Raw genomic sequence first — 56430 nt, 5'->3', positions numbered from 1 at the left:
GCCTGGGCCAGCAAGGCGCGGGCGCCTTCCAGGTCATAGGCGGGCGCTGGCAGGCTGGACGCATAGCCGCCCAGACCCTCAGGCACCATCTGACCGGCGGGCACGCCGGCCCCGCTGAGTAGGCGGGTGGTGATGGGCTCGCGCATGAACATTTTCGAAATCGCCTGGCGAACGCGCACGTCTTTGAGCGGGTTGGCACGCATCGGCTTGCCGTCGGCGTCAGTCACGAAGGGACTGATGTCGCGCGACGAATCCAGTGCCAGGTAGATCAGCCGTGCCGATGGCGACTGATACAGCGTATAGCCAGGCTTGTCCTTCAGGTTTTTGGCGTCGGTAGGCGGCACGCTGTCTATCAGGTCAACCGACCCGGACAGCAACGCCGAGATACGCGCCGCGTCGTTGGCGATATAGCGGATCAACACGCGGTCAAAATCGGGCCTGCGGCCCCAATAGTGCTCGTTGCGCTCCAGTTCCAGGCTATCGCCAGGCTGCCAACGCAGGAATTTGTACGGGCCGGTGCCCACCGCCGCCTTGCCAGAGTTGAAATCTTCGGACCGTTTTCCCTCAGCGGCACGGCGCGACAGCATATAAACCAGACCGATCTGCTCCATGAAGTCGGGCGTGGGCGCCTTGGTGCGGATGCGCAAGGTCAAGGGATCTACCACGTCGATGTGCGCTATGGAGCGTACGGCGCCGGTGAAGGGGGCAGGGCTGTTGGGCACCTTGGGCGCGCGCCCCAGCGAGAACACCACGTCCTCCGCTGTGAATGGCGTGTCATCGTGGAAGGTCACGCCCGGCCGCAACTTGATTTCCCAGAGTGTCGGTTCCAGGGTTCTCCAGGCAAGGGCCAGCCCCGGACGCGTCTGCATGTTTGGGTCGGTGGAAACCAAGCGTTCAAAGATGTTCTCGGCCGCGGCCTGGTTATTGCCCGTGCGTGAAAAAAGCGGATCGATGGAAGACGGTTCGCTCGAATGGCCGATGGTCAGCAGCGGGCGCGCCAGGGAGCTGGCCGAGGAGGCGGCCAGGGCCAGGGCAAGCAGGCCGCGCAACAACAGGGATTGGGGTGTCATGGCAAGAGGAATCCTTTGATTCGCGGGACGTTTCATGCCTGCCCGTCAAGTAGATGGCATGCGGCCTGGTGGCCGGAGGCAACGGCTTGCAGTGCGGGAGCCTGTGTCTTGCACTGGGCGATCGCGCGCGGGCAGCGAGGATGAAAATGACAGCCGGCCGGCGGATTTAATGGGGAAGGAATCTCGCCCGTGATGGCATGAAAGCGCCGCTTGCGATTCGACAAACGCGGTACTTCCTCCAGCAGCGCCTGCGTATAAGGATGGCGAGGCGTTGTGAAGACCTCGGCTGTGGGGCCGGATTCCACGATGCGGCCGAGATACATGATGACGGTGCGGTCGCTGATGCGCTGAACCACGCCCAGGTCATGGCTGATGAACAGGTAGGTCAGACCAAGATCCTGGCGCAGGTCCATGAACAAATTCAAAATCTGCGCTTGGATGGAGACATCGAGCGCTGCGATGGATTCATCGCAAATCAGGAATTCGGGTTTCACAGCCAAGGCGCGGCCGATGCCGATACGTTGGCGCTGCCCGCCCGAGAACTGATGCGGAAAGCGGTTGCGGTAGTCGGGGTCCAGGCCCACGCGACGCATGACGTCGATCACGTAGTTGTCATAGTCGCCCCGAGCGATGATGCGGTTGGCCAATGGGGCTTCACCGATGATGTCGCGTACCCGTTTGCGCGGATTCAGCGACGACATCGGGTCTTGAAAGATCATCTGCGTGGCCATGCGCTGGGTGTGAGCGGCCCGCCCGGTCAGGCTGCGCAACTCGCCCGCGGGTGTCTGGATGGACCCCGAGGTGGCGGGCAAGATGCCTGCCAACACACGGCCCAGGGTGGACTTTCCGCAGCCCGATTCGCCCACCAATCCCACGACTTCGCCTTGATGGATGGTGAGGTCGACGCGATCCACCGCGTGGACGGTGTGGGAATTCACGGTGGCGCCTAGCCAGCCCGCCAGGCGCTCGGCGTAATCAGGTCGTTTGACGAACAAGCGCGATACTTGGCGGGCTTGCATCAGGATCGGCGCGTTCACAAGAGGGCTCCTGTCTGGGGGTGAAAGCACCGGTGTGTGCGGTTGCCGTCGGCAGCGATGGGCGGCTGTTCGCTGCGGCAGCGGTCGGTCGCGTGCGCGCAGCGGGGATTGAAGGCGCAGCCAGCGGGCAGAGCCAACGGCGACGGCGCCATGCCGGGAATCTGATATAGACGGTCACCCATGTGTTCATTGCTGGGCACCGAACCGATCAGGCCGATGGTGTAAGGATGCTGCGGATAGTCCAGGATGCTGTCGGTGTCTCCTGACTCCACCACGCGCCCTGCGTACATGACGCAGACGCGGTCCGCCAGCCCGGCCACAACTGCCAGGTCATGACTGACCCAGACCATGGCTGTTCCGGTTTCGGCGCAGAGCTTTTGCATTTCAGCCAGGATCTGCGCTTGGATGGTCACGTCCAGCGCGGTTGTGGGTTCGTCGGCGATGATCAGGTCCGGCTTGTGCAGCATAGCGATCGCAATGGCCACGCGTTGGCGCATGCCGCCCGACAACTGATGCGGATAGGCTTTCAATCGTTCGGCTGGCGACGGTATGCCGACCGCCGCCAAGGTGTCGCGCGCCCGCGCCCATGCCGCTTTGTGGCTGCAACGTTCATGCGTGCGAACGGTTTCGATCATTTGGGTTTCGATGCGGAAAACCGGGTTCAACGTCATCATGGGGTCCTGAAACACCATGGCGATACGATTGCCGCGCAGCTGCCGCAACTCTTGCCTGGTCAGGGTCGCCAGGTCAGTGCCTTTGAACAGGATTTGCCCGCAGTCGATGCGGCCCGGCGGGTCGATCAAACCGAGTATTGAGAAGCCGGTGATGGATTTTCCAGAGCCTGATTCGCCCACCAGACCCAGGATTTCTCCTGGATGGACATCAAAGCTCACGTCATCGACTGCGCGCACCACGCCCGCCCTGGTGTGAAACCAGGTACGCAGGTTGCGCACAGAAAGCGTAGGAGTTGGTGAAGTCATAAGGCTTCCTATTTCTGCAGGCGCGGGTTCAGCGCCTCGCGGACACGGTCGCCCACGATGTTCATGGTGAAGACCACGGTCAGCAGCAACACGCCAGGGAACACGCTGATCCAGTACAGGCCGGCCAACATCTGCTGGTAGCCGTTTGCAATCAGCAAGCCCAGCGACGGTTCGGTGACGGGCAGACCAATGCCCAGAAAGCTCAGCGTGGCCTCGGCGGCGATCGCGTTGGCCGTTTGAATCATTGCAATGACGATGACTGGCGGGATGCAGTTGGGCAGCAGTTGCGAGAACAGCGCCCGGCGGTGGCTCAGGCCCAGGCACAGCGCGGCTTCCATGTATTCCTTGCGGCGTTCGACGACAGCGGTGGCGCGCACGGCGCGTGCAAAGTAGGCCCATTGCACAACCACCAGCGCCAGGATCACCTTGTCTACGCCTTGGCCCAGAATAGCCAGCATCATCAGCGCGACGAGAATGGTGGGAAAGCCCAGCATCAGGTCCACCAGACGCATGATCAACGCATCGATACGGCCGCCGAAATAGGCGGCGGTCAGTCCCAGGACGGTGCCTACGGCCATGGCAAACAGTCCGCTCAACACGCCCACGCTCAAGCTTGTGCGCAAGCCATACATCATGGCCGACAGCATGTCGCGTCCTTGGGCGTCGGTGCCCGCCCAATACATATCGCCATAGACGCCCTGGCTGCCAGGCGCCATTCGGCCGTCCAGAATGGTGATGGCTGCCAGGTCGTAGGGGTTCTGGGGCGCGATCCACGGAGCCAGAATGGCGGCCAGTACCAGCAGCAGGAAGATTGCGGCGGCGATGGTGGCGGGGCGGCTGTCCAGCACGCCATGCACGGCCTGACCGAATGTGGTGTCGCGACTGGGCAGGCCAATCTTCAACGAGCGGTTCTTCATTCGGAAGCTCCCACGCGGACGCGGGGGTCCAGGACGGAATAAATGATGTCCACCAGCAGGTTCAGCACGATGAACATGGTGACAACGATCAGCAGATAGGCGACCACAACGGGGCGGTCCAGCTTCATGATGCTGTCGATGATCAGTTTGCCGACGCCTGGCCAAGCGAATATGGTTTCGGTCACCGTGGCGAATGCAATCAGCGACCCGAACTCCATGCCCACGACCGTCACAATCGGGATCATGATGTTCTTGAGCACATGTATGAAGATCACGCGCGACTCTCGCAGACCCTTGGCGCGTGCGAATTTCACGTAGTCCAATGGCATCGTTTCGCGTACGCCGCTGCGGGTCAGGCGCACGATCAGCGCGATCTTGAACAGCGCCAGATTCAGTGCGGGCAGGATCAGGTGGCGGATGCCATCCCAAGAGGCCAGGCTTGAGCGCATGCCTAACAGTTCGCCCGTGGGGCCGCGACCGGTCGATGGCAACCAGCCCAGCGTCACCGAGAAGATCAGCACCAGCATGATGCCCTGCCAGAAATTCGGCAGGCTGAATCCCAGAATAGATCCCGCCATGATGCTGCGGTCCAGCGCCGAGTCCGGCTTCAATCCGGCGACGAGCCCCAGCGGCAAACCAATGATCAGCGCCAACAGCAACGCAACGAATGCCAGCTCAAGGGTGGCGGGCAGGCGTTGCAGAATGAGCTGGATGGCGGGCTGATTGAAGACAAAGGAATTTCCCAGATCACCGTGCAGCGCGTTCCCAACGAATTTCAAATACTGCTGATACAGGGGTAAATCAAGCCCCAGCGAACTGACGGCCTGCGCGATTTCAGCTTGCGACGCGTCGGCGGGCACCAGGATCTCGATGGGGTCACCGATGGCGTAGACGCCGGCAAACACAATCAGCGAGGTCAGCGCCAGTATCACAATGCTCTGGCAGAGCCGACGGATAATGAAGGCGGTCATGGCGAGTGGCGGCGACAGGAATCACGAAAGGGTGGGGTGCGCATCTGGAGCTCCTTGCCGAAGCAGATCGGCGGTATCGCGTATTGATTACGGGTTCGTGAATAGCGAGAATCCGGGTTGACCGAATGTTCTATTCATCGCGCAAGGCTGGCAACCGTATGTGAAGCGCGCATGCGGCTATGTGATTTGAGAGAGATTTGGTGTTAACCCTAGTGCGGGTGGCCATGGCCTGCCGCACTGCGCGACACCGTAACCCCAAGAGACAAATGAACTTCAAACAGCTAGAGGCTTTTCTTGCCTTCATGACCGCAGGTTCCACCATCGAGGCGGCGCAGCGGCTTGGCACGTCCCAACCCGCTATCAGCCGTTTGTTGAGCCAGTTTGAGCAAGACTTGGGCGTGCAACTGTTCGTGCGCAGAAAGGGGCGCTTGCATCCAACCAACGAGGCCGAGGCGTTGCTGCCGGATGTGCAGAACATGATTGCGGATGCGGAGTCTCTGCATCGCCATGTGAACCAGTTGCGGCTGGGTGGTTTGCGTCGCACGCTGATTCGTGTGCAGTTGCCCAGCACGGTCGCGCAGACGGTCATGCCACAGGTGGCCGAGGTATTTCTGTCTGATTTTCCCGATGTGGCTTTGGAGGTTCTGGTGGGCACCTACGAAACCAGCGAGGCCGCGGTGCTGGGCCGCGAGGCCGACGTCGCGCTGGTGCGGTCGCCACCCATGAATTCCGGTCTGAGCATGGTGTTGCGGCTGGCCACCGAGGCCGTGTGCATTCTGCCCCCGGATCACCCCCTGCTGGTGCAAGAGACCATCTCGTCTGCCGACCTGATCGGCGAAGACCTGGTGCTGCTGGGACGCCAGCGCTCATTGCGTCACCAGATTGACCAGGTGTTTCGGCAGGTGCGCATGATGCCGCAGATACGCGCTGAGGTGCATTCCGTGGAAATGGCTTGCAGACTGGTCGCGCGCGGACTGGGTGTATCGATTGTGAACGGCTTGTTTGCACATCTGTGCCGCGACATGGGCATTCAGTGCCGTCCGTTCCGCCCGCAGATCGACTATTACCTGGGTATGGCCACGCTTGGCGGGCAGGCGCCGCATCCGCTGGTGCCGGAATTGACACGGCGAATTCTGCAAGCGATGTTGGAACGAGCAGGCGCTGGGGTGTTTCAGGTTTTGCCGTTGGAGCCGGACGAAGGGACTGGCAGCGCAGACTCCAATGCGGCTGTCAGCGTATTTTCGGCAGCTGCCGGGCCACGTCACGAATCCGGCTGATCAAGGCCGGAAACCGCTCGCCTGCGGTGTTCCCATACCCAATCACCAAACCATTGTCTTCCGCCAGCGGCGTCGTTGCGAACGTCGACAAGGGGCTTGGATTCATGCCTAGCTGGCGAGCCCGTTCCACGATTGCGGTGTCGCTGAACTCGGGCGGCAGGCGCACCGTCAGATGCAGGCCGCTGTGGCCGCCCAACACCTCGTGGTCTATTTCCAGATAGGTGGCCAACGCGTCGCGCAAAGCGCTTTGACGCTCGCGGTAGAGGCGCCGCATGCGGCCCAGGTGGCGCGAAAACTGGCCGTTTTCGATGAATGCGGCCATGGTCAGCTGTTCCAGCCGGTGGCCGCCGCGCAGCAATTCAATCACCGACGGCATGGCTTGCGACGATATCGCTTCGGGCAGCACCAGAAAACCCAGCCGCAGGGCAGGGAACATCGTTTTGCTGAACGTGCCGACATACAGCACGGGCGCATCGGGCAGCAGCCCCTGCATCGCGGCGATGGGTTCGCCCTGGTGGCGGAATTCGCTGTCGTAGTCGTCTTCAATGATCCAGGCGCCGGCCCGGCGCGCGCGTTCGATCAAATCCAGGCGGCGAGTCACCGATAGCACGGCGCCGGTGGGGTATTGGTGCGACGGAGTCGTCTGGATCAGACGGGGCGGGTATTTTTGCCAGGCCTCTTCGGGGATGACGATGCCGTCGGCGTCCACCCGCATGGCCACGACGTTCAGGTCGCCGGCATGGAACGCCGCCTTGGCGCCACGGTAGCCGGGGTCTTCCAGCCAGGCCGTGTCGCCGGGATTGGTCAGCAGTTGCACGCACAGGGCCAGCGCGCCCTGAGCGCCTTCGGTGATGACGATGCGCGACGCATCGCAGCGCACCCCGCGGGACACGCGCAGGTACTGCGCGATGGCCTCGCGCAACGCGGGTTCACCCACCGGATGCCCATAACCCAGCGTGGTGGCGGGGGCAGCTTGCAGCGCCCGGTCTTGCGCCCGGCGCCAGGCGTTGATGGGGAACTGGGTCAACGCCGGCGTGCCCGGGGTCATCGGCAGCGAGCCATCGTGCGGGTAGCGCGTGGACAGAATGCGCGACAGCCGCTTGGCTGTGAACGAGGGGGGCGCGGGCGCAGACTCGGCGCGTTTTGCCGCGTGGCTGGCGCTGGCTGATAGTGGGGCCACGCGAGTGCCTTGGCGGTCGGCAATGACATATCCCTCGGCCGTCAATTGTTCGTAGGCGATGAGCACCGTGTTGCGCGAGATGTCCAGGTCTTCGGACAAGGCGCGGGATGACGGCAGCTTGCCTCCGGCCGGCAACTGCCCCGCTAGAATGGCTTGCTTTAAACGTTGGATCAGTTGGCGCTGGCGGGGCAGCGCACCCGGACCGCGCGCGAGCGGGCTGGTCAGCAGGGCGGCATTGTCCGTAGGAAGGCCGGGCGCGGCCGGGGTGGCATCAATCATGGCCCTATTAATTCTAAGGATCGTGGTGCTTTTTATGATGCCACGATTCCGATATTGTGAGGGTATGCAATTTGCGCCTGCTTTGTTCGTGGCGCACGCCAACCAGGATGAGGTTTCGTCGCATGCAACCCCGCACCAACGCTTTTGAACAACCCATTGGCCCTGAACTGTCCGGCTGGACCGCTCGTCCGCGTCCGCCGTTGACGCCTGCCGTCGGCCGTTATTGCCGGTTGGAACCGCTGTCGGCTGAACGGCACGCGGCTGATCTGTACCAGGCGTTCAGCCAGGCGCCGGACGACAGCGATTGGACGTATATGGGTGTTGGGCCGTTCGCGAACGAGGCGGCGTACCGGCAGTTTGCCGAAAACGCCCAGGCGGGTAATGACCCGTTGCATCACGCCATCATCGACTTGCAGACGGGGCGCGCCATCGGCACGCTGGCGCTGATGCGCATCGATCCCGCCAATGGCGTGATCGAAGTCGGCTTCGTGTCGTTTTCGCGTCAGCTCAAGCGCACTCGTATCGCCACCGAAGCGCAGTTCCTGCTGATGCGCCGTGCGTTCGATGAACTGGGTTACCGCCGTTATGAATGGAAGTGCGACAGCCTGAACGCGCCGTCACGCGCCGCCGCAGCCCGGCTGGGGTTTCAGTACGAAGGCATTTTTCGTCAGGCCACGGTCTATAAGGGCCGCAGCCGCGATACGGCTTGGTTTTCCATCATCGACAGCGAATGGCCTGCGTTGCGCGCGGCGTATGAGCGCTGGTTGAGCCCGGACAATTTCGACGCCGACGGCAATCAACGTGCGGGACTGGCGCAACTGGCGGCCCAGGAAAAGGCCGCGTGCGCCTGATCCCGGTTGCGCTGGCGCTGTTCTGGGGGCTGAACTGGCCGGCGGTGAAGATCATCTTGTCGATCTTCCCGCCGTTCACGCTACGTGTGCTGGGGCTGGGTAGCGGCGCGCTGTTGTTGCTGCTGCTGGCGCGCGTCAAGCGCGTGCCGCTGTTGCCGCCGCGCAGCGCCTGGCCAGGCATTGTGGTGGGCGGCATTCTTGCCGTCGCCGTGTTCAATCTGGCGGTGGCCTGGGCGCAACTCAGCACCAGCACCTCGCGCGCGGCAGTACTGACCTTCACGATGCCGATGATGTCAGCGGTGCTGGCGCGGCTGCTCCTGGGCGAACGGCTGGATGGGCGGCGCAGTCTTGCCCTGCTGTTGGGGGGATGCGGCGTGGCGGTGCTGGCGTGGCCGGTATTGCATGCGGTCTTTGCCGACCATGATCTGGCGGCAACGAAAGGGCTGATCTTTCCTCTGGTCGCGGCCTTCGGTTGGGCCGCTGGCACGGTCTATCTGAAGCGTTGGCCGGTCGAGGGCAATCGCATTGTGGTGACGGCTTGGCAACTCGTTGTTGGCGCATCCTGCGCGCTGGCCGGCGTACTGATTTCCGGCGAGTCGTTTCCGACCCAGGGCTGGAATGCCCGGGTGGTCGGTGCACTGACGTTTCACATTGTGCTTGGCACGGCAGTGGCGTACTGGCTGTGGTTCGTGCTGAGCGAACGCGTCAGCGCAACCGTGGCGGCGTTGACGACGTTGATGGTGCCTGTGGTGGGTGTGCTGGGGGCGATGGCTTTGGTAGGCGACCGCCCTGGCGTGGCGGATTGGTGGGGGTTTTCGCTGGTGCTGGCAGGCGCGGGATTGATCGTGCTGAATCTAGGGGCAGGGCGCGGCCGGTGAAGCAGAGGGCTGCGATAGCGGCCTGCCCGTTTGGCACTACCCGCGCCGTTTACGCAGCCATTCCCTGACCATTTCCGCGCCGCTGACCAGGGTAATTCCGGCCAGCACCAGCACCGCGCCAATGACGAAACCGCTGTCCAGCGGTTCGTCCAAAATCAGCACGCCAAACGTGACGCCGAACAAGGGCGTCATGAACGACAGAATCGACAGTCGCGACGCCAGGTAGCGGCGCAGCAGCCAGAACCACGCCAGATAACTGGACAGCGCAACCACCACGGACTGGAACGCCACGCTGGCAATCGCGGCCGGGGTGTAGCGGATGCCGTGATGGCCCGTGGCAACGGCAAACACCAGTAAGCCAATCGACGCCACGGCCATTTGATAGAGCAAGGTCTTGGCTGGCGCGGCTTCGGACAGTGAGGTCTTGCGGATGGCGACGGTTGTTGCGCCCCACAGCAGGCCGGCTGCCAGCCCCATCGCGTCGCCCAGCAGCATGTTCGGCGCGCCCGCATGATCACCGGCTTGATCCGGTTTACCCAGAAACGCAATGACGATGCCGCAAAACGCGACGGCCACGCCAAGCCACTGTAGCGGCTTCATGCGTTCTTCGGGCAGTAGCCAATGCAAGCCCAGCGCGGCAAAGATGGGCGCGGTGTAGAGAAACACCGACATATGCGAGGCCGTGGTGTACACCAGCCCTTGGGCCACAAACAAGAATTCACCTGCGAACAGCAATCCGACGATCAGGCCGGGCACGGCAGTGCCGTCGCTGAATGCTCGCAGCCCTTCGCTTCGGGCCACCACCACCGCCAGCACCACCGCCGCGAACGCCGAGCGCAAGCCGATCTGCATGATGGGCGCGATGTCGCTGGCGACCAGCTTGATCGCAATCTGCTGAAAACCCCAGCACACGCACAGGGCCAGCATGACGCTGGTAGCCAGGGCGTCCAATGGCAGGCGCCGTGGCGGCGCGATCATGCTCACGGCAATTCGGCGGGGTAGCTGTCCAGCGCCAGGCCGATCTGCTGGCGGAGGTCCCATTCGGCCAGCGTGGATTGCACCGCGCCGAAGAAGGCGCCATCGCGCGTGACGAACATGGCGGGCAGGTGAAAGACTTCATAGCGCTCGACCAGCCCGCGGTTCTCGCCGGCGTCTACCCAGCACACGCGTTCCACGGGCAGTTCCAGATCAGGCAGCTGCTCGCGAGCAATGCGGCAGGTAGCGCAGGTACGGCTATGAAAAACTACCAGCGACAGGCCGGGCGCGTCCAAAAGGAAGCGGTCGGCAGTGCTGTCATTGAGTTCTATCTGTTCCATTGGGGGCGCATTACGTGAAGTGGGCGCAAAACGATCCGGGCGCAAGGCGTCCATTATGGCAGTGCGCCGCCCGCGGATTGGCGATACCCGCGGGCGGGGAATGGGTGTGGCGTATTCAGGCGCCGCGCAGCACGCGGTCCAGCTCCAGCACCGATTGATACAGCACGCGGGTGCCGTCCAGCAATTGCGCGGGATCGATCCATTCTTCCGGGCAGTGACTGCGGCCGTTCAGGCACGGAATGAAGATCATCCCGATAGGGCCGGTGGGAGCCATATAGACGGCATCGTGGCCCGCCCCGCTGGGCAAACGCATCGACGCATATCCCAACTGGTCGGCGGCAGCCTTGACGGCGTCCATGACCAGCGGCGAACAGTCGGTGGGCTGGGCGCGGCTGAGTTGCGTGAAATGGGCGGTCAGCCTTAGCGCTTTAAGGTCGCCTTCAACCCCAGCCATCAAGGTTTCTGGAAAGGCGTCCAGCACGGCGTTGCTGTCGCTGCGCATTTCCAGCGTCAGCTCGACGCGGCCGGGCACGGCATTGGCGGCGTTGGGCGTCATGGACAAGCGGCCCACGGTGGCAACAACATAGTGCGGGTTGCCGCTGGCGGCGCTGGCCTGGCGGCTGGCGGCGTCGATGATACGGGCTGCGCCGACTAGTGCATCGCGACGTATATCCATCGGCGTGGTGCCCGCGTGGTCGGGCTGGCCTTGCACCGTGATCAGAACGCGGCGAATGCCGACAATATTGGTGACAACGCCGATGGGCAGGCCGCGGCTTTCCAGCACGGGGCCTTGTTCAATATGCAGTTCGACAAACGCGGCGGTTTCGCCGGCCTGGCGCAGCGGAGCGCCCAAGGCTGACGGGTCTCCGCCAATACGGGCGATGCCTTGCGCCAGGGTTTCGCCGTCTGGATTGCGGGCGGCCAGCATGTCGCCGGTCAGTTGGCCGCACAGCGCGCGGCTGCCCACGCACGAGATGCCGTAATCGCTGGGCTCTTCGGACAGGAAGTCGATGACTTCAAAGGGATGGTCCAGTTCGATGCCGTGCTCGCGCAGGGTGTGCGCGACTTCAATGCCGGCCAGAACCCCGATGATGCCGTCAAAGCGGCCGCCAGCCATAACCGTGTCGCAGTGCGAACCGGTAGCGATCGGCTTGCGCGCCGGGTCGCGGCCAGCCAGCGTGCCGACCAGGTTGCCGCCTGCGTCCAGGCGGGTGGCCAGGCCAGCCGCTTCAAATTCACTGCGCAGCCAGGCGCGCGCTTCGTCGAACAAAGGCGAGAACGCGCGGCGCGTCCAGGGGACGTCTGGCAGCGTGAATTTGGAGAGGGTTTCGACGCGGGCCCAAAGGCGCTCGGCGTTCAGAGGGGGAAAGGTGGCGGGGGGCGTTGCGTGCGGCATAAGACTTCCTGAAGATGCGCCTTGGATTATGGCATGCGTGCCGCAAGCCTCGCGGCGCGTTATTCAGGAAGGCCGCGTGGCGTTCGTCTTTGCCCGCACGGCACTCAGGTCATGACGCTTGCCGCCAAGCGGGCTCGCGCTTTTCCAGAAAAGCGGCTACGCCTTCGCAGGCCTCGTCAGTGCTTCGGCAGGCCGCGATGCGTTCTACCGTGTCGGCGATCAGTGCCGCGTCGATCTCCCGCCCCGCGAAGTCCCGCACCAGGCGTTTGCTGGCTTGCACCGCACTGGGCCCGTTGGCGCACAGCGTGCGGCAGATGGCCTCAACCTCATCGTGCAGTTGCTCGGCGGAAGTAACGCCATGCAGCAATCCCAAACGCAGCGCCGTCGCGGCATCGAAGCGTTCGGCTGTCAGAAAGTACCGGTTGGCCGCGCGTTCACCCATGGCCCGAATCACGTAGGGGCTGATCGTGGCAGGCAGCAGGCCCAGCCGAGTTTCGGATAAGCAGAAGTGCGCCGTATCCGCGGCAATCGCAATGTCGCATGCCGACAGCAGTCCCATCCCGCCCGCGTAGGCGTCGCCGTTGACGCAGGCGACCACGGGCTTGGGGCAGGACCAGATGGTATACAGCATGTCTGCCAAGCGGGTCGCGTCCGCCCGGTTCTCCGCATCTGTATGCGTGGCCATCTTGCGCATCCAGTTCAGATCACCGCCTGCGCAAAACGCCTTGCCTGCGCCGGTCAGCAACAGGACCCGCACTTGCGGATCGGCGCCCGCCTGCCGGACGGCGGCGGTCAGCGCGGCAATCAGGGTTTCGTCAAACGCATTGCGCATGTCTGGGCGGTTCAGCGTCAGGCGGGTTATGGGGCCGTCATGGGCCACATCCAGCGGGGCGTTCATCGTCATGTGTGGTCTCCGGTTTTTATTGAATGTAGCTCAATTATTGGCTGCCATTGATTGAATGATTCTATGGGGAATCTGGCGTTTATCCGGTTCATTCTTGTCAGATATTGAGTTATCCTCAAAAAAATAATGGAGTGAGACATGACCCCACAGACAGAGGGCGGCGCGACAGATGCGCGTTATGCGTCGGTATTCCGGCCGGGCCTGTACGACGGCAAGACCGTTCTGGTGACCGGAGGCGGCAGTGGCCTGGGCCGCTGCACTGCGCACGAGCTTGCGGCATTGGGGGCTCGTCTGGCGCTGGTGGGCCGCAAGCTGGAAAAGCTGGAAGCGGCCGAACAGGAAATCGCCCGCATTTATCCAGAGGCAGCGGGGCGCATCAGCCTGCATATCTGCGATATTCGCGACGAGGCTGGCGTACGCGGCGTTGTGGCAGATGCACTTGCCGCGCATGGCGCTATCGATGGGCTGTTCAATTGCGCAGGCGGGCAGTTTCCCGCGCCGCTGGACCGCATCAGCTTCAATGGCTGGAACGCCGTAGTGCAGAACAATCTGCACGGCACGTTTCTGATGGCGCGAGAGGTCTACACGCAGCACATGCGCCAGCATGGCGGCGCTATCGTGAATATGCTGGCCGACATCTGGGGCGGGATGCCGGGGATGGGTCACTCAGGCGCGGCGCGCGCTGGCGTCTGGAACCTGACCGAAACCGCGGCTTGTGAATGGGCGCATGCCGGTGTGCGGGTCAATGCGGTTGCGCCGGGTTGGATTGCGTCCAGCGGCATGGACAGCTACGACGACAACTACCGCGCAGTGTTGCGAAAATTGAAGACCAAGGTGCCGCTTCAGCGTTTTGGCACCGAGGCCGAGTTGGCTGCTGCCGTGGTGTTCCTGTTGTCTCCCGCAGCGGCCTTCATTAACGGCAGCGTTATTCGCGTGGATGGCGGCGTGCCCAATGCGCGGCATTCCTGGAACTTGCAGCCCGCAGAGCGGGGCGAGGTCTACAACGGTTTTCCTCAGTACTCGGCGCCGTCCTTGTTTTCGGAAGACTGAAGCCGATGCAGGGCGTCCCGCACTTCGCCGCGAAACTGCGCCAGCGCCAGCGCGTCCTGGCGCGGCGGCTGCAAGGCTTGCCACAGGAATCCCACCAACTGATCGGCGGTTGCGGCAACGTCCACGCGGGCGCCGCGCAGAATCGCATCCCACAACACATGTTCCATGGGCCCGTAGACGGCCGATCTGAGCAAGCGCAACGGCATGTCTTGCCGGATGTCCCCATCCGCCTGGCCCTGCGCCAGGATGCGCATCAGCGGCGCGGTGTAGCGCCGTTGCAGACCTGCGTAGACCTCGCCGAAATCATCATTGCGTGCGCGCCCTTCGGACAGGATGAAGGCGCACAGACCCGGCCCTTCGGCCAGCAGGTGCCGCAAATGGGTATGCACCAGGTAGTGCAGCTGGGCGCGCGCGCCATGCACATGGGGCAGGTTGTCTTCGACCTTGGCGATGATCTCGTCGTACCAGTCGCCTATCACCCGCACGCAAAGCTCACGCTTGCCGCCGAAGTACGTGAATACCGTGGCTTCCGACACGCCCAGACGCTGCGCGATTTCTGTTGTGGTGGCAGCCTGGAACCCCGCTTCGGAAAACACCTGGCGGGCCATGTGCAGAATGTCCCGGATGCGTTGTTCGGATTTGGCACTGGCCGGCGGACGGCGCATCGGGACGGCAGAGACTTTTTCCATGCGGATGGCAAGAGGGCGGTTGAACGGGGCTTAATATTGAGCCAGGGTCTCGTTCATGGCAAGAAACAAAGACACCGCATCGCGCTGTAAGCGCGGCAATCCATAACAACATTAGAGACAAAACCATGCTGTCCCGTGCCGATTCCTATCAGCAGCTTGTGTCCCAATTCCAATGGCAGGTGCCTGCGGCGTACAACATCGGCGTCGACGCCTGCGATAAGTGGGCCGACGGCAGCGGCCGCCTGGCTCTGATCTACGAAAAGAGCGACGGCGCGCAATCGCGCTACACCTTCGATGACATCAAGGCGCAGTCCAACCGTCTGGCGCACAGCCTGGAACGCCATGGCGTGCGGCGCGGCGACCGCGTGGCGGTGTATCTGCCGCAGGCGCCTGAAACGGCAATGACGCACATTGCTGTCTACAAGATGGGCGCAGTGGCGGTGCCGCTCTTCACGTTGTTTGGGGTGGATGCCATCCAGTTCCGTCTGGCCAACAGTGGCGCGGCGGCGTTGGTGACGGATACCGAGGGCTGCCGGAAATTGCGCGAGATCCGGGACAGCCTGCCGGACCTGAAGGTTATCTACTGCATTGATGGCGACGGAGAACCCGGCACCGTACCGTTTCACCCGGCGCTCGCGGCCGAGTCCGACGTCTACACCCCGGTTGAAACCGCGGCGGATGATCCCGCAGTCATCATCTATACATCGGGCACCACGGGCAAACCCAAGGGGGCGCTGCACGCGCATCGGGTGTTGCTCGGCCATTTGCCCGGCGTGGAGATGTCACACGAGTTTTTCCCCGAAAACGCCGCTTTGATGTGGACGCCCGCAGACTGGGCCTGGATCGGCGGCCTGCTGGATGTGCTGCTGCCGGCCTGGCACCACGGCGTGCCCGTGCTGGCGCGCCGTTTCGAAAAGTTCGACGGCGCGTCCGCGCTGGAACTGATGGCGCGCCATGGCGTGACACACACTTTTCTTCCGCCGACCGCGTTGAAAATGATGCGCGGTTCTGTCTACCCGGACGCGGCAGGCCCGCTGGCGCTGCGCTCGGTGGCCAGTGGCGGGGAGTCGCTGGGGGCCGAACTCATCGATTGGGGCCGCCGCGTCTTGGGCGTGACCATTAACGAGTTCTATGGCCAGACCGAATGCAATATGCTGGTGTCGTCGTGCTCGTCCTTGTTCGATCCCCGTATCGGGTCCATTGGCCGGGCAGCGCCTGGACACCGGATGGCGATTGTGGACGACCAAGGCGTGCAAGTCGCGGATGGCCAAGAAGGCAATATCGGTGTATTGCGGCCGGACCCCGTCATGTTCCTGGGCTATTGGAACAACCCTGACGCCACCGCCGAGAAATTCGTAGGCGACTATCTGCTGACAGGGGATTTGGGCGTGCGCGACGCAGACGGATTTATCCGCTTTGTGGGCCGTAATGACGATGTCATTACCAGCGCCGGTTATCGCATTGGCCCGGCGCCTATCGAAGACTGCCTGATCGGCCACCCGGCCGTGCGGATGGCCGCCGTGGTGGGCGTGCCGGACGAACAGCGCACCGAAATCGTCATGGCTTATGTGGTGCTGAATGAAGGGTTTGACGGCGACGAGGCCCTGGTAAAGGCCTTGCAGGCCCATGTCCGCACCCGTCTGGCGGCCCATGAATACCCTCGGGCCATTCGTTTTGTAAGCAGTTTGCCCACCACGGCAACCGGAAAAATCATCCGCAGGGAATTGCGCGATGGCAGCTACACGTAATGGCTGACTAATCGACTTTTGCACCAGCAGAGACGGGCCGCGCCGGCAGCGCGGCTGCGTGATTTGCGCTGGCTGTACGGCAGCCGTCATTGACGGCGGGGCCGCCATCTGACCGGCCTTGCCCGCACTTGCATATGAATGATTTATGTCGCCCGGAGGGGGCAGATCGCTGGCCGGGCGGAGGCGGTGCGTTTGCTGATCGTTAAATTGTGCACGGGCTTGAAGCCGTCTCAATCCGTGACAATCTCGTCCATGAGGATGGGTTGACGGGCTGCCCGGCGCTGCAAGTATGATGGCGCAAATTGCATACGGCCCCAGCGCAATTGGGGCCGTATAACCATGAGTCTAAGAACGGAGATAACCCTAATGAATAAGCCATTGGATGGGGGCCTGGAAGCGCTGAACGTGCCGGCCTACGTCAAGCATCGCGGCCTGATCGACTGGGTGGCCAGTTTTATCGCCTTGGCCAAGCCGGATCGCGTCGTCTGGTGCGATGGTTCGCAAGAAGAATACGACCGCCTGTGCGAACAGATGGTCCAGGCCGGCACCATGCGCCGGCTCAACCCCGCAAAGCGGCCCAATTCCTTCCTGGCGTGTTCAGATCCGTCTGATGTGGCGCGCGTGGAAGACCGCACTTTCATCTGTTCGGATCAGGCCGAAGACGCGGGCCCTACCAATAATTGGGCCGATCCCGCCCAAATGCGCGAAACCCTCAACGGCTTGTTCGACGGCGCCATGCGTGGCCGCACGTTGTATGTCGTGCCGTTCTCGATGGGCCCGCTGGGTTCGGACATTGCCCATATTGGCGTTGAACTCTCCGACAGCCCCTACGTCGTGGTCAACATGCGCATCATGACGCGCATGGGCAAGCAGGTTTATGACGTGCTGGGTACTGACGGCGACTTCGTGCCTTGCATTCATTCCGTGGGCAAGCCCTTGGCCGACGGCGAAGCCGATGTGGCCTGGCCGTGCAATGCCACCAAATACATCGTGCATTTTCCCAAGAGCCGTGAAATCTGGAGCTACGGCTCCGGTTACGGCGGCAATGCCTTGCTGGGCAAGAAGTGTTTTGCGCTGCGCATTGCGTCCACCATGGGACGCGACCAGGGCTGGTTGGCCGAACACATGCTGATCCTGGGCGTGACCTCGCCCAAGGGCCGCAAGTACCATGTGGCCGCCGCTTTCCCGTCTGCCTGCGGCAAGACCAACTTTGCCATGCTGATTCCGCCGCAAGGCATGGACGGCTGGAAGGTCACCACCATTGGCGATGACATTGCCTGGATCAAGCCGGGTGCGGATGGCCGCCTGCACGCCATCAATCCCGAAGCCGGTTATTTCGGCGTAGCGCCGGGCACCAGCGAGCAAACCAACTTCAATGCGATGGCCACGTTGAAGGCCAACGTCATCTTCACCAATGTGGCGCTGACCGATGACGGTGACGTCTGGTGGGAAGGCATGACGGATACCCCGCCCGCGCACCTGATCGATTGGCAGGGCCAAGACTGGACGCCGGCCCTCGCCCGCGAGACCGGCCGGAAGGCTGCGCACCCGAACGCGCGCTTTACTGCGCCCGCCGCGCAATGCCCGTCCATCGACCCTGAATGGGAAAATCCGCAGGGTGTGGTGATTGACGCCTTTATCTTCGGCGGCCGCCGCTCCACGACTGTGCCGCTGGTCACCGAGGCCCGCAACTGGGTCGAAGGTGTCTATATGGCAGCCACCATGGGCTCTGAGACCACCGCCGCTGCGGTGGGGCAGCAGGGCGTGGTGCGCCGCGATCCTTTCGCCATGCTGCCGTTCTGCGGCTACAACATGAGCGACTACTTCAACCACTGGTTGAAACTGGGCAAGCAACTGGAAGCCGCAGGCGCTACGTTGCCGCGCATTTACTGCGTCAACTGGTTCCGCAAGGGCCCGGACGGCAAGTTCGTCTGGCCGGGTTTTGGCGAGAACATGCGCGTGCTGCGCTGGATGCTGGGCCGCATCGACGGTCAGGCCAACGGCGTGGATCAGGTGTTTGGCGTATCGCCCAGCTACAAGGACATCGATTGGACGGGCTTGGAATTCAGCCCGGACAAATTCGATCAGGTGATGTCGGTGGATGCCGCGGCATGGCGTGACGAACTGGCGCTGCACGACGAGCTCTTTGGCCAATTGGCCCAAGGCTTGCCAGCAGACCTGCCGGCTGCAAAGACTCGCATTGAAGAGCGTTTGCCCGCTTAACATCTGCCCGTACTTGAGAAACCCGCCTGTCGTGTTGAACGGCACGCGGGTTTTTCTTTGGGTGTTATTGGTGTTGTTGCCGATGGGGCGTAGAAACCGGCGACACACGTTGGATCAGGCACAATCGCCTTATGAAACTCAATGCAGAAGACTTGGCCAAGATCACCTCACTGACTTTGGCGAACTACGAAGAAAGCGCCGAATCATTTGAAGCCGGCACACGCGACCATGACGTCAGCCAGAACATCGCGGCTTTGTTGCGTCATATTCAGGGCGAGCCGCCCTACGACATTCTGGACCTGGGCTGTGGCCCGGGCCGTGACCTGAAGACTTTTGCCGCATTGGGCCACCGGCCGGTGGGACTGGACGGAACGCCCCGTTTTGTCGAAATGGCGCGCAAGGCCAGCGGCTGCGAAGTCTGGCATCAGGACTTCCTGCACTTGGCGCTGCCCGCATCGCGGTTTGACGGCATCTTTGCGAACGCGGTGCTGTTTCATGTGCCGGGGCAAGAGTTGCCCCGGGTACTGCGCGCGCTGCAAACCGCATTGCGCCCGGGCGGTGTGTTGTTCAGCTCCAATCCTCGGGGCGGCAACCAGGAAGGCTGGAATCGTGGCCGTTACGGGGCCTATCACGATCTTGACCGGTGGACGGCGCTAATGACCGATGCCGGATTCGAGCATCTGGAACACTACTTCCGCCCTGACGGTTTGCCGCAAGAACAGCAGCCTTGGCTGGCCAGCGTCTGGCGCCGTATTGGCTAGCGCGCAGCCAAGCCGGGCGCCGCGCCTCAGCACAAAACGGACAGCGGTTGCGCGTTGCGGCCAGTCTGTTCGACATCCATCAACGTTTCATCGATTAGGCGCAGTCCGCGGATAGCGGCCGCCAGATCCGGCTACTGCCGCCTGGGCGCGCGGCGCCAGTATTCACCCCACTCAGTCAGCAATGCGGGGAGGTGATGCGATGAAAGGTCTGGAAAATAAAGTGGCCATTGTGACCGGCGGCGCCACGCTGATCGGCGCGGGCGTGGTCCAGGCGTTGCGCGCCCATGGCGTGCGCGTGGCGCTGTTCGATATAGATACCGCAGCGGGTGAACGCGTGGCCGCGGCGGACGCGGCGGGTACGCGCTATTGGCCGGTTGATATCACCGACGACGGGCAACTGGCGCGGGCAGTGGCCGATGTGGCCGCCCATTTTGGCCGCATCGATTACCTGGTCAATCTGGCCGCGACCTATCTGGACGACGGCGCCGCGTCTGGCCGCGCCGACTGGTTGCGCGCACTGGACGTCAATGTCGTCAGCGCAGTGATGGCCGCACGCGCCGTCCACCCTCATCTGATCGCCTCCGGTGGCGGCGCCATCGTCAACTTCACCAGTATCTCGTCGCGTGTCGCGCAGACGGGACGATGGCTGTATCCCGTGTCCAAAGCGGCGTTGGTGCAGGTCACGCGCAGCCTGGCGATGGACTTTGCAGCTGACCGAATCCGTGTCAATTCGGTGTCTCCCGGCTGGACCTGGTCGCGTGTGATGGACGAACTGACGCACGGCGACCGCGCCAAGACGGATCGAGTCGCCGCCGACTATCACCTGTTGGGCCGCGCGGGCGACCCCGCCGAAGTGGCCGCGGTTGTCGCCTTTCTCTTGTCGGACCACGCCAGTTTTGTCACTGGCGCCGATTACGCCGTGGATGGCGGTTACTCCGCCATGGGCCCGGAACAGGCGCAGCCTGCCATTGCGCGTCTGGCTGCCTAGTCTGGATCAAACCGGCCTGCGGCCAAGGCGGCGGGCAAAGCAAACGAAAGGGAGAACGACGATGCGTCGGATCGCGATAGTAGGTGGCGGGCAGGCCGGACTGCCCTTGGCCCTTGGGCTGCTCGGCAAGGGTTACGAGGTGACGGTGGTGACCAACCGCGAGCCGGACAGTATCCGTCTCGGCAAGGTGATGTCCAGCCAATGTATGTTTGACGCCTCGTTGCAGGTTGAGCGCGACCTGGGATTGAATCAATGGGAAGCCGAGTGTCCTACCGTCGACGGCATCGGCCTGGCGGTTCCGCATCCTGAATTGCCGGGGCGCAAACTGATCGACTGGGCCGCGCGTCTGGATAAGCCCGCGCAGGCCGTGGATCAGCGCATCAAGATGCCGGCGTGGATGGAGTTGTTTGAAGCGCGCGGCGGCAGGCTGCTGATTCAGGATGGGGGCGTGGCAGAGCTTGAGTTGCTGGCAGCCTCGCATGACCTGGTGTTGCTGGCGGCCGGTAAAGGCGAGGTCGTCAAGCTGTTCGAGCGCGACGCGCAACGGTCGCGTTTTGACCGTCCGCAGCGTGCGCTGGCGCTGACCTATGTGAACGGCATGCGTCCGGCGCCAGATTATTCGCGTGTTGCCTTCAACCTGATTCCGGGCGTGGGCGAGTACTTTGTGTTCCCCGCGCTGACCACGGGCGGCCCTTGCGAAATCATGGTGTTCGAGGGCGTGCCGGGCGGGCCGATGGATTGCTGGCGCGACATCAAATCGCCGCAAGAACACCTGGCGCAAAGCCTGAACATTCTGCGCACTTATTTACCCTGGGAAGCTGAACGTTGCAGCGCGGTGGAACTGACGGACGCCAACGGCATCCTGGCCGGCAGTTTCGCGCCTACGGTGCGTAAACCGGTGCTGACCTTGCCGTCTGGCCGCCTGGTCTTCGGCCTGGGCGACGCGGTGGTGACCAACGACCCGATCACGGGGCAGGGCTCCAACAACGCAACCAAGGCTTGTGCCGTCTATCTGGACGCCATCCTGGCGCATGGCGACCAGCCGTTCACGGCCCAATGGATGCAGCGCACCTTTGAGCGGTTTTGGGAATACGGCGACGCCGTTGTGGAATGGACCAATTCCATGCTGCTGCCGCCCGCGCCGCATTTGCTCAAATTGCTCAAAGCCGCTGACGACTCGCCCGCGCTGGCCAGCGCCATTGCGAATGGATTTAATCATCCTCCTGCATTTTTCCCGTGGTGGAATGATCCCGCGGCGTGCGAAGCGTTCATCGCCTCCAAGGCGGCGCGGGCGGCGGCATGACGGCGGGCCGTGCTCCGTTGCCGCAGCCTGATGCGGCCATCCCGCACGCGGCGGCCGAGGCCAGCGGCAGCGATAACGCACCCGCGCCTTTGGACTGGGGCAGCACCGATCTGCATCCCAAGATCCTGCGGGGCGTGTTGGGCAGCTACCCCACGGGCGTCGCGATTGTTGCGACGCGCTGCGAGGACGGCCGCAAGGTCGGGCTGACGATCAACTCGTTCGCGTCGCTATCGCTGGACCCGCCCATGGTGCTGTGGAGCCTGGTGAATCATTCACCGAATCTGGCGGCGTTCCGCGATTGCCGCCACTTCACCATCAGTGTGCTCGCCAGCGGGCAGGAAGCGTTGGCGATGCGTTTCGCCAGTTCGGCCGTGCCCGATAAGTTTGCCGGCACACCGCTCGACGAGGTGCCCGAAGGCGTGCCGGCCATTGCCGGCGCAGTCGCCACGCTGGTCTGCGCCAATGATCAACAAAACACGGCGGGCGACCACCTGCTGCTTTTTGGCCGAGTGCTGCGAGTGGCCAGCGTGGCAGCCACGCCGCTGGTGTTTCATGCCGGGCGCTTCACCGCGCTGACCGCCGCGTAGCGGCTCTTCCTGTGGGAGTGAACCGATGGCCAAGCCATCAGATGCGCAGGTCATCATCGTCGGCAGCGGCATGAATTCGCTGGTCTGCGCCGCACTGTTGGCGCAGCGCGGAAAATCGGTATTGGTGCTGGAGCGCAACGACCGCCTGGGCGGATGTATACGCACCGAAGAACTGTTTCCTGGCTATCGCCACGATGTGCTGTCCTGCTGGTATCCGCTGTTTGTCGGCAGCCCGGCCTACGCGGCGCTCAAGCCCGCGCTTGCCGAAGCCGGGCTGGAATTCATGCAGTGCGGCTATACAACGGGCTTGGTCTTGCCCGATGGTTCCGGCCTGGCCCTTACTCAAGATCTGCAAGATACCGCCAGCCGGTTGGACGCCTGGGCGCCGGGCGACGGCGCGGCGTTTGCCGCCATGGCGCAGCGCCTGTTCGGCAATGACGCGGCGCTGACCTTTGGGCTGCTGGGGCAAAACCCCTATGGCGCGGGCATGTTCAAGCTCTTGTTCAAAGAGTGGCGCAAACGGGGCATGGACGGCTTGGCCGCTTTTGCGGCCGCTTCGATGGAGCCGTTTCGCCGCTGGGCCGAGCGCGAGCTTCAGTCGGATGCGGCGCGCGCGATGATTGCGCCGTGGGTGCTGCATACCGGGCTGGGTCCAGACGATGCCTGCTCTGCCTTGATCGGCAAGCTGACCTTCGCGGCGGTGGTGGCGGGCGGCATGCCGGTCGTGAAAGGCGGCGGCAGCGGCATCGTGGCGGCGTTGGCAAAAGTGATTGAACGCCACGGCGGCCGTTTGCTGACCAGCACGCCGGTTGAACGCATTCTGACGCAAGGCGAAGGACGTCGGCGCCGCGCGGTGGGCGTGGTGGCAGCCGGACGTGAATACCACGCGGCCGACGCAGTGGTCTGCAATGTGACGCCGGGCCAGTTGTACGGACACTTGCTGCCCGATGCGCCCGCGCCCGTGCGCCAGCGCGCCGCAGCCTACCGCTATGGGCGCGGCGGCATGCAGATTCACTTCGCCCTGAACGCGCCGCCCGATTGGTTGACGCCCGAACTGCGTCACGTGCCGCTGGTGCATCTGACCGAAAGCATGGAGCAAGTCTGCGCGTCGGTCACGGAGGCCAACAATGGCCTGTTGCCGGCTCGCCCCACGCTTGCTATCGGTCAGCCTGTTGCCGTGGATACTTCGCGCGCTCCGGCCGGTGGATGGATTCTGTGGGTGCAAATGCAGGAACTGCCGGTGCGCGTCAAAGGCGATGCCGCAGGCCAGATTTCAGTGCCTGAAGACGGACGCTGGAACGCGGCCCTGCGCGAAGCCGTTGCAGACCGCGTGCAGGCGCGACTGGAATCCGTCATGCCGGGTCTGGCGCAGCGCATCGTTGGCCGCCGTAGCTATTCACCCGCCGATCTTGAAGGGATGAACTGCAACCTGGTTGGCGGCGATCCGTATTCGGGCGTGTGTTCGCCCGATCAGTTTTTTTGGCTGCGCCCCTTCGCGGGCAGCCAGGGCGCGCGCGGCCACCGGACGCCGCTGCGCAATCTTTTCCACATCGGGGCCAGTACCCATCCAGGCCCCGGCCTGGGCGGCGGCTCCGGCTATCTCGTCGCGCAACATCTGGCGCCCCAGCGGGGCAGGAGCGGAACATGAGCAGACACCTTGAACGCCGGCGGCTGGCCTGTGCCGTGGCATTGGCGCTGGCCAGCGCGGGGGCTTCGGCCACCGAGGGTGGCGGGCTGGGCATCTACCCGGATGGCCTGGAGAACTTCATGTCGGGCGCGCTGCCGCCGCCCGGCGTGCATATGCTGGTCTACGGTGGCGGCGCCCGTTATGACACGCTGCGCGGCAATGATGGCGAACGCGTGCCAGTGCCCGGTTTCAAAGTGGATGTCAACGTGCTGGCGCCGCGCCTGATCTGGGTGACGGAGCAACAGGTGATGGGCGGGCAATTGGCCTTTCATGCCATTGCGCCGCTGCTGGACGTTACGTTCAAAGCAGCGGGCGAGCGCTACCGCAGCACCGGCCTGGGCGACATGACGCTTGGCGTGGCGCTGGGGTATCACGTGTCGCCAACGCTGCACTATGTGGTGGGTCTGGACATGTATGCGCCCACGGGCGAATACAACCGCAATGATCCGTCCAGCCTGGGCAAGAACTATTGGACGGCGCAACCGGTGTTCGCGCTCAGCAGGATCAGCCCGGATGGCTTCAATGCCGATCTGAAGCTGATGTATGACTTCAACTTCCGCAACTCGGCTACCGACACCCGTTCCGGCCAGGCGATACACGCGGACTACGCGCTGGGTTGGGGCGTGGGCAAAGGCTGGGTGCTGGGGGTAGGCGGCCATGCGTTCCAGCAGGTGACGGATGACAACGGCCCGAACAGCGCGGCCGGGCGCGCGCGCGCGTTTGGCTTGGGGCCATCCGTCCGGTATCTGAACGACAAGGGCTGGCTGTTCACCGCCAAATGGCAGCAGGAATTCAAGGTGAAAAATCGGCCGGAAGGCTCGCAGCTGTACGTGAAGCTGGCGATTCCGTTCTAAGCGTGGCGCTCGGGCCTGGGGGGCTTTCCGGCTAGCTCAACCCGATGCGTGGCTTCCACGTATTGACTGGGCGTTTCGCCCAGCACGCGGCGAAATGCGGCTGCAAAGGCGCTGGGACTGGCGTAGCCGAGGTCCAGCGCCACCCGGGTAACGGGCTGCCCCGCGCTCAGGCGTTCAATCGCCGCCATTAGACAGACCTGCCGCCGCCACTCACCAAACCCTACGCCGGACTGCGTTCGAAACAAGCGCGTAAACGTGCGCCGGCTCATTCCTGCTTCTGCGGCGGCGTCATCCACATCAACGGCGATCGACGGCTCTGCGAACAGACGCTGGCAGATGCGTGCAAGACGCGGGTCGGCGGGCAAGGGCGCGTTCAGCGATAGCTGCGGCATTGTGGCGATCTCCGCCACAAGCAAGGCCATCAACTTCCCGGCGCGCCCCTCATCGTCGTACAAGGCCGGCAGATCCACGGCATCGTTTAACAGTTGCTTGAGCAAGGGCGAGACCGCATACACGCCGCAATGCACCGGCAGCCCCGCCATGCGCACGGCCTGGTCTGAGACGAACGCATTCAGCATGGTTACCGAACCGCTCATGGTCATTTCGTGCGTAACGCCTGCTGGCAGCCAACAGGCGCGTTGCGGCGGCACGAGCCAGTTGCCTGCGGCTGTCGACACGCTGATCGCGCCGCAAGACGCGAAGGCGAATTGCCCGCGCCGATGCGCATGCAAGGGGAACGTCGAGCCAGCCGGATAGTCATTCATGGTGACGACGACATCGCGGGGAATGTCCTCGTAGGGATCAAGCAGGGTATTACGCATGGCCTGAATTCTACAATTATTGACCTGTTGTCGAAGGCGGGCTGGTCTTGCCCTTTATACGATGCAACGCGTGGCGCTTCGACTGACTCTTGGCCCTTCGTTGAAAGCCAAGCCAATCGCAGTCGCCTGTCCCATCGTGGTGGCGTTTCGGAGTTGATATGCCCAATACATTTCATCGGGTGGGGCAGGGGCCCCATCCTGTCCTGGTGCTGCATGGCTGGTTTGGTGATGCGCGGGCATTCCAGCCCATCGAACCATGGCTGTCGCAGGACGAGTTCAGCTATGTCTTCATGGACTACCGCGGATACGGCGGTATGAAAGAAGCCAGCGGCGAATACACAATCGATGAAATCGCCGCCGACACGCTTGCCCTTGCCGACGCGCTTGAATTCCAAACATTCAGCCTGATTGGCCACTCGATGGGCGGCATGGCGATCGAAAAAGTCGCTGCGCGCGCTCCTGAGCGTGTTCGTGCGTTAATCCCTCTCGCGCCTGTCCCGTGCGGCGGCATTGCGTTCGACAAAGAGAGGCGCGCATTATTTGATGGCGCGGCCCAGCGGCATGACCACCGCGCGGCCATCATCGACCGTAGTACGGGCAACCGTTTGCCGAGGTCCTGGGTCGAATGGAAAGCGGCCTATTCAGAGGCGTGTTCATCGAAGGACGCATTCGCTGCGTATTTTCGCGCGTGGGCTGATACGGATTTTCGCCATGAGATTGCAAGCGATCATCCAATGGCTATTTTCATTGGAGAACATGATCCGGTCTTCAATCTGAAACTGATGAGCGAGACGTACTTGCAGCGCTATCCGCGAGCGACCGTTCAGGTTCTGGAAAACGCAGGCCACTATCCGATGAACGAAACGCCGCTTGCATTGGTGGCTGGTCTGGAGCGCTTCCTGATGAATACGGAAAAAGAAAGCGCTTGATCAGATTGCGTCTGAACCGCGGCATCAGGCCATGCGTTCCAGCAAGCGTGGAACAGAAGAGGCCAAAAGCGCCAGGCCCGACGCCGTCAGCAGGCTCAAAACTATCTGCCGGAAGCGCGCCTCGCTGATGCCGATGTAGAGCTTGGCCCCGAGCAGCGTGGGCACCAGCATCGCCGGCGCCACGATGGCGAACATCGGAAGCATGTCGCGTGTCACGATGCCGGTCGCCAGGTAGGTGCCCATCGTCACCATCAACATGGACAGATTGAAGTTCTGGATGATGGCGCGCTGCTTGTCTTTTTCAAAGCCGCGTAGCGTGCACCACAGCGTGGGCAAGGTGCCCGAAAACCCGCCAATGCCGCCCAGCACGCCGCCTGCAAAACCTGCCGCGCCGTCGGCCACGCGTCCGCCCGCCGTGATCTTTGGCAGGTTCTTGGCCAGCAACATGGCGGGGCACCAGACGATCAGCAAAATTCCCAAAAGCGCCTTGAACCAGTCCATGTCCAAATGGGGCAATACGGCCACGCCGAGCGGAATGCCAGCAAGGCCGCCGATCACAAAAGGCAGCAATTGCTTTCGATCGAAACCACGCCGTACCGTGACAGCCGCCAGAATCTGACCCACCAGCGCGCCAAAGACCGCCAGCGTCGCAGCCAGCCGCGGCTCCAGCGCCCAGGCCCAGAAAGACATCGCCACCAGCCCGAACGCAAAGCCCGACAAACCTTGCACGAAGCCGGCGACGATCGCGCCCAGGGCAACTACCAGATACACCGATTCCATCGTCATCCTCTTATGTTTTTGCTGGCCTCGCCTGTCTCCCGTACGGCGAGTTGAGGCAATTGTGGGTCAGCGCCATAAGTAAAAAATTCTATTTCTTGATGGATGGATACTGGTTTTCTTATGGGGGGTTCGGGTTTTGACGGCCTAGCGGGGTATCCACGGCCTACGACTAAAGTCCGATGTCCTGTAGACCGTTAACCAGTACTGTCCGACCTTACTTTTGACCCGTCACCCAATTCCGCCTGGCAATCAGGCTCAAGGGGAGACGGTTTTGTCTTTTGCGGGCCGGTTACATCATGGCGTGGCGGATTGATCGCTTCGTACGCTGGCTCAGTCCGTAGTTTCTGTTGACCCAGGATGTAGCCGCATGTCGTACCGCGTGTTTTCCCCCCGCCCGAACCAACTTGCCGCAGCGATTGCGGGTGCTTTGTTGAGCAGCGTGGCTTCCGCCCAGGCCGCGCTCACTTGCCCACCGGGGGGCAACGGTCTTAGTTGCAACCTGACGGGTTCGTACTGGAGCCCCGTCGTGGTGCAGCCGCCTGCCGGCCAGAATTCACCCGTTCCGCAGATGTCCGTCACGACCGGCATGAATATCAGCGCGGGAGTGACGGCGGGTTTCACGGCGGGCTTGTCGGTGTTGGCCGAAGGCGCAGCCGGCAACCCCAGCGGTGACTTGAACGGTGGCAGTGCGGGTAGCCTCACGGTCAACAACAGCGGCAGCATCGTTCTAAGCGCGAACTACGTCATCACGAATGGTCCCATCTACGGCGTATTGGCTCAGATGCGGGGCGGCGATGCGGCCTCTTCTAGCGATGACAAACACGGAGGGGGCGGCGGCAACGCGGGAACCAACGGGATCGTCTCGTTGACCAATTCAGCGTCGGTCGACATGTCGCAGCTGTCCACCGTTACGGCGGCAGGCGGGGCAGCAATTGCGGCCTTGAGCCAGGGCGGCGCGGGCGCAGGAACCAATGACGACCATAACCCCTATGGCCCTGGCGGTCAGTCTGCGGGGGCCCGGGTCAATAATTCCGGCAGCGTTAACGTCAACCTCATGGGGACGGCCCGCTTTGCGGGCATCCAGGCTTCCAGCAACGGCGGGAACGGCGCTGATCAATACGACGGCGGCAGCAACTACGGCGGGGGTTCGGGCAATGTGTCGCTTCAGAACAGCGGCCAAGTGCTGGTGAACTGGACCTGGGCCAATAACAGCTCGGGCAACGATGCTGGCGTGTACGGCATCCTGGCCCAGTCCAAAGGTGGCAACGGCGGCGATGCACTCTCGAATGGGCTGGGCAATGGCGGTGCGGGCGGGAACGCAGGCAGCGCGGTCGTCACGCTGCTGACCGGCGGGTCCGTCAAGGTCAACCAGTCCGGAACGCCGCCAGCTGCTGGCGCTGGCGTTGCCGCTATTGTTCTGGGCGGCAATGGCGGCAACGGCTTGGCCGACGAAGACGACGTGCTAGGCGGCAACGCGGGCAATGCAGGCGCCATCAATGCTGGGGCGCTGCCGTCCCAAGCTTCCGTACAGATCAACAACACTGACACCAGCGTCATCACGACGGGCGACAAGCTCCCTGCATTGCGCCTGTGGGCGCAGGGCGGCGCGGGTGCTGGGCAGTTCAATACGGGCAGTTATCACGACCGCCACGGCGGAAGCGGCGGAATCGCCGGGGATGCGAGCCTGTCGGTGCAGGCGTCCAGCGTGGCAATTTCACTGTCGACGACCGGCGACAATTCGGCCGCCATCCAAACCTTGCAGCAAGGCGGCGCGGGGGGCGCCGGCGGCGCCTACGGCGGCGACGGCCTTGGTATAGGCGGCAGCAACGCTGGCAATGGCGGGGCGGGCGGCAATGCCGGAAGCCTGAGCGTCCAATTGAATGGCAGTGCGGCTTTGCCGATCACCATCACTACGACCGGTGCGCAATCTCATGGGGTGTATGCCGCGCTGGAAGGCGGTCTGGGTGCTGATGGCGGCATCCTGACCGGCACCATCGGCGGCGGCCAGGGCGGCAACGGCGGCACGGGCGGCAGTACTGGCGCGATGACGGTGACGCTGCAAGGCACCCGCATCGCGACTCAAGGCAGCTCTGCGTTTGGCGTTCTTGCGCAGAATCTTGGCAACGACGGCGGGGCGGGCGGTAGCAGCACACAAACGGTGGCGCTGGGTTCGAACGGCGGCAATGGGGGCTCGGCGGGAAACATCACGTTGACTACCGATGCGGCTACATCCATTTCCACGCAAGGACAGGGCGCGCTGGGTATCGTTGCCCAGACGGCCAGCGGTTCGGGCGGCATTGCAGGTTATGCCGATGGACAGACGAGCGGATCGGCGGGCCAAGGCGGCGCTGGCGGCAGCTCCGGCGCCGTCACCGTCAATAACGCAGCCCGCATCACAACAGGCGGCACCGATGCGATCGGCATACTTGCGCAATCGCTTGCCGGCGGCGGTGGCGCCGGGGGCGCGAATTCGGGCGTTATTTTCAGCAAGGGCGGCTCGGGCGGAGAGGGCGGCGCGGCGGGGACAGTCTTCGTGTCGACCTCGGGTCAGATCGTTACGGCTGGCGATGTGGCGGTAGGCATCGTCGCCCAATCGATTGGCGGGAGCGGCGGCGTGGCAGGCAGCGCGTCCGGGCTGGGTTATTCGCTGGGTGGCGACAGCACGTCGAATCCGTCGCTCTCCAATGGCAACACGATCAATATCAACGGCTTGTCATCGGGATCGATCAGCACCAGCGGCGTCTCCGCGATTGGCGTACTGGCACAGTCTATCGGTGGCGGAGGGGGCGCGGGCGGCGCGTCCCAAGGCAAGGTCAGTATTGGAGGCACCGGCGGCAAGGGCGGCTATGGCGGCGCTGTCGCTGCCAGTCTTGAGTCCTTTCTGATTCAGACAGCGGGCGACAACGCCTATGGTTTTGTAGCCCAATCCATCGGTGGCGGGGGCGGCAATGCCGGCAATGCCGGTAGCCTGGGCATCTTCTCGTCAAGTGCGCTCGGCCAGACTGCGGGCGGCGGCGGCTCGGGTAATGGCGTGAGCATCAACCTCGGCAATAGCAAGATAGTCACGCAGGGAACGAAGGCGGCTGGCATCGTCGGGCAGTCTATCGGCGGCGGCGGTGGCACGGGGGGCCGGGCCTTTGGAACTTCCGTCAGCCCAGGCATCAGTGGCGCCGTGGCCGTGGGCGGGCAAGGCGGTACCGGAGGCAATGGCGGAGTGGTCAGCGCGCAACTGGTTGCCAGCAGCATCGCCACGGGCCAAGTGCCAGGACTGACAGGCACCGGGTGCGCTACGCAGCCATGCGCCCCTACCAACCTTCTGCCTGTAGATGCATTTGGGGCGGTCATCCAGAGTATTGGCGGCGGCGGCGGGCTAGGCGGCAACGCCACGGCCGAGGCCGCTGCCATCTCAATACCGATCACGCCGAATGGAACGCAGCTCTCTATTTCGGCGGCGGTTTCGCTGGGCGGCCAGGGCGGGATCGCGGGTGATGGTAATTACGTCACGTTCGCTACCGCTCAAGGCGCCAAGATCACAACGGCGGGGCAAGGCTCGCACGGGGTGCTGATCCAGAGCATCGGCGGCGGCGGCGGCGCGGGCGGCGACTCGTCCTCGCTGGCGGCATCACTGGGCTACGGCGAGATCGAAGGCGGGACATCGGTGTCCGTGGACACGTCTTTCGCGCTTGGGGCGGGCGGCGGTGCGGGCGGCAATGGCGGCTCGGTCTGGTCGGCCGTGGGCGGTTTGATCAACGTGTCGAATGGACTAGCGGCCTTTACCGCCGATGCGGCCTCGGGGCCAAGCAGCAACATTACGACCTACGGCGACTACGCTAACGGCATAACCGCGCAATCCATCGGCGGCGGTGGCGGTAATGCGGGTTTTGGTAGTACCAACACGCAGAACTTTGGCACCGGAACCAATGTTTCGCCGTCGTTGGCTTTGGGCGGTACCGGTGCGGGAGGCGGCAACGGCGGCACCGTCGGAGTGCAGGTCATGCCAGCGGGCGTGGTGCAAACATGGGGCTCCGGCGCTATCGGCGTGCTGGCGCAAAGCATCGGCGGCGGTGGCGGGGCGGCCCAAGGCGGGTCGTTCACCGTCACCGGAGCGACCTCCCACGTAGGCGGAAACCTGTCGATCAAGTTCGGCAATCAAGGTGCGGCGGGCGGTCACGGCGGGGCCGTCACTGTGGCTGTTGATGGCGCGATCGTTACCAACGGCGCCGACGCGCCCGGTGTGCAGGCGCAGTCCATCGGCGGCGGCGGCGGGCAGGGCGGTTCGGCCGGCGCGGATGCCTCTTTCGACAATCCCATCCTTGCCTCGCTCAATGCCCGCGCTGCCGCCAGCGACGTGGCCAAAAATATCGCAAGCTTCATCCAGAAGGGCAAAGGCAGCGGCACCTTTCATTTCGATGCGTCCCTGTCGTTTGGCGGCGCAGGCGGGTCCGGTAATACCGGGGGCGCGGTGGGCCTGACGCTTGGCTCGGGCGCGACGATTCAGACCGTTGGTGATTGGTCCGCTGGCATGTTTGCGCAAAGCGTGGGCGGCGGTGGCGGCAAAGGCGGCACCGCATTCGCCACTGGCACAGGATGGATTGACCCGGCGGTCTTTGATCTGAATACCAACCTGTCGCTGGGCGGCGCTGGGGGCTTCGGCGCCGATGGCGGCGCCGTGGCCACCGCGCTGAACGGCGGCGCCATATCGACGCAAGGCTTCGCGGGCGCCGGGATTTTCGCGCAGAGTGTGGGCGGTGGCGGCGGCCATGGCGCGAGCGGGTCTGACGGCTTTGTTGGGACGCTGGCCTTGGGGGTAGCCTATGGCGCGACAGGCGGTGGCGGCGGCTCGGGCGGCGCGGTCAGCCTCAGCACCAGCGGCACTCCCACAGTGATTTCCACTTCCGGCGAAGCCGGGTTTGGCGCGGTGCTTCAGTCAGTGGGCGGCGGTGGCGGCTTTGCTGGCGCGGGCACCAGCCTGAGAATCAGCGCGGCCGACGACACGATCCCTTCGTTCCAGATCAAGGTGGGCGGCACCGTCAACGCAAGCCAGGGCAATGGCGGCGCAATTACCGTCAATGACACCAGCGGCCTGATGATCTCGACGGCGGGCAACAATGCCTACGGCATCATCGCGCAGAGCGTGGGCGGCGCGGGCGGGATGGCCATCAACTCGCAGAATCAGCAGCGGCCCCAGGGGATCGTGACATCAGTAGTGGGCGCTGGCGTAAGCTCGCTTTCGCCCAATCAGGGCGGCGCGGTGAACGTCAACCTCGCGCAGCAAAGTCAGATCTTCACGACCGGCACGGGCGCCCATGGCGTGATCGCACAGTCGGTAGGAGGCGGCGGCGGCATTATCGGCCTGCCCGGCACCGCCGCAAAGCTGACCGTGGACCAAACCCAGAGCGGCATGATTACCGCCGGTTTTGGGTCTGGCGGCGCCGTGAACGTCACGGCCAATGGTTTGATTTCCGTAACCGGGCCCGGGGCAATCGGCATCCTGGCGCAAAGTGTGAGCGGAAGCGGCGGCCTGGTGCTGACTCCGGATGGGCAAACCGTCTATGCGGGCGCGGGTGTGGATCAATGGGACTTAACGTGGGGCGTAGGTACCGTCAACGTCAATGTCGCCCAAAGCGGTGTCGTCGCAGCGGGCGGCGTCAATGGCGTCGGTATTTTTGCGCAAAGCGCCAACTCCAATAAAGGCGTATCCGTGCAGGTGTCGGGTTTTGTGGCGGGCGGCACGGCAACTTCGGGCGCGGGCCTGTGGGTCGACAGCAAAGCACCGAGTACGCTCGTGGTCGACCAGACAGGTTCCGTGTCTGGCCATGGAGGCACCGCCATTTTGGCGACAGGCGCTGCGCTTGGCGTGACCAACAGCGGCACAGTGTCGGGCTCCGTCGACCTGAACGGCGGTCAGATGAACAACGCGGGTAACTACGTCGCGGGCGCTGAATTCCGCGGCGATCTTGTCAACAGCGGGTTGATCACGCTGGGCGGCGACGAGGCACTTGGCTCGAGCATCGCGCGCACCCGCTACGCCACCACCACACTGACCGGTTCGCTGACGCAGACCTCTACAGGCATCTTGCAGGCGGGCGCAGACTTCAACACCTTGCAGTCAGACGCTCTGGTCGTCAATGGCACGGCCCGTCTTGACGGCCAGTTGTTGATCGCGCCGCGCGCGCTCATGCCCAACCGCGAATTGGCCGTTCTGACGGTCAACGGCGTGCAGTCCGGGTCATTGACCGCGTTCGACTCGCCTATTTTCGATTACGAAACGCGCCAAGCCGGCAACACGACCCACGTGCGAGTGGCAGGCGCTAGCTTTAACGCCAGCGCAATGCAGTTGCGGCGTAACCAGGCCAGTGTTGCCGGGCACTTGCAGCGCACTTGGGATCAAGGCGGCTCGGCGGCCTTGTCGCAGTTGTACGCCGTGCTTGATAACGCGTCCAGGCAGGGCGCGGGCGCGTATCGCGACCGGGTGACAGATCTTTCTCCGGGCGTGGCTCTGGCGCCCGCCGCGCAGATGCAGTTTGGCATGGCGCGCTTTTCCAATGCCATGATGTCTTGCCCCACATTTGTCGATGGCGGAATGCTGACTCAAGAGCAGAATTGCTTCTGGGGCGAATTCTCAGCAAGGCGCACCAACCAGGACGCCGGCAGCGGCTCGTCAGGCTTCTCGTACGACAGCCAGACCTACCAGTTTGGCGGACAGCGCGAGGTTGCGCCTAACTGGTATCTGGGCGGCTCGGTGGCCTACCAGAACACGCGCTTGTATGGAGATGACCGCCGCGTCAGTGGCACCGGCGGCTCGGGTTACGCGGGGGTTGTTCTGAAGCGTCAAGCTGGCGCCTGGACATTCTCTGGCGCTTTGGGTGGCGGCTATGGCTCCTATGATCTGACCCGAAACCTCAACATCGAAACCTTCGATAAAGAGGCCAAGAGCAGCCCTGGCGTGTACAGTTTTGGGGCTCGTCTTCGCGCCGCACGCACCTTTGATCAAGGCAACTTCTACCTCAAACCGTATGCCGACCTGACTGCCACCTACTCACGCATGCCCGCCTATAGCGAATCGGGCGATGTCCTGCGTTTGAAGGTCGACGCCAGCGAGCAGTTTGTGTTGGGCTTGGCTCCAACGCTGGAAATCGGCGGACGCGTAAACCTGCCCAAGGGCGCCGTCATGCGGCCATTTGCCTACGCAGGCGTTTCGTTCCTGTCGGAAGACGGGTGGAAGAGCAAAGCCCGCCTGGATGGCGCAGCAGAAGACGCCGGCAAGTTCACCTCGAACATGCCAACGGCCAACGTCATTGGCCGCGTCGGGGCAGGTATCCAGGTCCTTAACGTCCAAGGCGTTGATTTCCGCTTGCAGTACGACGGTGAGTTTGCCTCGCAAGGCAACAGCCATTCAGGGGCCTTGAAACTGGCAGTGCCGTTCTAGGAATACTCCGCCCGAGGCAAGGCGAGAGCCTGTGCAGACTCGTCTTGTCTCGGGCGGCAATGGACGGCGCCAAGGCTATTGACGCGGATCATCGTGCCCGCTGATGCCCTTGTTTTGCCTGCAATCTGATCTGCTTCCCGTGTTAGCATTTGCGCCGATACAGGGACACGAATGTACGCATGTGCCAATGCCAATAGACGATGGGTCGCGTTCGCCGCGATGCTCCTGTTCGTCTTTCAGGCGTTGATCGCATCTTCTGCGGTGGCCGCTGCCGGCCTTGCTTCCGGCACAGGCGCGGCAACCACCATCATCTGTACGGCAAGCGGCCCGCGCGTCGTGACGCTGGATGTCGAAAGCAAAGGGCAAGACGCGCAGCAACATAGCGGCGCGTTGCCACATTGTTGTACGGCCGGCTGCGCCATGTTGAGCAGCGTGGCCAATACCGAAATATTCATTCTTGCCTGGTTCCTGCCGGCTGCGACGCATGTCGTGCCGCCTCTGGCAGTTGCAACCCCATTCTCCAGCGTGCTTGCTCGATTGCAGCAGCGAACGCGCGCACCGCCCACCTCCGCTTGACGTTTCCCCGCAAGGCTATCGATACGCAAGCGCGCTGACCGCTTTTTGGGTCAAGCGCTGCGGTCCCTCTGCATCCGCGCACGCAGCTTTGGCAACGCTCGCCCCTGACGGGCTGGAGCGGTCCATGGATTGCGCACGCACCCCATTCAAGATTGAAGCCTCATATGTCTATGCAACATGCTTTTCTGCGCTTGAGCTGCCTGGCGGCTGCTATGGCAGCGTCGTTCCCCGTCTGGTCGCAAGCCACCGGTGCGAACGGGATTGCGATCACCGATCCTGTCGTGATCACCGGCGTAGCGCCCAGCGCGCCGCTAACCTTTACCACCGATCCCAAGATCCCGCGGCAACCTTTGCCAGCGAGCGACGGCACGGATTACTTGAAGACAATTCCCGGTTTCTCGGCGGTTCGCAATGGCGGCACTAACGGCGATCCTGTCCTGCGTGGCATGTTCGGCTCGCGCTTGAACATCCTGACCAACGGGACGTCCATGCCTGGCGCCTGCCCAGCCCGGATGGACGCGCCCAGTTCTTATATTTCACCCGAAAACTTCGACCAACTGACTGTCATCAAGGGGCCGCAGACGGTGCTGTGGGGGCCGGGCGCTTCTGCTGGCACGGTCAGGTTTGACCGTGATACCCCGCAATTCACCGAGGCTGGCGTGCGGTTTGATGGCAGTCTTGTTGGCGGCTCGTTTGGCCGCAACGACCAGAACGCCGATCTGACCATCGGCAACGACAAGGTCTATACCCGCGTCACGGCCAACCACTCGCATTCCCAGGACTACAAGGACGGCGACGGCAACACGGTGCCCTCGCGCTGGGACAAGTGGAACGCGGATGTCACGCTGGGCTTCACGCCCGACGCCAACACGCTCTACGAGTTGACGGCGGGCACGGGGGATGGCGAGGCGCGTTATGCGGGCCGAGGCATGGACGGGTCGCAGTTCAAGCGCGAGAGTTTTGGTCTGCGGTTTGAGAAGCGCAACATAGGGACGGTGTTGAACAAAGTAGAGGTGCAGCTCTACTACAACTACGCCGATCATGTCATGGACAACTTCACGCTGCGAGCGCCGGACCCGCAGAGCGCGATGCCGATGGCGATGGCCGCAGACGTGGATCGCGCCACCTGGGGCGGCCGCTTTGCGGCGACCTGGGATCTTGCCGAGAAAGTCAGCTTGGTGACTGGCCTTGATTTCCAGCAAAGCCGGCATCGTTCCCGCAGTGGTACGGATACGATCTCGTATCGTACGCAGAGTTGGGTCAAAGACGCAGACTTGGCCAATACCGGCTTGTTTGGCGAGTTGACGTGGCGTGCGGCAGAAGACAGCCGCGTGATTGGCGGAGCGCGGGTGGACTGGGCTTCAGCCAAAGACTTTCGCCAGGACGATGGCGCCATGATGATGCCCATGCCGAACCCGACAGCTGGGCAGCGGCGCAACGACACACTGCCTAGCGGCTTTCTGCGCTATGAGAAAGACCTGGCTGCAATCCCAGCCACCGTGTACGTCGGCCTGGGGCATGTCGAGCGTTTCCCAGACTACTGGGAACTCTTTTCGCCAGGCAGCGGCCCCACCGGTTCCGTCAACGCATTCAAAGGCGTCAAGCCCGAGAAGACCACGCAGCTGGACTTTGGCGCTCAATACAAAACAGAAACGGTGGACGCGTGGTTCTCGGGTTACGCGGGTTACGTCAACGATTTCATTTTGTTCAATTACACGTCTGGCGGCATGATGGGGCCGGCTTCCCAAGCGACCAACATCAACGCCAGGATCGCCGGCGGGGAACTGGGTGCGTCTTACAAACTGGCGCCCAGCTGGAAGCTCGGCGCCACGCTGGCCTACGCGTGGGGACAGAACCGCAGCGACGGCCGGGCGTTGCCGCAGATTCCGCCGCTGGAGGCCAAACTCAGCGCGGCCTACGATGACGGCATCTGGTCGGCGGGCGCTTTGTGGCGCATTGTTGCCGCGCAAAAGCGCTATGCGCTTAACGAAGGCAATGTGGTGGGCAAGGATTTTGGCCCCAGCGCTGGCTTTGGCGTCTTCTCCATTAACGGCGGATACGCGGTCAATAAACAGGTGCGTCTCTCCGTTGGCGTGGATAACCTGTTCAACAAGACCTACAGCGAACACTTGAATCTGGCCGGTGACGCGGGGTTTGGCTTTTCCGCCAACACCGCCGTCAACGAACCCGGACGCACCATCTGGGCGCGCGTAAGCTTCAAGTATTGATCAATTCAGGCCAGTGGCGCGCTCACAGGCGTCACTGACTAACCGGACTAAGGAGAGTGCAATGTTTAAGAAATCACTGATCGCTGCGATGGTTTTGGCGTCTGTACCGCATCTGGCGCTGGCGCACGCGCATGTTGGAACCTCTACACCCGCCAAGGATGCCGTCGTCAAGACGACGCCCGCTGCGATCACGCTGACATTGACCGAAGGCCTGGAACCCGCGTTTTCCTCGCTGACGCTCGTCAATGCCGCGGGCGACATGGTCGCGACCGGCAAGTCTGCGCTGGCCCCTGACGACAGCAAGACTCTGGTCTTGCCGATAGGCAAAGAACTGCCTGCCGGAGCCTATACGGTGAAGTGGCAGGCGCTGTCCAAAGACGGCCACAAGACTCAAGGGACATGGTCCTTCACGGTCAAGCCGTAATTCATGATGCTTGCCGCGTTCGCGTTGTGCCGGCTTGTTGCCTACGTGTCAGCGATCCTGCTTTTTGGGGCCGCTGCCATGTTGGCGATGAGCGGGTCGCGCGGTCTGAGCCTGTCTGTGGAAGCGATCTTGCGCAAGATGTTGCGCCGAGTAGCGATTGTCGGGGCGCTGGCAGTGCTCTGCCTGTTGCCACTGCAAACCGCAACCATCGCCGACGCTTGGCGGGGTATGTGGGACGCGGACATGCTTTCCGTAGTGGCGTTTCAGACGCGCTACGGACAGGCATGGATGTTGCGCGCCATTGCAGTGTTGCTGGTGGCGGTAGTCTTTCTTTGGGCATCTCCGGCCAAGGCGGGGCTGCGCGCGGTGGCGGCTGGCATTGCGCTGTTGCCGCTTAGTCTTAGCGGTCATGCCGCAATGAACGAGGGATGGCCAGGGTTTGCGCATGCCGCCAGCGATGCCGTCCATTGTCTTGCCGCAGGTTTCTGGTTGGGATCGTTGCCCGTTTTTCTTGGGTTCCTAAAACTCTGGAACGAGCCCGCCTACAAAAAGGACGCAACTCGCGCACTGCTGCGGTTTTCCACTGCCGGGCATATTGCGGTGGCGGCCCTTTTGCTAAGCGGGGCGCTCAATGCCCTGATGATTCTGTGGCCAGCAGGTTGGGATTTGCAGTCAGGCTACCAGCAACTGCTGGCCATAAAAATCCTGTTGGCGCTGGCAATGGTAGCGCTGGCGCTCATCAACCGGTATCGCTGGATTCCCGCCCTGCGGACAAGGCGGGGTGCGGCGCTTTCCCATATTCGCCGCAACACCGTTCTTGAGCTATGGCTTGGCGGAGGGGTGATAGCGCTGGTGAGTTTGCTGGGTCTGTTGGCGCCGCAATGAGTCCGCTTGTGTCGTCCTATTCCTCTTGTGGACGGTGGCAGACGGCTTCCACATTGTGGCCATCTGGGCCGAATACAAAGGCGGCGTAGTAGTTGGGATGGTAATGCGGACGAAGTCCTGGGGCGCCGTTATCTCTGCCACCCGCCGCGATAGCCGCTTGGTAAAAGGCGTCCACTTCCGCCCGCGTAGCCGCTGCAATGGCGATATGCAAAGGAGCCGCAACCGCAGAGCTTGCGTACAACCACAAGGACGGTTTGCCTTGTTTGCCCAAGCCTATGCTGTTGGGGCCCTCCATGGCCAGGCCGACCCCAAGCGGACTTAGCGCTTGTAGAAAGAACTCACGGCTCTGATTGATATCGCTGACGCCGAAACCGATGTGATCGAACATTTCTTATCTCCGTTGTGTCTTGCGTACACAGTTCAAGCAATGTCGTTGGCCTTCTTCCACTTGCGCAACCGGATGCGCGCATTGGCATAGGGGGAAGAGGTATTGAATTGAATCATTCGGCCTTGGGTGTACTTCTCGTACCAAGGCGAGCCATACAGCGCGGTATCGCTTGCCTGTTCGACCAAAGCCACGATGCGAGCATGCACAGCAGCGAATTGTTGCAGCAGCGCCGGATACGGCTGCTCTGAATGATCAGCATAGAATTTCTGCGCCAGGCGGCCCAGTTCGTTCCACTTGTAGCCTGTTTCAGGGAAATCAACGGGAAGCCCCTGGGTCTTGGCATGGCACCACTTGAGCACCAGCAGATTCCAGCCGATCAGGTAGGCCACCAAGTTGGCCACGCTCATTTTCGTGCCCAGCGCATGGCCTTCCAGCGTGGCTTCATGAGCGCGTTCGGGCGGTACCCCGGCAAGATCCACCGCCAATTTCTGATACGTAGTGCGAATCGCATCCAATAGATCTTGCTTGTTCTGAGGTACTGCCATGCCAATCCTCCTGGGTGCCGCAATGTCTCATTAATCGTGCCGATCTGTCTCAATCCGATGATTCTTACGCTGTTATCCGAAGGCATCAGTGTAAATTCGCCCACGATTTCACCTGCAAGACGCTTTGGAAAGACTAGGCGTTTGAGAGTGGAGCGTCCAGCAATCTGATTCACGGTAAAGATCGTATGTATTCAACTATACGTAGTAAGGCGGCCAGCATTTCTCTGGCGCTCATTGGCATGACCGGCGCGATTTCATACGCGGCAGACAATGCGGCAGGCCCGAAAGTGACCGATCCGCACTTCGATCTGGCGCCCGGCTACATCCCCAAAGAAAGCTTGCCCAATAGTCTCGATCTGCTTGGACCGCCTCCGGCAGCGAGCAGCGCCGCGCTGGCTCGCGATGAAGAGGCAAGGACTGCCACGATTCCGTTGCGCGGCTCGGCGCGCGCAACACAGGCGCGTCTGGACGCTGACTTGCAGTTTCCGCAACCTGCCAAGAACTTCTCGTGCGCGATGGGTGTTGATATCACCGAGGCGCAGACCCCGCACCTGTATCGTTTGATGCAGAAGGTGCTTACCGACGCGGGCTTGTCTACCTATGGCGTCAAGAACACCTATAACCGCGTCCGCCCGTTTGTCGTCCACAACGAAGGCACATGTTTCCCCGACCAAGAGCCCTTGCTGCGCAAGGACGGTTCATACCCGTCGGGTCATACGGCGGCAGGTTGGGCCTGGGCCCTGGTCTTGGCTGAAATCAATCCCGCTCGCGCCAACCAGCTGTTCAAGCGCGGGTTGGACTTTGGGCAGAGCCGAGTCGTTTGCAATGCGCATTGGCAAAGTGATGTGGATGCCGGACGCACGATGGGTGCGGCAACCGTAGCCCTGTTGCAAACCTATCCCGAGTTTCGTGCCGATGTGGATGCGGCACGCAAAGAAGTGCAGGCGGCCCAAGCAAAGCAGCCGGCCGCAGGCTTGAACTGCAAGGCAGAGGACGCCGCGCTTTCCAACTAGTGAGACTGCGACTCGCCCTCTCGCCAATGTCAAAGACGCCGCATCATTGAGTACACATGAAATTTGTTTCTACCCCGCTGATTCTATTGGGCATGCTGCTCGGAGCATCCAATTCCGCATACGCAGACAACCCGCTGCCGATCAGTCCTCTTCTAAAGAACGAATCCGGCAATTCCGATGAATGGCGTGTCAGCGCAAGCCCCTATGTGTGGGCGTCTGGAATCAGCGGAAAGGTGGGGCAGTTCGGGCAGCCGCCGGCCAGGCTGAATTCCAGTTTCAGCGACATTGTCAGCGAGCTTGATCTGGCCTTCATGGGGGCCGTCGAAGCGCGGTACAAGCGATTCAGCGTGGTGGGCGACTTGATGTATAGCCAACTCTCTGGCGGCGGCAATACTCAGTACGGCTTACTCAGCCGAAAAGTCGACATCAAGTCCAAGTCCTTCTCCGGATTTTTGGGTGCGGGCTACACCGTGCTTGAAAGCGACAGGGGGCATCTGGACGTTATCGGCGGCGGACGGCTGTGGCGTGCAAGCACGACCATCGCGTTGAAAGGCGGGGTCATCGGCGACAGAAGCCGAAGCGACAGCGCAACCTGGATCGATGCGGTGGCCGGCCTGCGGGGGCAATACGCCTTGAGCGAGCATTGGTACCTGACCGGCTGGGGCGTTGTTGGCGCAGGCCAAGCCAAGCTTGATTGGGACGCCACGGCAGCGATTGGCTATCAGTTCAAGTCCAATCTTTCGGCAGTGCTTGGCTACCGGGCGCTTGGCGTCAATTACAACCGGAACGGCTTTGTTTACAACGTCGTGCAGCAAGGGCCGATTGTGGGGCTTGCCTACCAGTTCTGAAAACGCTGGGCCGCGCCTGGCATATGACGGTGCGCGGCAAAATGGCTTGATAGCGCATTGGAGCTGTCTATAGTCGACCCGGCGTTGCGGCTTCCTTGCCTGGCGTCGTCGGGCGACACGCCAAAGCGCGTAGTGAACGCCTTGCGAAATCGTCCCATATCGCGAAATCCAACGTCCACTGCGACTTGGTGCACGGGGCGCGTTGAGCTGCGCGGATCGGTGAAAAGGGCATAGGCCGCGTCAAGGCGCTTGGTCTTGATCACATGGACGACACCGCCAAGTTCAGAAAAGACGCGATATAAGTGCGCCCGAGAGACTCTGAAGCGTTGGATAAGCAGATCCGGGCCCAGCGCGGGTTCGGCCAGGTTGCGCCCAATATAGTCAAGGGCACGCGCGCGCAGAGCCTGCCCCAGCACGGATTTCGGACCATCCTGAACGGGAGCAGTGTTCGCCAGCCCGGCTGAAAGAAGCGTAGTCAGGGCTTCTTGTGCCGCGTCGTCTTCGCTTGCGGACAACTGTCCCGAGACCGCGTGAAAACCGCTGAGGTAGTCCACAAGCAGACGCGTCATGGCTTGCTGCGCTTCAAGCACAAATCCATGAAGATCGCGGGCGCCCAACAATTTATCGATGCCCGCGCGTGGAATGGTCGTGGCTAATCTTTCGCCAGCGTCCACCTTGCATTCATAAGGCCGGGCAAGATCGATAATGCATATCCCGCCCGGGGCCGCCATCACGTCGCGGCCGTCAAAATCCCCGTAGATGGAACCGGCGGCCACAACATGAACCAGATAGTGATCCAGCCCGCTGCGAGCGATAGTGGCCTTGTCCCGCTTGTAGCGCTGCGCGTTAAAGGTGGTTGAGCCCAGCGTCAATCCGCCAAGATGGCGGATTCGCATGGTTCCCTCTAACGTTGCGGCGCCGTCAGGCGCAGCAAGCGTCGTATCGCAGAACGGGCGCGTGACTTCACGCCAGTATTCGTCACGCAGCGAATGCTCTATTGCGTCGGTGGAAATGAACGTTTCTGAGCAAGTCATGTTGACGTCTTACCTTAAGTCGCAAGCCCCATCGTTGGGCAGGTAGCCAGCGCTTTCCGTCTGTGCATCAAGACAGACAGTCAGCGCTGTAACCGGTCGCAACAGTGTACCTGCGTCTCAGGCGCTCAAAAGCGCGAATTGAAGGCTAAAGCTGCGGTTGCGGTTGCGGAAAACTCCATTTGCCATTGAGCACGTCGTCACTTGGCTGATAGAGCCTGACCGTGTAGTTCCAACCGGGCGTGATGGGCAGGCAATTGGGGATTTTTCCATCGCATCCGCCTAGCTGGATGTCAATCGAACCATCACTGCTTTTTACGGCGGTCAGGTTATTCAACGAATAGGCGTCGTACGGATTCTTCTCGAAGTATCCGTCTGCGTTGTAAACGGCGACTGACCAGAAGCTCTTGACCGGGACACTGCCCACCTTGAGCCGATATACGGTTTTCCCGTCGTTCTTTGGCACTTCACCGCTCAGGTAGATGGCGTCCTTGCTTGGATTTCCACCCCAGCCCGTCGCGGTTCCGATCAGGTGGTGAATCGGATTCACCGTGCCCTTCGGGCCAAAGGACTCGTTGTAGTTGGGAATCGTCGCACCCAGAACATTCAGTGCATCACGCACCTTGTTCTGGCTCGCCTGATCCCATTTAGGGACGACGAATGTTCCTGCATTGGCCTGGCTTACCTTGATGGCGTCTTGCAGCGCATGGACCTGCTCAAGGTCTTTGGGATTGGCGGGATCAACAAGCGTGCGGATAGCGACAAAGACATACCGCGTGCCAATCTGCTCTTTCGCCAGCGTGTGGCTGCCAGCGCCGTAAAAGACGGCGGGCACGTAGTGGTTCTCATCGACCACTTGCATCGACATGAATCGTGCACCGGCCTCGGGCATCTTGATCGTGACTGGCCCGGCATCAAGATCGAACACGGCTTCTGAGTACAGCGTGTCGCGGTTCATGCGGACCACATTCTGGGCGTCGATGGCAGTTGGCGCGCGGCTATGAATGAACCGTCCAAGACTGCCAGCCGCCACCATCTTGCCCATGTACAGATCGGACTCGGCACGGGCGAAATTATTGACACCAACCAATATTGCCGGATCAGAGGCGGACTGAGCGCTCGCGCTCCCCAAAGTTGCCAACGTCAGAGCGACGATGCAGGACGCGGATGAATATGACATGTAAAGCCTCTTGTGCCGGATGCTGCCACGTGCGGGCACTTGATCTTCTCAGGTGTCCCGTGCGTGAAATCGTTGGCGAATTTACACTGCGCCCCTCTGTGGAAGCCGCAATATTCAGGGAGCCGAGACAAATCGGCATGAATAATGAGACATTGTCTTGCTTAGTGTCCGTACTGCTCCTGGCTGACCTTTTCCATCCAGTCCACCGACTTGCCATCCAAGGACTCCGAGAGTGCAATGTGGCTCATGCTCATCGTGGGGCTGGCCCCATGCCAGTGCTTCACGCCAGGCGGAATCCAAACAACATCGCCTGGACGGATCTCCTGGATCGCGTCACCCCATTTCTGCACGCGTCCGGCGCCGGCGGTCACTATGAGCGTTTGTCCCAGGGGATGGGTGTGCCAGGCGGTATGCGCGCCTGGCTCGAAGGTCACGATGCCGCCGCCCAGACGAGCGGGCGCGGGGGCCTGAAACCGAGAGTCCACACGCACAGCTCCTGTGAAGTACTGCTCGGGGCCGGGGGTGGAGGGCTGAGAGCCCACCTTGGTGACTGTGACCGGCGCTTCTTCCGCAGCGCATACGGCAGATAGCGCCATAGTCAGTGCAGTGGCTGGGGCAGCGAGCACGCTCTTCTTCATGGTTCTTCCTTGACGGGATGGACGGGTCTTGGTTCAGCGGCCAACGCGCGCTTGCAATGCGGCCGGATAGCGTTCGCCCTGGATCGTCACACCCTTCAGTGCATTCTCGATCTTGCTCAGTTCGGTTTCAGACAGAACAATGGCAACCGCGCCCAGATTCTCATCCAGGCGGTGCAGTTTGGTCGTGCCCGGTATCGGCACGATCCACGGCTTTTGAGCCAATAGCCACGCCAACGCAATCTGTGCCGACGTCACGCCCTTGCTCTTGGCGAGTTCATCCAGCAACCTCACCAACGCCTGGTTCGCCTGGATGGCCTCTGGTGAGAAACGGGGCACTTTGCTGCGGAAGTCGTCATCGCCAAACGTCGCGTCTGCTTTGATGGCGCCTGTCAGAAACCCCTTGCCCAAAGGGCTGAAAGGCACAAAGCCTATCCCCAATTCCTCTAGCGTCGGCAGAATCTCCCGCTCGGGTTCGCGCCACCACAGCGAATATTCGCTTTGCAAAGCCGTCACGGGCTGCACCGCATGCGCGCGGCGGATGGTTTGAGCGCCGGCTTCGGACAGCCCGAAATGCTTGACCTTACCTTCGGCGATCAAGTCTCTGACCGTCCCGGCCACGTCTTCGATCGGCACGCCGGGATCAACTCGATGCTGGTAGAGCAAGTCGATCACGTCAGTCTTCAAACGCTTGAGCGAGCCTTCGACCGCCTGGCGGATATGTTCCGGCCGGCTGTTCAGGATTTGCTGTTTATTGTCTTCGCCGAACGTAAATCCGAACTTCGTGGCGATCACGACCTGGTCTCGTATCGGCGCGAGCGCCTCGCCGACCACTTCTTCGTTCAGGTAGGGGCCATAGACTTCGGCCGTATCGAAGAACGTGACGCCGCGATCAGCCGCTGCGCGGATCAATGAGATGGCATGCTTGGTGTCCGTGGCAGGGCCGTAGCCATGGCTCAAACCCATGCAGCCCAATCCCAGGGCCGATACTTCCAGATGGCTATTTCCAAGTTGACGTTTTTGCATGATGGGGCTCTCGTGTGCGGGTAATCGGGTTGGATCGGCAATGAACTACGCGTCCTTGCGGATCACTGCACGAACAATGTAGCGATGCTGCCCGGTGGGCACTAGATGGTAAAATCGGCAAACACTTGTGAATTGATCTCATAAATGTCGAAAGAGAGCTACAACGACTTGCTCGCCTTCATTGCCGTCGCGCGAGAACGCAGCTTCACGCGAGCGGCCGCGCAACTTGGCGTTTCTCAATCAGCTCTCAGCCATCAGATCCGATCGCTTGAGACCAAAATGGGCGTCAGGCTCCTGACCCGGACCACTCGCAGCGTTTCGGCCACAGAGGCGGGCGAGCGGCTGATGCACAACATCGCGCCGCGGTTCGAGGAAATCGAAGCGGAGTTGGCCGCAGTCGGAGAACTGGCCGACATGCCCGCCGGTACGATCCGAATTACCGCTTCGGAAAATGTCGCAGAGGTGGTGCTCTGGCCGGCGCTGGCAAAGTTGCTTCCCAAGTATCCCCAGATCAATGTCGAGGTCTCGGTGGAATCGCGATTCACGGATATCGTGGCGGAGCGCTACGACTTTGGCGTTCGTCTTGGCGATGACCTGGCGCGCGACATGACCGCTGTGCGCATCAGTCCTGATCAGCGTTTCGCAATCATCGGCTCGCCCGGCTATCTTGCCAGGCGTAAGCCGCCTGTGAAGCCACAGGATCTGGCTGATCACGACTGCATCAACCTGCGGTTGATGAGTCACGGAGATCTCTACGCATGGGAGCTGAAGAAGGGGCGTCAGCAGATCAAAGTGCGTGTCGAGGGGCAGCTGGTTTTCAACGGAACCAGACCGATCCTTCATGCGGCATTGGCGGGCTTCGGCCTTGGGTATGTGCCGGAAGTGGTGGCCAGGCCCTACATCGCCACGGGGCAGCTCATATCAGTACTGCAAGATTGGTGTCCGGTGTTCACGGGATATCATCTGTTTTACCCAAGCCGCAAGCAGTTGTCCCGGGCTATGCAGGTGCTGATTGACGCATTGCGGTATCCGGCAGAGCGGACCTGAATCGATGGCACTGGAAACCTTCAATGATGTCCTGGCCTTCGTCCACGTTGTGCGCGAAGGCAGCTTCACGCGGGCGTCTGCGTTGCTCGGTGTCACGCCTTCTGCGCTGAGTCATGCGGTGCGCGCGCTGGAAACGCGCTTGGGCGTCCGATTGCTGACGCGCACCACTCGGCGCATTGCAACGACAGAAGCAGGCGAGCGCCTGTTCAATCGTGTGGCGCCGCGGTTCCAGGATATTGATGCAGAAGTGGCTGCGGTGAAGGAACTGCGCGATAAACCGGCCGGCACCATCCGTGTCACGGCGGCCGAACACGCTGCCAACAGCGTGCTGTGGCCCAAGCTGTCGAGAGTCATGGGCGACTATCCGGATATCAATGTCGAGATCACGATCGACTACTCGATGTCCGATATCGTGTCCCAGCGCTATGACGCCGGTGTGCGAATCGGCGATCAGGTGGCGAAAGACATGATCGCCGTGCGCATCAGTCCTGACCTGCGAATCGCTGTGGTTGCGTCGCCTGCATACTTCGCAAAGCGGCCCAAGCCCAGATCGCCGCAGGCGCTGGCTGATAACGATTGCATTACTCTGCGGCTGCCCAACGGCGGATTGCTTGCGTGGGATTTCGAGAAGCAGGGTCAGGCGGTCAAATTCCGCGTGACAGGCCAATGGGTTTTCAACAACAGCTCTTCTATTCTTCGCGCTGCCCTGGCGGGCTGTGGCCTGGCCTTCATTCCCGAGGATATGGCGCTGGAACACATTGCGGCGGGGGCGTTGGTCCGCGTGCTGGATGACTGGTGCAAACCGTACCCGGGTTATCACCTCTATTACCCAAGCAGGCGGCAATCCTCGCGTGCGCTCGCTGTCGTCGTCGACGCGTTGCGGCATCGCGGGTAGGGGAGCGCTTGCTCCACCGCTCGCCAACGGGTCAGCCCAGCCATCGTCTATTCATGAGTTTGTCTCAGTAGTCCATGCGGATTTTTGGGCTTAATCAATTCGCTCGCGGCCCGTACGATTTCATCTCTCTGTAAGGAAGTGCGGCGACAGCTTGCCTTTCCTTGACACCCGGCTTTGGTATCGCGGCCTATACGGCTGCTCGCGCAACCAAGCAAAGATGGAGTACGCGATAGATGAGCAAAAGAACGGCCGCAATGTATTGCAAGACAGGGGCGAGGGCGGCTGCATTGGCCTTGGGCATGTTGGCGCTTGCGCCCGGGCTTGCCGCCGAAAACACGCGATCGCAGGCCGTGGCTGACACCCAGCCGCTCGTAGAGACCCTTACCCCCAGGCAGCAGGCGATCCCCCTGATCGCGGCCTTCATGGCAGGGAGTGATATCCCCAGGCTCAACGCCGCGTTGCACCAAGGACTTGACGCGGGTCTGAGCATCAGCGAGGCCAAAGAGGTCTTGGTGCAGTTGTATGCGTATGTGGGCTTTCCCCGCAGCCTGAATGCGCTCAACGAACTACGGGCAGTGGTCGACGAACGAAAGCGGCAAGGCATTCAAGATGCGCCTGGCCTTGAGCCCAGCCGCGCCATTCCCACGGGCGACCAACTGCTTGCCGTGGGCAAGGCCAACCAGACGCGCATTTCGGGCGCGCCCATCGCGGGGCCGCTGTTCGACTTCGCGCCCATCATCAACCAATTCCTGCAAGCCCATCTGTTCGGCGACATCTTCGAGCGCGACAACCTTGACTGGCAAAGCCGTGAACTCGCCACCGTTGGCGCACTTGCCGCAACGCCAGGGGTAGAAGCGCAGTTGCGCTCCCACATGCGGGCCAGCATGCGGGTGGGGCTGACGGCTGCGCAAATGCGCCACCTGACTCAGGTGCTGGCCGAGCGGGGCGATAGGGATGCTGCCCGGCGCGCTGGCGAGGCACTGACGCACACATTGGAAGCGGCATCGGCAGGTTAAGCAGACCCGGTGCCGCAATGTTTGAAAAAAGCGCGACTGATGCGGCGGCTGTTGGACGCCTGCGTCAGACGCAGGTTGCAAGTTCTAAGGAGTTTTCAAATGAAACGCACGTTAGTGAAGGCGACCCTGATGGCCGCCATGGTTGGGGCATCCGGCGGCGCGGCGTGGGCGGACGACTACCGCAAAAATCCGTACACATTGACCTATGAAGGTGCGATTACGAAGAATGAACCCGGCCAGGTCAACATCCACCCGGTCAAGTACAAGCTCAATGGCCTGGACATCGTTGCCAACGTCTATACCCCTGCAAATTTCGACGCCAAGAAAACCTATCCCGCTATTGTCGTTGCGCATCCAAACGGCGGAGTGAAGGAGCAGGTCGCGGGCTTGTATGCGCAGCGCCTGGCCGAAAAGGGTTACGTCACGATCACCGCCGACGCCGCCTACCAGGGCGCAAGCGGTGGCCAGCCCCGCAACGTGGACAAGCCCGCCAACCGCATTGAAGACATCCACGGTATGGCGGACTTCATTACGCAGTATGCGGGCGTGGACAAGGACCGTCTTGGCGTGCTGGGCATTTGCGGCGGTGGCGGCTACACGCTGGCGGCCGCGCAATCCGACAAGCGCTTCAAGTCGGTTGCAACATTAAGCATGTTCAACTCTGGCCGGGTGCGCCGCAACGGCTTCGCGGATTCGTTGTTGAACACCGTGCAGGACCGGTTGCAGCAAGCCTCGGCCGCCCGCGCCCAGGAAGCAGCCGGCGGAGCATTGCTCTACTCGGGCGACGCCGATATGACAGACGAGCAGATCGCAGCGCTGCCGTTCGAGATGTACCGCCAAGGCTACGAGTACTACTGGAAAACGCACGCCCACCCAGGCTCGTCTTTCAAATACACGACGAGCAGTCTGCTGGACCTGATGAGCTGGGATGCCACCGACTGGATCGAACTGATCAACAAACCATTGCTGATGATCGCGGGCACCAAGGCCGATAGCCTGTACATGACCGAAGATGCGTTCGTCAGGGCCTCTGGCACGAAAGATAAAGAACTGTTCAGAATCGAGGGCGCCACGCACATCGAGACCTACTGGGTTCCAAAATACGTGGATGCAGCCGTCGGCAAGCTGACCGCGTTCTACGCCAAGACGTTATGAGCGCCGGTTTTTGAACGAAGTCTGCCGGTTCGGCTGAACTAGAATTGCCGTGGACCAGCATACAGTCTGGTCGCGGACCCAAACGGCAATTTGCTTGCAAGGCGAACCTGGCAGACCAGACACATGAATCTAGCTTCCTACTTTGAAATCCCGGCGCTTGATCTGGACCGCGCCATGACGTTCTACGGCGCGGTATTCGGATGCGCTTTCGAGTGCATCCATGTCGATGGCAACGAGATGGCGTTTTTCCCCTACGCTGAAAACCAGCCCGGGGCGAGTGGCGCCTTGGCAAAAGGCGATAGCTATGTGCCGGGAAAGGCAGGCGTTCGCATTTATTTTGATGTGGCAGATATTCAGCAAACGCTGCAAAAGGCATTGGACGCCGGAGGCAAGGTGCTCTATCCCGAAACAGCTGTTGGCGCGTTTGGGCGCGTGGCGGAAATCGAAGACTCGGAAGGCAACTGCATCGGCCTGCATGCGGCGGAAAAATAGGCGGCTGCTGCAAGCTTGTCTCGGTCTGCTCTATTGAAGGAAGCGAACTCATGCCCCCTCGTGTTGATCACATCCGCACTTATTTCCAAAATCTTATTTCGGAAGACGAGCTGTCGTTGCTTTTGAAGAGTGGCAACTCGTTTGTTTTGGAGAATGTGGTGGACATGGCCGGAACGCTAAAGCTGTGCGAAGAAAAGCTTGCGCTGCAAGGGCTCACCTGCCGCATCGAAGAAAACCGGACGTCTTGGACCGAAGACGGTTTGCATCTGGTTCCTGGGCCTGTCTCGTTGATCATCGCAGCGTGGAAATTGATAAAGCTGTTCCTGCTTCGGCACCGTGATTCAAGAGCGAGAGTAGTGATAGTAAAGAACCCGAATGCGCTGCATTTCCAGTTTCGCGTGGTGGGTTGATGTGTGAGTTCAGCGCGGACCGTTGACCTGGGTTTGATGGGGCGGACCTTGCCAAGTCTTACCGGGCTGGAATGTGCAGGCGGGATACGCGCTCTTCAAGTTTCTACAGCACGCGCAACTACGGCGATCCCCGCAGCTTCATGGTGTCGCTATCGCATAAGTTCTAAGTATTTCGCCACTCTGGCGCCGCAAGCCGAATCCGGCCGGGCGCCAGAACAAGCCGCTCGCGAGCGGCTTGCTACTTTCAATTGCAGCGCTGTGTCGGCAATCCGTAGCCAACCGTGATGGCATTGACGGGAACGTCTTTGAAGACGGCCTCGGCGATGCTGTTGAAACGGGTTTCGCAGTTGAACTTGGTGGCAAGCACGTAGTCCATGCCTGCGGCTTGCTTGATCTGTTTTTCCCATTCGTCGGCGGCGGTCATTGCCTTGTCGCCAGCCAGCACCATTTCCATCAAGACCTCCATGCCGCCAGCCGAGCGGGGCGCTTGCCACAGGGCATATGCCGAGGGGTCTGCCGCATTGCCGCATTCCGCCAGGCAGCTCGCCGTGTAGCGTTGACCGCTGCCAAACACGCCGGGCGTGATCGTTTGGCCGGGCTTGGGCGCGTCTTCGCCGATGAAACTCTGGAGATTGGCCTCGCAGCCTTGGCCCAGGTCCAAACGCAGCGCTGTCACCTTGCCATCGCCGATGGTGGCCGTGATCTGGCAATTCTGCACGACGAACGTGTGGTCGTTACGGAAGGAGTCGCGCGGCACGCCGGCAATCGACTCGAAATAGCGCTGATTCGTGCCCAGCATTTTGCCGTTGAAGACTTCATTGACCGTTGCGGCTTGCGACGCGCCTGCGCTGGCAATCAGGATACCCAGGGTCAAGGCCTTGAATTTCATACGTGTGACGCTCCATCTTTGACTTGGTTGTGAGCCCGGCAATTGCCGGCGCGGGCGGAAATATCCGCAATGCTGCCACAAACCGCTGTCGATGGTATGCAATGAAGGATTGAATGCGGCGTGAAAAGCAGGCGATCAAGATCCCGCTCATCCGCACCGGCGCAGGCTCTGGCTTGGGCTTTCGCCGTAGCGGGCCTTGTAGCCGGCGCTGAACCGGCCCATGTGCGCAAAACCCCAACGCAATGCCACGCTGGCGATATTCTGGCTTTCGCCCGACAGCAGTTCAGCGCGGGCGCGCTCCATGCGCAGGTCACGCAGGTAGTGCATCGGGCTCACATCGAGGAACTCTTTGAACCCCGCATACAGGCTGCGGACGCTGACCCCCGCAATACGGGCAAGCTGCTCGGCGCTGACGGGCTCGTGCGCGTGGGCCTGGAGGTAGTCCTGAACGCTGCGCACATGGCGGGGCAGCACGGCGCCACGGCGGCCTGCCGGCATGGCGGTGTAGTTGTGCGGGTGGGCCGACAGCAGGGTGGCGGCGACCAGTTGTTCTATTTGATGCACGATGAGCTTGTGCGCCGCCAGATCGGTGTGTTGCGAGGAACAGTCCAGCAGGTACGTCATCAAGCAACGCCAGGCCGGGCAATCGCGCCAGCGGAATGCCAGTTGAAAGCGCAGCGGCCGGTCCAGCGCACAGCCTAGCCGGCCAACCAGCGCGCGTTCCAGCAGCGAGCGTCCAACGCGCAGCATGAATTGATCGTTGTCGCCGCTCCAGTGCATGGCCAAGTCGTCGTCCGGACTGACCACGGAGGCGACCTCGGCGGTGGAATCCACTTGCTGAGGGCCGCTGCGGATGCGGGCCGATCCCGACAAGGGCATTTGCACCAGGAAGAAGTCTTCAAGGGGGCCTGGCCGGATGTCCACATTGGCACCGTAGCGCAGGCGGTTGAGCGAAACCTCGCCCAGCGGTTGATAGTGCATGCGGGCGTCCAGCCGCTGGGCCGCGCCCACGACGCCCAATTGATGTGGCCGCATAACCCGGCCAACCATGGAACGCGCCTCGTCCAAATCACGCGACGCAAATAATTGCTGCGCGGGCAAGCCCAGAACCGACTCGATACGCGGGCCGGCAGGTGGCCAGAAAGGGCTGGTGGCGGTCTGTGGCGTGTTGAGCATGGTTTGGGATACCTCGCGCGAAGGCTCTGATAGTAAAGCTGCGCAGGTCCCCGGGGACTGGTGGAAAACCCGTCCTGGGCCGGGGGAGGCTGTCCGTTTTTTGCGCTGGGTATCCACCAAACGCCAAAAACCGCGGAGTGTCCGCGGTTTTTGGGCTGACGGCATGGGCGCCGAATACGGGGAGAGGGCGGGCCATGCCCGCCCTGCGGCTTCAGTGCATCTTGCCGTAACGGCCAGCGTTGAAGTCCTGAATGGCTTCGACGATTTCCGCTTGCGAGTTCATCACGAACGGACCGTAACCCACCACGGGTTCATCGATCGGCTCTCCGCTCAAGACCAGGAACACGGCGTCGTTGTTGGCTTCGACCGTGATGCTATCCCCGTCTTGCGAGAACATGGCCAGTTGCGCGTCGCGGGCAATGGATTCACCGTTGACGAGCACCGTACCGCGCAGCATTACCAGCATGCTGTTGCGGCCTGCGGGGATGGAGAAGGTGGCTGACTTGCCTGCGGCAAGCCGGACATCCCACACGTCCAAGGGCGTGAAAGTGCGTGCCGGCCCCGATTGGCCCCCGTAGCTGCCTGCGATGACCCGCAGCGTACCCGCTTCGTCCGGCAACGCCACGACGGGGATATCCGCATTCAAGATGCTCTGGTAACCGGCGGGCGCCATTTTGTCCTTGGCGGGCAGGTTGACCCAAAGCTGCACCATTTCCAGCTGTCCGCCCGACCGGGTGAACGCAGGGGAATGGAACTCTTCATGCAGGATGCCCGAGGCGGCTGTCATCCATTGGACGTCGCCGGGGCCGATCACGCCGCCGTTGCCGGTGGAGTCGCGATGTTCGACCTCGCCGCTGTAGACGATGGTGACGGTCTCAAAGCCGCGATGGGGGTGCTGGCCTACGCCGCGCGGATGGTCAGCCGGTTCGAAATTGGCCGGGCCGGCGTAATCCAACAGCAGAAAGGGGCTGACGTTCTTGCCTTTGTCGTTATAGGAGAACATCGAGCGCACCGGAAAGCCGTCACCCACCCAGTGGGGACGGGGGCTGGCATGCACACCGAGGATCTTCTTCATCGTATCTATTCCTTTTGCGCGGCCCCTACGGGGCCGTTCGTCATACCTGAGAAGATAAGGGCAGGACGCTGATAACAGTAGTGCCGCAAATGGTAAGCACTGTTCTATGTATCGGACGAATCCGCGAAGACGGGTATCGGGCGGTCCGGTCCGCAACGGATGCCGGGGTGTTCATCATCCCTTTTGTATCGGCCACAAGCATGAGGCCGGGATCTTTCAGAAATTTCTGATATTTCGGGGCTGGTGCGAGCCGTAGAGTTTGTTTATCGACTCCGGATGCACGCCGCTGCAAAGCGCAAAAATCTTATGACAAGCCCGACCTTCTTCTATTCCAGTCAACCCTTTCTCGTACTGGGCGTGCTGCTGTTCTGCGCAGGCACTTTACTGGGTATTCCACATGGCAGATCCAAGCGGCGCGCCGACGGGAATCAAACTGAACTGTGGCGAATTGCGCATCTTTCCACCTGTGTTGGCGGCATAGCCGTCATCACCTTGACGTTGGCGATGGAACGCATTTTTGGCGATCACGCCTTTTACATGCTAGCGCCGTTCTCGCTGGCGGCTTGCGTTTTTTTCGTGGCTTGCACGCTAAGCGCGTGGCTGAACAAGGCCTGGAACGGCGACCGTTTGCAGCCCTATGTGAAGTCAATCTACCGTTTGCAGATTCTGGCCTCGGTGCTGTCTCTGGCTGCCGTCGGTATTACCGCAGGACTCCTGGCGGGCAAGGTCTACATGCTGTGGCAGACGCTGGCCTAGCTTGACCCGGCTGCCAGTCGCGGCTGATCTGCGGGGTATTCCCGGCTGACGTATTCTTGCGCGATGGAACACATCTTGGACACCCCCTTGAACGGCCGCCGCGATCAGGTCTGGGGCTTTCAGCCCATTGCCACGCCTGAGGCTCGAATACTCGTGCTGGGCTCCATGCCCGGTGTCGCCTCATTGAAGCAGGCCCAGTACTACGCGCATCCCCGCAATGCGTTCTGGCCGATTGCGGGGCGCGTGCTGGGCTTTGATCCCGGGCTGGACTATGCGCTGCGCCTGGAAGCCCTTCAAGCGTCGGGTATTGCCTTGTGGGATGTGTTGCAGGCCTGCGAACGCCCCGGCAGCCTGGACGCCGATATCCGACCTGATACCTTGGTGGCGAACGACATCGCTGGCTTCTTGCAGGCTTATCCGGGCGTTGTCCGCATTTGCTTTAACGGGGCAAAGGCGGCCAGTCTGTTCCGCCGCCATGTGCTTGCGGCGCTGGGCGGGCGGAAGCTTGAATACGTGGATCTGCCGTCCACCAGTCCGGCACACGCGGCAGCGTCGCTGGAGACAAAGCTGGCGGCTTGGGAGCGAGCGCTAAAGATATAGACATCCCTTTAGCATCCAGACAACCCTCTAGCCGATTGTTGCGTTATTCCGTCCCTTAATTGACGCATATCAACCCTCTATATAACCAGAAGCGATAAGTTAATAGCGAAAACAAAACTCACGTTAGAAGGGCTTCGCTATGCCATCGTCATCTCCTGCTTCAGACCCCCCGCTAGCCGGCAAACGCGGTTTCCTGAAAGGGCTGCTCGGCCTGGGCGCCGCAGCCACCATCATCCCCATCCACGCTGAGGCAGCTACCGGTTTGAACGGCCAGCCCCCGCGCCGCCCAGGCATTCCGGGCAAGCGCTACGGCATGGTGGTTGATATGCGCAAATGCATCGGCTGCCAGTCCTGTACGGTCAGTTGTTCCATGGAAAACCTGCCTCCCATCGGGCAGTTCCGCACGACGGTGTTGCAGTACGAGGTGACCCCTGACGATGGCGGTCCCTGTGCCATGGTGATGCTGCCGCGCCTGTGCAACCACTGCGACAACCCGCCCTGTGTGCCCGTCTGCCCGGTGCAAGCCACGTTTCAGCGCGAAGACGGCATTGTGCTGGTCGACAACGAACGCTGCGTCGGCTGTGCCTATTGCGTGCAAGCCTGTCCGTACGACGCGCGATTCATCAATCATGAAACGCAAACGGCCGATAAATGCACTTTCTGCGAGCACCGCCTGGAAGCAGGCCTGTTGCCGGCCTGTGTGGAAAGCTGCGTGGGCGGTGCGCGCGTCATCGGCGATATGAACGACCCGGACAGCGCCATCTCGCAACTGCTGGTGGAGCACAAGGCCGACATCAAGGTGCTTAAGCCCGAAATGAAGACCGATCCCCACGTCTATTACATCGGCTTGCCCGACGCATTCGTCCACCAGGTCGACGGCCAAGGCGGCGTGCGCCTGGCCGGCGGACATTGACCCACAGAAGGGGACTTTCATGCAGATCTCGGAATTGCTCACGCCGGTCTACGACGCCGCTTGGCTGCCTTGGGCCGTGCAGTACTTCTTTCTTATCGGCATTGCCGCCACCACGGCGCTGACGGCCGCTTTTTCGGCTTTTGGCCAAGCCGGGTCGCCCGCAAGGCGCCTGCTGCCCGCTGCGGTGACAGTGCTGCTGGTCAGCGCCATCGCCGCGCCGGTGTCGCTGCTGGCCGACTTGCACCAGCCGGGCCGGTTCTGGCATTTCTACGCGCACTTCACGCCTTGGTCGTGGATGTGGCTGGGCGCCTTGCTGCTGCCC

The 56430-nt window shown here is 62.0% G+C and carries 52 protein-coding genes (2 of these 52 running past the window's edge); 30 read left to right on the top strand and 22 right to left on the bottom strand.

Annotated features, from left to right (window positions below; genetic code table 11):
• The 5 genes in view from RAS12_RS10860 to RAS12_RS10840 are tightly spaced (at most 32 nt apart) and all read right to left on the bottom strand, a layout consistent with a single transcriptional unit that may run on beyond the window.
• Nucleotides 1-1070: the 5' portion of an ABC transporter substrate-binding protein gene (locus RAS12_RS10860; protein WP_306948152.1), read on the bottom strand. Its footprint begins 514 nt before the window's first position; the window shows 1070 of its 1584 coding nt (coding positions 1-1070); its start codon is at nucleotides 1068-1070; the stop codon falls past the left edge of the window.
• A 32-nt stretch (nucleotides 1071-1102) separates the two neighbouring features.
• Entirely contained in the window at nucleotides 1103-2107 is a 1005-nt protein-coding gene (locus RAS12_RS10855) for an ABC transporter ATP-binding protein (protein ID WP_306948150.1), read from the bottom strand.
• A complete protein-coding gene (locus RAS12_RS10850) occupies nucleotides 2104-3087 on the bottom strand; it encodes an ABC transporter ATP-binding protein (RefSeq protein WP_306948148.1) in 984 nt (327 codons plus the stop codon). Before RAS12_RS10850 ends, RAS12_RS10855 begins: the two co-directional genes overlap by 4 nt.
• An 8-nt stretch (nucleotides 3088-3095) precedes the next feature.
• Nucleotides 3096-4004, bottom strand: a complete 909-nt coding sequence (locus RAS12_RS10845) for an ABC transporter permease (protein ID WP_306948147.1) — start codon at nucleotides 4002-4004, stop codon at nucleotides 3096-3098.
• Entirely contained in the window at nucleotides 4001-4975 is a 975-nt protein-coding gene (locus RAS12_RS10840) for an ABC transporter permease (RefSeq protein WP_306948145.1), read from the bottom strand. Before RAS12_RS10840 ends, RAS12_RS10845 begins: the two co-directional genes overlap by 4 nt.
• A gap of 266 nt (nucleotides 4976-5241) precedes the next feature.
• Here RAS12_RS10840 and RAS12_RS10835 point away from each other — a divergent pair, with 266 nt between their 5' ends.
• Nucleotides 5242-6252 (top strand): LysR family transcriptional regulator, encoded by a 1011-nt coding sequence (locus RAS12_RS10835; RefSeq protein WP_306948143.1) that lies wholly within the window; start codon nucleotides 5242-5244, stop codon nucleotides 6250-6252.
• Here the strand turns inward: RAS12_RS10835 and pdxR are convergent.
• Nucleotides 6206-7711 (bottom strand): MocR-like pyridoxine biosynthesis transcription factor PdxR, encoded by a 1506-nt coding sequence (pdxR, locus tag RAS12_RS10830; RefSeq protein ID WP_306948141.1) that lies wholly within the window; start codon nucleotides 7709-7711, stop codon nucleotides 6206-6208. The two genes, RAS12_RS10835 and pdxR, sit on opposite strands and share 47 nt — an antisense overlap.
• A gap of 122 nt (nucleotides 7712-7833) precedes the next feature.
• On the opposite strand from pdxR, the gene RAS12_RS10825 reads away from it, so the two are divergent.
• Complete coding sequence (locus RAS12_RS10825) at nucleotides 7834-8562, top strand: GNAT family N-acetyltransferase (RefSeq protein ID WP_306948140.1); 729 nt, start codon at nucleotides 7834-7836, stop codon at nucleotides 8560-8562.
• Nucleotides 8553-9440 (top strand): DMT family transporter, encoded by an 888-nt coding sequence (locus tag RAS12_RS10820; protein ID WP_306948138.1) that lies wholly within the window; start codon nucleotides 8553-8555, stop codon nucleotides 9438-9440. Before RAS12_RS10825 ends, RAS12_RS10820 begins: the two co-directional genes overlap by 10 nt.
• Before the next feature lie 36 nt (nucleotides 9441-9476).
• Here the strand turns inward: RAS12_RS10820 and RAS12_RS10815 are convergent, their stop codons facing one another.
• The 4 genes from RAS12_RS10815 to RAS12_RS10800 all read right to left on the bottom strand — a co-directional run bounded on the left by RAS12_RS10815 (nucleotide 9477) and on the right by RAS12_RS10800 (nucleotide 13056).
• Entirely contained in the window at nucleotides 9477-10418 is a 942-nt protein-coding gene (locus tag RAS12_RS10815) for a DMT family transporter (RefSeq protein ID WP_306951412.1), read from the bottom strand.
• A 2-nt stretch (nucleotides 10419-10420) separates the two neighbouring features.
• Nucleotides 10421-10756 (bottom strand): thioredoxin family protein, encoded by a 336-nt coding sequence (locus RAS12_RS10810; protein ID WP_306948135.1) that lies wholly within the window; start codon nucleotides 10754-10756, stop codon nucleotides 10421-10423.
• A gap of 115 nt (nucleotides 10757-10871) precedes the next feature.
• Nucleotides 10872-12152, bottom strand: a complete 1281-nt coding sequence (ertE, locus tag RAS12_RS10805) for an N-carbamyl-l-glutamate amidohydrolase ErtE (RefSeq protein ID WP_306948133.1) — start codon at nucleotides 12150-12152, stop codon at nucleotides 10872-10874.
• A gap of 109 nt (nucleotides 12153-12261) precedes the next feature.
• Entirely contained in the window at nucleotides 12262-13056 is a 795-nt protein-coding gene (locus tag RAS12_RS10800) for an enoyl-CoA hydratase/isomerase family protein (protein WP_306948131.1), read from the bottom strand.
• A gap of 138 nt (nucleotides 13057-13194) precedes the next feature.
• Between RAS12_RS10800 and RAS12_RS10795 the strand changes: the two genes are divergently transcribed.
• Nucleotides 13195-14106 carry an SDR family oxidoreductase gene (locus tag RAS12_RS10795; RefSeq protein WP_306948129.1) on the top strand — a complete coding sequence of 304 codons (912 nt, stop codon included), beginning with the start codon at nucleotides 13195-13197 and terminating at the stop codon, nucleotides 14104-14106.
• Here RAS12_RS10795 and RAS12_RS10790 read toward each other — a convergent pair.
• Nucleotides 14070-14795, bottom strand: coding sequence for a TetR/AcrR family transcriptional regulator (locus tag RAS12_RS10790; protein WP_306948127.1), 726 nt, complete (start codon nucleotides 14793-14795; stop codon nucleotides 14070-14072). The genes RAS12_RS10795 and RAS12_RS10790 overlap by 37 nt on opposite strands.
• Before the next feature lie 125 nt (nucleotides 14796-14920).
• Here RAS12_RS10790 and RAS12_RS10785 point away from each other — a divergent pair, with 125 nt between their 5' ends.
• From RAS12_RS10785 to RAS12_RS10750, 8 genes are all read left to right on the top strand, one after another.
• The gene (locus RAS12_RS10785) at nucleotides 14921-16543 is read left to right on the top strand and encodes an acyl-CoA synthetase (RefSeq protein ID WP_306948124.1); all 1623 of its coding nucleotides are present in this window, start codon (nucleotides 14921-14923) and stop codon (nucleotides 16541-16543) included.
• A gap of 366 nt (nucleotides 16544-16909) precedes the next feature.
• Complete coding sequence (locus RAS12_RS10780) at nucleotides 16910-18766, top strand: phosphoenolpyruvate carboxykinase (GTP) (RefSeq protein WP_306948122.1); 1857 nt, start codon at nucleotides 16910-16912, stop codon at nucleotides 18764-18766.
• A 131-nt stretch (nucleotides 18767-18897) separates the two neighbouring features.
• Entirely contained in the window at nucleotides 18898-19527 is a 630-nt protein-coding gene (locus RAS12_RS10775; protein ID WP_306948119.1) for a class I SAM-dependent DNA methyltransferase, read from the top strand.
• A 199-nt stretch (nucleotides 19528-19726) separates the two neighbouring features.
• The gene (locus RAS12_RS10770) at nucleotides 19727-20515 is read left to right on the top strand and encodes an SDR family oxidoreductase (protein WP_306948118.1); all 789 of its coding nucleotides are present in this window, start codon (nucleotides 19727-19729) and stop codon (nucleotides 20513-20515) included.
• 61 nt (nucleotides 20516-20576) lie between these two features.
• On the top strand, nucleotides 20577-21818 hold the full coding sequence (locus tag RAS12_RS10765; protein ID WP_306948116.1) for a styrene monooxygenase/indole monooxygenase family protein: 1242 nt from the start codon (nucleotides 20577-20579) through the stop codon (nucleotides 21816-21818).
• On the top strand, nucleotides 21773-22405 hold the full coding sequence (locus tag RAS12_RS10760; protein WP_306948115.1) for a flavin reductase family protein: 633 nt from the start codon (nucleotides 21773-21775) through the stop codon (nucleotides 22403-22405). The genes RAS12_RS10765 and RAS12_RS10760 overlap by 46 nt, the downstream gene beginning before the upstream one ends.
• Nucleotides 22406-22430: 25 nt before the next feature.
• Nucleotides 22431-24053 (top strand): phytoene desaturase family protein, encoded by a 1623-nt coding sequence (locus tag RAS12_RS10755; protein ID WP_306948113.1) that lies wholly within the window; start codon nucleotides 22431-22433, stop codon nucleotides 24051-24053.
• Nucleotides 24050-24946 (top strand): SphA family protein, encoded by an 897-nt coding sequence (locus tag RAS12_RS10750; RefSeq protein WP_306948111.1) that lies wholly within the window; start codon nucleotides 24050-24052, stop codon nucleotides 24944-24946. Before RAS12_RS10755 ends, RAS12_RS10750 begins: the two co-directional genes overlap by 4 nt.
• Here the strand turns inward: RAS12_RS10750 and RAS12_RS10745 are convergent.
• Nucleotides 24943-25767, bottom strand: coding sequence for an AraC family transcriptional regulator (locus RAS12_RS10745; RefSeq protein ID WP_306948109.1), 825 nt, complete (start codon nucleotides 25765-25767; stop codon nucleotides 24943-24945). The two genes, RAS12_RS10750 and RAS12_RS10745, sit on opposite strands and share 4 nt — an antisense overlap.
• Nucleotides 25768-25925: 158 nt before the next feature.
• On the opposite strand from RAS12_RS10745, the gene RAS12_RS10740 reads away from it, so the two are divergent.
• A complete protein-coding gene (locus RAS12_RS10740; protein WP_306948107.1) occupies nucleotides 25926-26696 on the top strand; it encodes an alpha/beta fold hydrolase in 771 nt (256 codons plus the stop codon).
• Nucleotides 26697-26720: 24 nt separating this feature from the next.
• Here the strand turns inward: RAS12_RS10740 and RAS12_RS10735 are convergent, their stop codons facing one another.
• Nucleotides 26721-27476 (bottom strand): sulfite exporter TauE/SafE family protein, encoded by a 756-nt coding sequence (locus RAS12_RS10735; RefSeq protein WP_306951410.1) that lies wholly within the window; start codon nucleotides 27474-27476, stop codon nucleotides 26721-26723.
• A gap of 367 nt (nucleotides 27477-27843) precedes the next feature.
• On the opposite strand from RAS12_RS10735, the gene RAS12_RS10730 reads away from it, so the two are divergent.
• The 5 genes from RAS12_RS10730 (at nucleotide 27844) to copD (ending at nucleotide 39018) form a co-directional block, all read left to right on the top strand.
• Nucleotides 27844-34905, top strand: coding sequence for an autotransporter outer membrane beta-barrel domain-containing protein (locus RAS12_RS10730; RefSeq protein WP_306948105.1), 7062 nt, complete (start codon nucleotides 27844-27846; stop codon nucleotides 34903-34905).
• 171 nt (nucleotides 34906-35076) lie between these two features.
• Nucleotides 35077-35481: a DUF2946 family protein gene (locus tag RAS12_RS10725; protein WP_371321271.1), complete on the top strand. Its 405-nt coding sequence runs from the start codon at nucleotides 35077-35079 to the stop codon at nucleotides 35479-35481.
• A gap of 164 nt (nucleotides 35482-35645) precedes the next feature.
• Nucleotides 35646-37709, top strand: a complete 2064-nt coding sequence (locus tag RAS12_RS10720) for a TonB-dependent copper receptor (RefSeq protein WP_306948101.1) — start codon at nucleotides 35646-35648, stop codon at nucleotides 37707-37709.
• Nucleotides 37710-37770: 61 nt separating this feature from the next.
• Nucleotides 37771-38133 (top strand): copper homeostasis periplasmic binding protein CopC, encoded by a 363-nt coding sequence (gene copC, locus RAS12_RS10715; RefSeq protein WP_306948099.1) that lies wholly within the window; start codon nucleotides 37771-37773, stop codon nucleotides 38131-38133.
• A gap of 3 nt (nucleotides 38134-38136) precedes the next feature.
• Nucleotides 38137-39018 (top strand): copper homeostasis membrane protein CopD, encoded by an 882-nt coding sequence (gene copD / locus RAS12_RS10710; RefSeq protein ID WP_306948097.1) that lies wholly within the window; start codon nucleotides 38137-38139, stop codon nucleotides 39016-39018.
• Between the two features lie 16 nt (nucleotides 39019-39034).
• On the opposite strand, the gene RAS12_RS10705 is transcribed toward copD, so the two are convergent.
• Both RAS12_RS10705 and RAS12_RS10700 read right to left on the bottom strand, forming a co-directional pair.
• Nucleotides 39035-39406 (bottom strand): VOC family protein, encoded by a 372-nt coding sequence (locus tag RAS12_RS10705; protein ID WP_306948095.1) that lies wholly within the window; start codon nucleotides 39404-39406, stop codon nucleotides 39035-39037.
• Between the two features lie 32 nt (nucleotides 39407-39438).
• Nucleotides 39439-39951, bottom strand: coding sequence for a ClbS/DfsB family four-helix bundle protein (locus tag RAS12_RS10700; RefSeq protein ID WP_306948093.1), 513 nt, complete (start codon nucleotides 39949-39951; stop codon nucleotides 39439-39441).
• A 239-nt stretch (nucleotides 39952-40190) separates the two neighbouring features.
• On the opposite strand from RAS12_RS10700, the gene RAS12_RS10695 reads away from it, so the two are divergent.
• Complete coding sequence (locus tag RAS12_RS10695) at nucleotides 40191-40964, top strand: acid phosphatase (protein ID WP_306948091.1); 774 nt, start codon at nucleotides 40191-40193, stop codon at nucleotides 40962-40964.
• A 56-nt stretch (nucleotides 40965-41020) separates the two neighbouring features.
• A complete protein-coding gene (locus RAS12_RS10690; protein WP_306948089.1) occupies nucleotides 41021-41812 on the top strand; it encodes a hypothetical protein in 792 nt (263 codons plus the stop codon).
• Here RAS12_RS10690 and RAS12_RS10685 read toward each other — a convergent pair.
• The 4 genes from RAS12_RS10685 to RAS12_RS10670 form a co-directional block, all read right to left on the bottom strand.
• A complete protein-coding gene (locus RAS12_RS10685) occupies nucleotides 41800-42846 on the bottom strand; it encodes an AraC-like ligand-binding domain-containing protein (protein ID WP_306948087.1) in 1047 nt (348 codons plus the stop codon). The genes RAS12_RS10690 and RAS12_RS10685 overlap by 13 nt on opposite strands.
• Nucleotides 42847-42991: 145 nt before the next feature.
• Nucleotides 42992-44062 (bottom strand): DUF1254 domain-containing protein, encoded by a 1071-nt coding sequence (locus tag RAS12_RS10680; protein WP_306948085.1) that lies wholly within the window; start codon nucleotides 44060-44062, stop codon nucleotides 42992-42994.
• Between the two features lie 122 nt (nucleotides 44063-44184).
• Nucleotides 44185-44661, bottom strand: a complete 477-nt coding sequence (locus RAS12_RS10675) for a (R)-mandelonitrile lyase (protein WP_306948083.1) — start codon at nucleotides 44659-44661, stop codon at nucleotides 44185-44187.
• A 33-nt stretch (nucleotides 44662-44694) separates the two neighbouring features.
• A complete protein-coding gene (locus RAS12_RS10670; protein WP_306948081.1) occupies nucleotides 44695-45684 on the bottom strand; it encodes an aldo/keto reductase in 990 nt (329 codons plus the stop codon).
• Nucleotides 45685-45828: 144 nt separating this feature from the next.
• Between RAS12_RS10670 and RAS12_RS10665 the strand changes: the two genes are divergently transcribed.
• From RAS12_RS10665 to RAS12_RS10640, 6 genes are all read left to right on the top strand, one after another.
• Nucleotides 45829-46731 (top strand): LysR family transcriptional regulator, encoded by a 903-nt coding sequence (locus RAS12_RS10665; RefSeq protein ID WP_306948079.1) that lies wholly within the window; start codon nucleotides 45829-45831, stop codon nucleotides 46729-46731.
• 4 nt (nucleotides 46732-46735) lie between these two features.
• Entirely contained in the window at nucleotides 46736-47626 is an 891-nt protein-coding gene (locus RAS12_RS10660; protein ID WP_306948078.1) for a LysR family transcriptional regulator, read from the top strand.
• A gap of 233 nt (nucleotides 47627-47859) precedes the next feature.
• Entirely contained in the window at nucleotides 47860-48642 is a 783-nt protein-coding gene (locus tag RAS12_RS10655) for a carboxymuconolactone decarboxylase family protein (protein ID WP_306948075.1), read from the top strand.
• Between the two features lie 129 nt (nucleotides 48643-48771).
• The gene (locus RAS12_RS10650; protein ID WP_306951408.1) at nucleotides 48772-49797 is read left to right on the top strand and encodes an alpha/beta hydrolase; all 1026 of its coding nucleotides are present in this window, start codon (nucleotides 48772-48774) and stop codon (nucleotides 49795-49797) included.
• Nucleotides 49798-49920: 123 nt separating this feature from the next.
• Entirely contained in the window at nucleotides 49921-50289 is a 369-nt protein-coding gene (locus RAS12_RS10645) for a VOC family protein (RefSeq protein ID WP_306948073.1), read from the top strand.
• A 50-nt stretch (nucleotides 50290-50339) separates the two neighbouring features.
• On the top strand, nucleotides 50340-50699 hold the full coding sequence (locus tag RAS12_RS10640; RefSeq protein WP_306948071.1) for a hypothetical protein: 360 nt from the start codon (nucleotides 50340-50342) through the stop codon (nucleotides 50697-50699).
• A 244-nt stretch (nucleotides 50700-50943) separates the two neighbouring features.
• Here RAS12_RS10640 and RAS12_RS10635 read toward each other — a convergent pair whose 3' ends face one another.
• The 3 genes from RAS12_RS10635 to RAS12_RS10625 form a co-directional block, all read right to left on the bottom strand.
• On the bottom strand, nucleotides 50944-51588 hold the full coding sequence (locus tag RAS12_RS10635; protein WP_306948069.1) for a hypothetical protein: 645 nt from the start codon (nucleotides 51586-51588) through the stop codon (nucleotides 50944-50946).
• A 147-nt stretch (nucleotides 51589-51735) separates the two neighbouring features.
• Nucleotides 51736-52764 carry an AraC family transcriptional regulator gene (locus tag RAS12_RS10630; RefSeq protein ID WP_306948066.1) on the bottom strand — a complete coding sequence of 343 codons (1029 nt, stop codon included), beginning with the start codon at nucleotides 52762-52764 and terminating at the stop codon, nucleotides 51736-51738.
• A gap of 211 nt (nucleotides 52765-52975) precedes the next feature.
• On the bottom strand, nucleotides 52976-53839 hold the full coding sequence (locus RAS12_RS10625) for a pirin family protein (protein WP_306948064.1): 864 nt from the start codon (nucleotides 53837-53839) through the stop codon (nucleotides 52976-52978).
• Nucleotides 53840-54145: 306 nt separating this feature from the next.
• On the opposite strand from RAS12_RS10625, the gene RAS12_RS10620 reads away from it, so the two are divergent.
• From RAS12_RS10620 to nrfD, 4 genes are all read left to right on the top strand, one after another.
• A complete protein-coding gene (locus RAS12_RS10620) occupies nucleotides 54146-54595 on the top strand; it encodes a hypothetical protein (RefSeq protein ID WP_306948062.1) in 450 nt (149 codons plus the stop codon).
• A 63-nt stretch (nucleotides 54596-54658) separates the two neighbouring features.
• Nucleotides 54659-55195 carry a DNA-deoxyinosine glycosylase gene (locus RAS12_RS10615; protein ID WP_306948060.1) on the top strand — a complete coding sequence of 179 codons (537 nt, stop codon included), beginning with the start codon at nucleotides 54659-54661 and terminating at the stop codon, nucleotides 55193-55195.
• A gap of 139 nt (nucleotides 55196-55334) precedes the next feature.
• Entirely contained in the window at nucleotides 55335-56108 is a 774-nt protein-coding gene (gene dsrO, locus RAS12_RS10610; protein WP_306948058.1) for a sulfate reduction electron transfer complex DsrMKJOP subunit DsrO, read from the top strand.
• 19 nt (nucleotides 56109-56127) lie between these two features.
• On the top strand, nucleotides 56128-56430 hold the beginning of the coding sequence (nrfD, locus tag RAS12_RS10605; protein ID WP_306948056.1) for an NrfD/PsrC family molybdoenzyme membrane anchor subunit. It continues 732 nt past the right edge of the window; the window shows 303 of its 1035 coding nt (coding positions 1-303); its start codon is at nucleotides 56128-56130; its stop codon lies off the right edge, out of view.

Origin of the sequence: Achromobacter seleniivolatilans (genome assembly GCF_030864005.1) — a bacterium.
GTDB classification, from domain to species: Bacteria; Pseudomonadota; Gammaproteobacteria; order Burkholderiales; family Burkholderiaceae_B; genus Achromobacter; species Achromobacter seleniivolatilans.
The sequence above is the reverse complement of the archived record's forward strand: the minus strand, read 5'-3'. Positions and strand labels throughout refer to the sequence as shown.

Excerpts from the sequence above, each read along its gene's own strand:
- RAS12_RS10850 (WP_306948148.1), bottom strand. The coding sequence starts at position 3,087 with ATGACTTCACCAACTCCTACGCTTTCTGTGCGCAACCTGCGTACCTGG.
- RAS12_RS10845 (WP_306948147.1), bottom strand. The coding sequence starts at position 4,004 with ATGAAGAACCGCTCGTTGAAGATTGGCCTGCCCAGTCGCGACACCACA.
- RAS12_RS10840 (WP_306948145.1), bottom strand. The coding sequence starts at position 4,975 with ATGACCGCCTTCATTATCCGTCGGCTCTGCCAGAGCATTGTGATACTG.
- RAS12_RS10835 (WP_306948143.1), top strand. The coding sequence starts at position 5,242 with ATGAACTTCAAACAGCTAGAGGCTTTTCTTGCCTTCATGACCGCAGGT.
- pdxR (WP_306948141.1), bottom strand. The coding sequence starts at position 7,711 with ATGATTGATGCCACCCCGGCCGCGCCCGGCCTTCCTACGGACAATGCC.
- RAS12_RS10825 (WP_306948140.1), top strand. The coding sequence starts at position 7,834 with ATGCAACCCCGCACCAACGCTTTTGAACAACCCATTGGCCCTGAACTG.
- RAS12_RS10815 (WP_306951412.1), bottom strand. The coding sequence starts at position 10,418 with ATGATCGCGCCGCCACGGCGCCTGCCATTGGACGCCCTGGCTACCAGC.
- RAS12_RS10810 (WP_306948135.1), bottom strand. The coding sequence starts at position 10,756 with ATGGAACAGATAGAACTCAATGACAGCACTGCCGACCGCTTCCTTTTG.
- ertE (WP_306948133.1), bottom strand. The coding sequence starts at position 12,152 with ATGCCGCACGCAACGCCCCCCGCCACCTTTCCCCCTCTGAACGCCGAG.
- RAS12_RS10800 (WP_306948131.1), bottom strand. The coding sequence starts at position 13,056 with ATGACGATGAACGCCCCGCTGGATGTGGCCCATGACGGCCCCATAACC.
- RAS12_RS10795 (WP_306948129.1), top strand. The coding sequence starts at position 13,195 with ATGACCCCACAGACAGAGGGCGGCGCGACAGATGCGCGTTATGCGTCG.
- RAS12_RS10790 (WP_306948127.1), bottom strand. The coding sequence starts at position 14,795 with ATGGAAAAAGTCTCTGCCGTCCCGATGCGCCGTCCGCCGGCCAGTGCC.
- RAS12_RS10785 (WP_306948124.1), top strand. The coding sequence starts at position 14,921 with ATGCTGTCCCGTGCCGATTCCTATCAGCAGCTTGTGTCCCAATTCCAA.
- RAS12_RS10780 (WP_306948122.1), top strand. The coding sequence starts at position 16,910 with ATGAATAAGCCATTGGATGGGGGCCTGGAAGCGCTGAACGTGCCGGCC.
- RAS12_RS10775 (WP_306948119.1), top strand. The coding sequence starts at position 18,898 with ATGAAACTCAATGCAGAAGACTTGGCCAAGATCACCTCACTGACTTTG.
- RAS12_RS10770 (WP_306948118.1), top strand. The coding sequence starts at position 19,727 with ATGAAAGGTCTGGAAAATAAAGTGGCCATTGTGACCGGCGGCGCCACG.
- RAS12_RS10765 (WP_306948116.1), top strand. The coding sequence starts at position 20,577 with ATGCGTCGGATCGCGATAGTAGGTGGCGGGCAGGCCGGACTGCCCTTG.
- RAS12_RS10755 (WP_306948113.1), top strand. The coding sequence starts at position 22,431 with ATGGCCAAGCCATCAGATGCGCAGGTCATCATCGTCGGCAGCGGCATG.
- RAS12_RS10750 (WP_306948111.1), top strand. The coding sequence starts at position 24,050 with ATGAGCAGACACCTTGAACGCCGGCGGCTGGCCTGTGCCGTGGCATTG.
- RAS12_RS10745 (WP_306948109.1), bottom strand. The coding sequence starts at position 25,767 with ATGCGTAATACCCTGCTTGATCCCTACGAGGACATTCCCCGCGATGTC.
- RAS12_RS10740 (WP_306948107.1), top strand. The coding sequence starts at position 25,926 with ATGCCCAATACATTTCATCGGGTGGGGCAGGGGCCCCATCCTGTCCTG.
- RAS12_RS10735 (WP_306951410.1), bottom strand. The coding sequence starts at position 27,476 with ATGGAATCGGTGTATCTGGTAGTTGCCCTGGGCGCGATCGTCGCCGGC.
- RAS12_RS10730 (WP_306948105.1), top strand. The coding sequence starts at position 27,844 with ATGTCGTACCGCGTGTTTTCCCCCCGCCCGAACCAACTTGCCGCAGCG.
- RAS12_RS10725 (WP_371321271.1), top strand. The coding sequence starts at position 35,077 with ATGTACGCATGTGCCAATGCCAATAGACGATGGGTCGCGTTCGCCGCG.
- RAS12_RS10720 (WP_306948101.1), top strand. The coding sequence starts at position 35,646 with ATGTCTATGCAACATGCTTTTCTGCGCTTGAGCTGCCTGGCGGCTGCT.
- copC (WP_306948099.1), top strand. The coding sequence starts at position 37,771 with ATGTTTAAGAAATCACTGATCGCTGCGATGGTTTTGGCGTCTGTACCG.
- copD (WP_306948097.1), top strand. The coding sequence starts at position 38,137 with ATGATGCTTGCCGCGTTCGCGTTGTGCCGGCTTGTTGCCTACGTGTCA.
- RAS12_RS10705 (WP_306948095.1), bottom strand. The coding sequence starts at position 39,406 with ATGTTCGATCACATCGGTTTCGGCGTCAGCGATATCAATCAGAGCCGT.
- RAS12_RS10700 (WP_306948093.1), bottom strand. The coding sequence starts at position 39,951 with ATGGCAGTACCTCAGAACAAGCAAGATCTATTGGATGCGATTCGCACT.
- RAS12_RS10695 (WP_306948091.1), top strand. The coding sequence starts at position 40,191 with ATGACCGGCGCGATTTCATACGCGGCAGACAATGCGGCAGGCCCGAAA.
- RAS12_RS10690 (WP_306948089.1), top strand. The coding sequence starts at position 41,021 with ATGAAATTTGTTTCTACCCCGCTGATTCTATTGGGCATGCTGCTCGGA.
- RAS12_RS10685 (WP_306948087.1), bottom strand. The coding sequence starts at position 42,846 with ATGACTTGCTCAGAAACGTTCATTTCCACCGACGCAATAGAGCATTCG.
- RAS12_RS10675 (WP_306948083.1), bottom strand. The coding sequence starts at position 44,661 with ATGAAGAAGAGCGTGCTCGCTGCCCCAGCCACTGCACTGACTATGGCG.
- RAS12_RS10670 (WP_306948081.1), bottom strand. The coding sequence starts at position 45,684 with ATGCAAAAACGTCAACTTGGAAATAGCCATCTGGAAGTATCGGCCCTG.
- RAS12_RS10665 (WP_306948079.1), top strand. The coding sequence starts at position 45,829 with ATGTCGAAAGAGAGCTACAACGACTTGCTCGCCTTCATTGCCGTCGCG.
- RAS12_RS10660 (WP_306948078.1), top strand. The coding sequence starts at position 46,736 with ATGGCACTGGAAACCTTCAATGATGTCCTGGCCTTCGTCCACGTTGTG.
- RAS12_RS10655 (WP_306948075.1), top strand. The coding sequence starts at position 47,860 with ATGAGCAAAAGAACGGCCGCAATGTATTGCAAGACAGGGGCGAGGGCG.
- RAS12_RS10650 (WP_306951408.1), top strand. The coding sequence starts at position 48,772 with ATGGCCGCCATGGTTGGGGCATCCGGCGGCGCGGCGTGGGCGGACGAC.
- RAS12_RS10645 (WP_306948073.1), top strand. The coding sequence starts at position 49,921 with ATGAATCTAGCTTCCTACTTTGAAATCCCGGCGCTTGATCTGGACCGC.
- RAS12_RS10640 (WP_306948071.1), top strand. The coding sequence starts at position 50,340 with ATGCCCCCTCGTGTTGATCACATCCGCACTTATTTCCAAAATCTTATT.
- RAS12_RS10635 (WP_306948069.1), bottom strand. The coding sequence starts at position 51,588 with ATGAAATTCAAGGCCTTGACCCTGGGTATCCTGATTGCCAGCGCAGGC.
- RAS12_RS10630 (WP_306948066.1), bottom strand. The coding sequence starts at position 52,764 with ATGCTCAACACGCCACAGACCGCCACCAGCCCTTTCTGGCCACCTGCC.
- RAS12_RS10625 (WP_306948064.1), bottom strand. The coding sequence starts at position 53,839 with ATGAAGAAGATCCTCGGTGTGCATGCCAGCCCCCGTCCCCACTGGGTG.
- RAS12_RS10620 (WP_306948062.1), top strand. The coding sequence starts at position 54,146 with ATGACAAGCCCGACCTTCTTCTATTCCAGTCAACCCTTTCTCGTACTG.
- RAS12_RS10615 (WP_306948060.1), top strand. The coding sequence starts at position 54,659 with ATGGAACACATCTTGGACACCCCCTTGAACGGCCGCCGCGATCAGGTC.
- dsrO (WP_306948058.1), top strand. The coding sequence starts at position 55,335 with ATGCCATCGTCATCTCCTGCTTCAGACCCCCCGCTAGCCGGCAAACGC.